We start from the raw sequence: 57,671 nt of genomic DNA, 5'->3' as shown, positions 1-57,671 counted from the left end.
CGATTATTCAAAAAAAGTAAGGGCAAGTTCGATGGGAAAATGGTTCACGAAACAATTGTAGTTAATGGTAATACAGGTAATTTAAAAAATTCCTTTTTACATTTTACAGCAAGATCATTAGAACATTATCTAGAAAAAATAAATACGTATGCCACCATATTTGCTGAAGGGCAATATTTAAAAAACAAAAAATATTCTATCTTAGAAATTGCTTTAAAAGTAAAATTAGAGTTCTTAAAAAAATACTTTCTTAACCTGAATATTTTAAATGGAAAAGAAGGTTTTTATTGGTCTTTTTTAGCAGCATATTCCTCGGGATTAAAATATATTAAAACCAACGAGCAATACAAAAAAGTGAAAAAGCAATTAATGTTTTAGTCTACTTTTTCTTGTCTCAATCTTTGTAATTCTTTATATCTATTATGAATGCCTAAGGCCATTAAATAGCTCAGAATTAATCCTTTTTTACCGTCTAAAAAGCCAAGTCCAATTACGTAATGTTTGAAAAAACGAAACGCTGGTTTTATTATAAAATGAAAAGCATTAGGTTTTTTGTTTTTAGCCAATAATTCTTTGGCTTGCATGATTGTATATTTTAACCTTTTACCCTTAAATTCTTCATAATTATTGTAAGAGTAGTGTATTAGTTTATTTTTTAAAACTAATGATTGACCATCTACTAGAAGCGTTTCATGAACTGTCTTCGAGGTGTCAAATTTACATTTAGATTTTTGAAATAATCTATAGTTTTTATCGGATTGAGTACCTGAAAAACGCATTTTCTTTTTTTGAAACATAAAAGTTCTTAAAAAATAGTATGCTGCTGCAGTGATCTCTTTAGAATTTACAGTTTTAAGCACTTCATTTTTTAATGCATCAGTAAGACGCTCATCGGCATCAATAAAAAGAATCCAATTGTTTGTAGCTTGTTCTAAGGCGAATGATTTTTGATCTGTAAAATTTTTAAAAGGTCTTTGAATTAATTTAACATTCGGAAACTCTTTTAATTTATTAATAGTTTTGTCAGTACTAAAAGAGTCTACAACAATAATTTCATCTGCAAATTGAAGATTTTCAAGAACACCATTTATATGCTCTTCTTCATTATAGGTAATTAAGAGTGCTGAAATTTTATTTATTTTGGGTCCTTTAAAAACATCAACTATGGGTTTACCAAAAATAGAATGTATTTTTCGTTTTCTTAAAAATGATAGATTTCGTGCATTCGGAACACCATTTTTGGTAATATACTTTTCTACAGCTTGTACCATTCGCTCCGCTGAATTGCCATCATTATAAGGGTGGTATTGTTGGCTTAATTCTTTCCTTTTACCTTCAAAAGTGTCGTTTTTAAAGGTGTTTTTAACTTTTTCAGATAAACCCTCGTATTCTTTAGAATCTAACCATTGTATATTTTTTGATATATTATTAAATGAAATAACTGGCTTATCTAGTAGCAAAAACTCATAAATAACAGATGATGTATCACTTATCATTAAATCAGATAAAAGTAAATACTTAATAATATTTCTATCCTCGATAAAGAGTGCATTTGAAATTTCTTGAGCTAAATTTTTATAAGCCTCAATCCATTTCGGATCCATTAGATCATGAAATTTAAATAGTATAAGAAATTCTTTATTTGCAGCAAGGCGCTTAATTTCTTCAAGTAAAAAAGGGGCAGAGGTAAGACTAGGAGAGAAGGTTGGTGCATATAAAATTATTTTATTTGCACTAAATTCTTTTAATAACGCAATTTTTTCTTGTTGATATTGATGTTCTGGTGACCTATAAATATCTAATTTAGGCCAGCCTGTTTCTATAACTTCAAAATTTTGATACTTAGTTTTAAACTCCAAAAACTTTTCAGTAAAGTAAGGTCCTTGAGTAAGGTATAAATCAAAATAATGACGGATTCTAAAATGACCTTTTTTCTCTCCTGCTAAACCATGAAATATTTGCACTTTTACGCCTCGTAGATAATATGGTACTTCGTTTCCAGGGGCAAAAATAGCATCGCTTTCAAATAATTGAAGGTCTAAAATACTTGTGGTGAAATTTTCTTTTTTGAATGGATAAGCATCTAAAAGTTTAGGAGTTATAAACCAAAGAATTTCATGATTTTCTTTTTGTAATACATCTCTAATGGGTGTTAATATTCCAAATGCATAGGCATTTTGACAAAAAAGAATAGCTTTCATTACTCTAGTAACTTATTTACATTATCTAAATCTTCTTTAAAATCTACTTCCATACAATTGAATTTAGAAATATCTACGGCACTTATCTGCAAGTCATCTTTTTCAATGGCAATTTCAAGACCACGTTCAAAATAATCATTTTCATTACATTCTTCTAATCTAGAAATAAATTTCTTTATATCTTTTGAGGTGATGTAATTTATACCTACAGCTTCACCGAGGCCGTTTTTAACTGTTTTTGATAGCTGTTTTATAAAACCATTTTCTAGAGTATATTTTACTTCTTCATCAGCAACTTTGCTTGTATTTACGGCTACGAATGATTGTTTATTTTTTATGTATGGGTTTAATATTTCAAATAATTTCGCATCAAAAACAACATCTCCATTCATCCAAAGAACAGATTTATCACTGAATTTTTTTAAGGCTTTTAATAAACTTTTTGAGGTGTTTGTACTATCAAAATATGGATTATAAATATAACTTAAATCAGGAAAGCGCTCCATAATTAGGTCTTTTTTAAAACCTACAACAACGCTAATATCTTCAATAGAATAGTAGGTGTCTATATTTTCTATTTGCATTTGCATGATACTTTTTCCGTTCGCTAATGGGGTTAATGGTTTAGGAAACGGATTGCCTAATCTTGATCCCATTCCAGCAGCTAGTATCACTATTTTCATATCAATATCAATTAAAACTTACAAAATATTTGCAAGAACTTTACTTTTTAATGTGTTAGCAAACCTAAAAAAAAATGGCCTGTATAAATAATATTTTAATGACTTTATATTTATTGAATTACACCAAAAAAAATCTTTCATGAATAATTAAATCCATGAAAGATTATAGTTTAATGAATTCTAGTATATTAAACTGCTACATCATTATCGCGAAGGGCATTGTTTAATGATGTTTTCTTGTCTGTACTTTCTTTTCTTTTTCCAATAATTAAAGCACAAGGTACTTGATATTCTCCTGCAGGAAATTTTTTGGTATAACTACCGGGTATCACTACAGAACGAGCAGGAACTCTACCTTTCATTTCAATAGGAGTATCACCCGTAATATCTATTATTTTGGTACTCATGGTCAGTACAACATTTGCTCCTAAAACGGCTTCTTTTTCTACACGAACACCTTCTACAACAATACATCTAGACCCTACAAATACATTATCTTCTATGATAACAGGCGCAGCTTGCAATGGCTCTAAAACTCCGCCAATACCTACTCCACCACTAAGGTGAACATTTTTTCCAATTTGAGCGCAACTACCAACTGTAGCCCAAGTATCAACCATTGTGCCTTCGTCTACATAAGCACCAATATTCACATAACTTGGCATTAATATAGTACCCGGAGATATATATGCACCATGTCTTGCTACAGCATTGGGTACCACACGTATACCTTTTTCTTTATACCCTCTTTTTAAAGGCATTTTGTCATGGTATTCAAAAATTCCTGCTTCTAAAGTTTCCATTTTCTGAATAGGGAAATAAAGTACTACCGCTTTTTTCACCCACTCGTTAATTTGCCAACCATCAGCAGTTGGTTCTGCACAACGTAATTTACCGTCGTCTAATAACGCTATTACAGAGCGTATGGCATTCTGAGTTTTTTCTTCTTTTAATAAATCTCGGTTATCCCAAGCTTTTTCTATTTCTTCTCTTAATTCAGTCATGGTAATAATAAAATTTCCTCAAATATAACATGAAGCGACTAATTAATGATACTATTTTATAGTTATAACAATTTATCCGTTATTTTTGCAAAAAAATAATTAGTGGGAAGAATTATAGCGCTTGATTATGGAAAAGTACGTACAGGTATTGCTGTAACAGATGAATTACAGTTAATTGCATCCGGACTAACGACTGTAAATACTAAAGAGTTATTAATTTTTTTGAAGAATTATTTAGAAAAGGAAAATGTAGAAGCCATTGTTGTTGGGGAGCCTAAGCAAATGAATTATGAAGCATCAGAATCCGAAGCTTTAATCATTCCATTTTTAGCAAAATTAAAGGCACAGTTTCCTAAGTTAAAGATTGAAAGGCAAGACGAACGTTTTACTTCTAAAATGGCATTTCAATCCATGATAGATGGCGGTTTAAAAAAGAAACAAAGAAGAGATAAAGCATTGGTAGACGAAATTAGCGCTACCTTAATATTACAAGGATATATAAATAGAATTTAGTATAATGATATTACCAATTATAGCTTACGGAGACCCAGTTTTACGTAAAGTAGCAACAGATATTACTAAAGATTACACCAATCTTGAAACATTAATTGAAAACATGTGGGAGACCATGTACAACGCCAGTGGTGTAGGTTTGGCTGCACCTCAAATTGGATTAGCAATTAGAATGTTTGTTATTGATACCACTCCGTTTTCGGATGATGAAGACTTATCACCAGAAGAGCAAAAGGCTTTAAACGGGTTTAAAAAAGTATTTATAAATGCAAAAATTGAAGAAGAAACTGGTGAGGAATGGTCTTTTAATGAAGGATGTTTAAGTATTCCAGATATTCGTGAAGATGTGAGTAGAAAAGAAACTATTAAAATTTCGTACTTAGACGAAAAATTTAATCAAAAGAGCGAAACTTATAATGGTTTATTAGCAAGAGTTATTCAGCATGAATATGATCATATTGAGGGTATACTATTTACAGATAAGTTATCAAGTTTAAAAAAGCGATTACTTAAAGGTAAATTAAGTAATATATCTAAAGGTAAAATAAATGCAGATTATCGTATGCGTTTTCCAGAAATGAAAAAAGGAAGGTAATCTAGTTTTTTTATTACCGTAAAAGTTTAATATTTGCCGAGAAATTAAAATAATACATGAGTTTAGATAAAATTTTATCAATAGGAGGAAAACCAGGTTTGTTTAAATTAGTAACACAAACTAGAGCTGGTTTTGTAGCAGAGTCATTATTAGATGGTAAAAAAATTTCCGTTGGTTTTAAAAATAATGTAAGTGTACTTTCAGAAATAGCCATTTACACTTTAGATGAAGAAGTACCACTTCGTGAAGTTTTTAAGAAAATTCAGGATAAGGAGAATGGTGAAAAAACACCAGTTTCGCCTAAAGATGATAAAATAAAATTAGAAGAATACTTTTTTGAAATTCTACCTAACTATGATGAAGATAGGGTATATGCCAGTGATATTAAAAAAGTAATTCAATGGTATAATATGTTGCATGAGCAAGGTATAACCGATTTTGAAGCTAAAGAAGAAGTTGCCAAAGAAGAAGAAGTTAAAGAGGTTAAAAAGTAAAAATTATTTTCAAATTTATACTTGAAGGCGAAGGAATGGTTCTACCAGTTCTTCGCTTTTTTTTTCTAAAATAAGATTCTAAATTTTGATAATAAGTGAATGTAATAGTTATTGTATTAAGTCAAAGTGTATATTTCATTTACCGATAGTAAAAGGTTAATTAACCATAGACTTTAGAGTATTTATAGATAAAGCCAAGTAAAAAAACATCAAATAACCCAAATTTGTACCATAATTAAGTTTTATCCCCAAATCAAAACTAAATGTTATGGACTTACAAGAAGTAGAAAAAACTAATGACCTACGTGAAATGTTTTTTGAAAATGCAATTACGCCTTACGTAATCTTAGACGAAAAACTAGACTTTATTGATGTAAACCAAAGTGCAATCCAAGCAATGAATATCAATAGAGAAGATTTTCTAGGACAAAATATTGTAGATGTATTTCCAAATTTGAATACTAAAAATAGGATTAAGGCATACGAACATGTAATTGCCAATGGTGAATCTATTATGTTTAATGGTATACCCTATAAAACGGACAATCAGACAATTAAATTTACTATTAAGGCTTTTAAAATAGGTGAAGGTATAGGTATTAGTGCTCAAGAAAACACAGGTTTATTAAAAACGAATCAAACACTTGAGAATTCGCGACGTAATTTACAAGATATAAACAATAGACTTTTAAGAAAAAATAATGAGCTTGAGGAATTAATTTACGTATTGTCTCATGATTTAGGAGCTCCTTTGGTTAATATTCAGAGTTTGCTTAATATTTTGGAATATGACAATGCCATTTTGGAGGAAGGGATGGAAGTTTTTGAAAAAATCAAAGAGGTTGTTACCCATATGGATAGTAAACTTAAAGCTATAAATAAAGTTAACGCTATAAAAACAGAGCAAGCCGACAAAAAAACGGAGGTGGATTTTTCAGTATTACTAAAGCGTATAGAGGCAAATCATTCTCAAGAAATAATTAATTCAAGAGCTATAATTAAAGCGGATTTTTCTAAATGTCCAGCTATCTTTTTTGATCCAATTAAGTTAGAAAGTATTTTACACAATTTAATCTCTAATGCCATTAAATACAAAAACCCTAAAAGAAAACCAATAATACATATTAAAACTAAAATGGTAAAAGGAAAAACCGTTTTAACAGTTAAAGACAACGGCCTTGGTTTTGATGATGCTATAAATTATAATAAAATCTTTGGGTTATTTAAGAGAATGCATACCCATGTAGATGGTTTAGGAGTGGGTTTGTATATTATTAATTCCATAGTGGCCAACCATGGCGGAAAAATTAAAGTTAAAAGTCAAATTAACAAAGGGGCAGAATTTAAAATTACTTTTTAATTAAACAAAATACAAACTGGAGTAGGAGCTTTTATCTCTGAAATATACTTAAGTAAACCAGTTGTATTGTTTCTTTTAAAAGAAACTAAATTATTAGAATCTTGATTGGCAACAATTACATAATTTTCATCATTTGATAATGAAAAATTACGTGGAGTTTTTCCTTTAGTAGATTCAAATGCTAGTAAAGTTAAATTTCCATTAGTAGCGTTTACAGCAAAAATGGCTATGCTATCGTGCCCTCTGTTAGATGAATAAACAAACTTTCCGTCGCTTGAAATATGAATATCTGCACTCTTAGAAAATTCAGTAAAATTTTCTGGTAGGGTAGTAATGGTTTGTTTTATTTGGTAACCGCCTGTTTCAGATTTTTGTACTAAAGAGATTGTATTATCTAATTCATTCAATATATATAGATACTTTTTATTTGGGTGAAAAGTTAAATGTCTTGGTCCAGCACCAGTTGCCATTGCTAGCTTTTGTGGTTCTGAAGCTATAAATTTATCTGAATTTTCATCTATTTTAGAAAACCACAATTCGTTAGTTCCCAAGTCTACTGAAATAACACTAACGTCATCTTCTGGTTCAAACCAAGCAGAATGTGCATGAGGTCCTTCTTGCCTGTCTGTTGTACCTTTTCCTCCATGTTGGTTAAGATCTAATAAGGGGCTTAGTTCACCATTTTTGTTTAGTTTTAATAGTCCTACGTTACCTCCAGTATAATTTGCAGAGAGAACATACCCCTGTTTATTAACAGCAATAAAGCATGGATGCGCACCACCTGATGAAGATTTGTTTATAAATTCTAAACTATCATTTTTAATACCATAAGAAGAAACGAATCCAATACTATCTTTGTTGACTTCATTCACTACCAAAAGATATTTTTTATCATTGCTTAAAGCTAAGAATGATGGGTTATCAGTAGTCGCAACTAAGCCAATCTCTGTTAGCATACCTTCATTGTTTATAGCATATTTATAAATGCCTTTACTTTCCTTATCGGTATAGGTGCCAACATAAAATGTATTTGTCTTTTTATGCGCTACATTAGCCATTACTGGTTTTTTTTCATTTTTACAATTGGTGAATAAGAGGACTGCAATTAAGGTAATAGCTAATTTCATTTGTGTGTTTTTTACTGTCGATAACCCTTTAAAGGCATTGTTTTTTCTACACCATTCACTTTCCAATCTATTAATGTCGTTGGGTAGTAGTTAACGTTCATTTTTTCTAAATAGGGCGTTTGATTTGCTAATCTCACTTTAAAATCTTCCCAATTTCTATTCTCTTCTATGGTCCATCCAAGTTCTGCATAACCAATGATTCTTGGGAATGCTAAGTATTCCAGTTCTGCCATAGTTGTAATTGTTTCTGACCATAAAGGCGCTTCAATGCCTAATATATTTTCTTTTTGTAACTCTTTAATGAATTTTTCAGGGATCCAGTTATAAGCAGAGTCAACAGGAATATAGGCAGCCCAATGCAAACCATGCTTAGATAGGCTATCATACTGCATATCTAAATAGGCCTTTTTTGCTGGCGATAATATAATTTTAGAGCCTTTTCTTGCTCCTTCAATTGCATTTGCTGCAGTGCTCCAATGTTGAGCAATGGTGGAGGAATCAACATTGGCTTGCATAATTTCGTCCCAACCAATCATTTGCTTACCATGTTTCTGAACAATTTTTTCTACTTTATCTACAAAATAGATATAATCTTTCTTTTTAGTAACGTGACTCTCATCACCTCCTATATGAAAATATGGTCCTGGAGTAATTGCTGATATTTCTCTGACAACATCATCAATAAATGCATATACGGTGTCTTTATTTGTGTCAAAAGTGCTAAAACCAACTCGAGTTCCTGTATATGGTTTCAGGGTTTTTCCGTTTCCATTTAAAATAGGGTAGGCAAAAGATGCAGCGTTGGTATGACCAGGCATATCTATTTCAGGAATAATTGTCATATAATGTTTGGCAGCATAGGCTACAATATCTTTGTATTCTTCTTGTGTATAAAATCCACCTTCGCCGCTTCCAACTTCAGTTTTCCCAGATACGGCTGTAAGTAAAGGCCAAGATTTTATTTCTATGCGCCAACCTTGATCATCGGATAAATGAAGATGTAGTTTGTTTATTTTGTAATAGGCTAGCAAATCTATATACTTTTTAACATCGGCAACAGAGAAAAAATGTCTCGCAACATCGAGCATAGCTCCGCGATACTCAAAATTAGGGTTGTCTATAATTTTTCCTGTAGGCACTAACCACATTTTATGTGTAGTAATAGTGTCATTGCTTTTATTTGGAATTATTTGTCGTAAAGTTTGAACACCTCTAAAAGCACCCTCGGCCGACTTAGCATTAATTATTATAGAATCTTTAGAAATGTATAGTTGATACGATTCAGTAGTCTCTAATTCAGCACTTTCAGTCTGGTTTAGGTAAATAATACGGTCTACAGTTTCTAAATTTGTATCATTTACCGAAAGCTCTAATGCCGTTTTTTCTTTAATACTTTCTGATAAAAAGTCACCTACTTCTTTAAACCCGTTTGATGCTTGCGATGTATAAATAACAGTAGTATGGTCAAGGCCAAATGCAGAATTTGTTGCAATAATTTTTGAAGGTTTCGGAATAATATGTTCAAGCTCCAAATTGGTTACTGGAAAATTAAGAATTATTTTTTTCTTGTTCTCTCCACAAGAAATGGCAATTAATGCTGCACTTAATAGAACAATTTTTAACAGTACTACTTTTTTCATTTCTTGTTTTCTTAGTCTATATAATTTTTTAGAACACCATGCCAAAGCTTATAACCAATTTCATTCATATGAAGCCCATCGCTTAAAAATAAATTAGTCTTTAATTTTCTTTTATCTAGCATAACATCCCAAACATTTGCATATTCTAAATTATCATCCGTAGTGCAAATTTTTTTAAGTTTTCTATTGAGCCTTTTATATTTTCCTTTTAAATTCCATCGAGCTATACTTGGTTTTGCAGAAATGATGACAATTTTTGTCTTGCTATCCGCTTGTTTTATTTGCTCAATTAATTCTTTAAAGGTATTCATGATTTCTTTAGATTTTTTCTTAGCAGAAATGTCATTATCACCTTCATATATAAATACCTTTTTAGGTTTGTAATTAAGTATAAGTTCATTACTATACCCTAAAAGATCTATGGTTTGCGATCCTCCAAAACCTGTATTTAATAACTGATGGTTTGGAAAATAATCCGATATATTTTTCCACATTCTAATACTTGAACTTCCAGTAAATACAATAGTTTCTCGTGATGAATCCCAAATAGTATCGTATTTTTGAGTTATAGAAGTTACTTCATTTTCAAAGTATGGGTTTTGTTGTGCTATACCGAATAATGGTGTAAGTAGTAAGACTAAAAAAAAAGATTTCACTTGATAAATATTTAAAGTTCTAAGATAGTTTTTAAAAATTAAAAGGTCAATGTATTACACTGAATTAATTTGGTTTCTAAAATTGAGTCAAATTTATGGTGACTTTAAACAGATGTGTACTAATTATCTAATATTTTAGAAAGACTTTCTAATTAAAAATGTTTGCATTGAACAAATGTATAATTGTATATTTGACCCTGAAAATTTCGGGATGTAGCGCAGCCCGGTAGCGTACACGGCTGGGGGCCGTGTGGTCGCAGGTTCAAATCCTGTCATCCCGACAAATAGGGTATCAAATGATATCAAAATAATGGTAAACAAATGAAATTCAGTATTTTAATTTTTTGATTGAATTCATTTGTACCCATTTGAGTACAAATTTGAAGGTGTCCTATTAGGTGTCCTATTTTTTAAGGATATATTTCCCTAAATTTGTACCATTAGTATCTCATCTTTACAGCGATTTGGCTTTCGTTTAACTGATTTATTCATTAAAAACGAAAGTAATGACATTCCTAAAAACCTTCAACGTCCATTTTTGGCTAAAAAAGACGGTATTAAAAAAAGACGGAACATTCCCAATTTATGCGAGGATCACTATAGAAGGCAAACGTGCCGATCTAAGCACCCAACAAACCGCCTTCGAACATAGCTGGTGCACAAATGCAAGACGCATCAAACCCAAATTTTCTGGGGCTAAAGAAATCAACGATGTCCTCGAAAGCATCCATTCCAGAATAGTTTTATGTCATAGGCAATTAGCCGACGGTGGCGTTGTTGTAACTGCCCAAGCAGTTAAATCAAGGTATTTGGGCAAGGACAAGCCTATAGCAACAATTGATGACCTTATAAATTATCATAGGGAGAATGATTTGATCTATTTATCTCCTGGAACTGCAAAAAATTATCCCTCTACTGAAAAATACCTTAAAAGGTTTATTCAAAAGGAATTTAAGTCATTGGATTATTATCTCAAGAACATCAATTATTCCTTAGTTGCCAGCTTTGAAAGTTACCTGAGACACTGCTCACCTTTAAGAAAATCACAGTCACTGGGAAATAATGGCATAATGAAGCACATGGAACGTTTTCAAAAATTAACGAACTTGGCCTTGAAAAATGGCTGGATAAAAGAAAATCCTTTTTCCTTATATCAATTGAAGTTTGAGGAATTCGATAGTGCCTTTTTGGACCAAATAGAAATTGATAGGATGAAATTGCTTAATTCAGGAAATAGCTCATTGGAAGACACCAAGAACATATTTATTTTTTCTTGCTACACAGGTTTATGTTATATAGAGGTAAAGAATCTTAATACCAAAAGTATAGTTAAGGGAATAGACGGTGAACAATGGATAATGGTCAAGCGGCAAAAAACTAAAACCCCTGTAAAAGTACCACTTTTAAATCAAGCAAAAAGAATACTGGAAATTTATAGGAATCATCCCTGTGAACAGAATGGACATTTGCTTATGCCTGTTCTTAGCAGCCAAAAGGTCAATAAGCATTTAAAGAAAATCGCTGGATTATGTGGTATTGATAAAAAACTGACTTTTCATGTTGCCCGCCATACTTTCGCCACCACGATTACCCTTTTAAACAATGTACCGCTCGTCACGGTCTCTAATCTTTTAAGCCATAAAAAGATTTCCACCACCCAGAAATATGCCCGGGTTATTGAAACAAAGGTCAGTAGGGATATGTCGAAACTTGCCCAAGCTTTAAGGGAGATTGAATCGAAAAAGGAAGGTGTAAAAGGCTCTAATAATACAAACCATTTAAGAATTGTTTGATGAAATTTTATTTCTATTTGATTTTAGTGGATATTAAAAAAGTGTTCTTCTTTAGACTAAATAGTTTTTTGTATTAGACTTTTTTGTTTGTGTGGATAGAACGGATGATGCGAACCATTAAAAGCGGATAATTTGAACCAGATCATTTAAGGATTTAAACATATGCAATACAATGAGTTATTGATAATTTAACTATGCTCACTTTTTTCCGGCGAGGGTGGTATTGTCTTGTCGTTTTTTGCACTAATCCAAGCTATGTTTTTAGACGGCTTAAGTTATCACATGGTATTTAATTAGATAGTTCAATATTAATAGCTACATTTCTATCTTCGCTACTTTTTTCCTTACGTTCAATTGGGTTAATCCATTTTCCACGATAATTCAACCATGTGTTTTTTTTTCTGATCTTTATATTCCATAGATGGATGGGACGGATGATGAGAACCATTAAAAGCGGATAATTTGAACCAGATCATTTACGGCTTTAAACAAATCCAATATAATGAGTTATTGATAATTTAACTATGCTCACTTTTTTCCGCCGAAAGTGGTATTGTCATGTCGTTTTTTGCACATCCTAATGAAACGAAATATTAAAATCTTACTTATCTAAAACCATATTTTTGTACAGTTTTTAGATTTAAACCTACAAGGGATTTATTTCTATCGGTTAGTGTTTTTTTTCCTTCAAGTAACTCAACCATAAATCTATACTTGTACGCATCTAATTTTCTTCTTTCCTTATCCCATTTAACTATTTTCTCCACTAAATCTAAAGTAATATTGACTTCATCTTTCTTCAAGTTTTCATCATGATTGAAATATTCATCCATATCGAAAAATAACTCTGGATTTTTTTCAATAACGCTATTTAGAATTGTTTCACCTTGATTTCTTTCAATATCAGTAAAAGGTCTATTATTACGAAGCTTACTACTTAAAGTATAAGCCATATCAAATTGATATTGACTAAGATTACCAGTTTCTCTGCCCCAAGCCTCAATTTTTTTCCATGTTTTATAATGAACCGATTTTAACCTTTCAATAGATGCTTCAATCTCTACTTTTATTGTTTCATCTTCAGTCAACATTTTCCGCTTTTCCGATGTTTTATCTTCAAGTTCACCAGATATTTCATCCAGTTTAATATTCAGATTTTCATTTTTTATTGCATCCCAACATTCTTCTTTTTTTGCCCACTCCCCATACAACGAACCAGGAGCTTTGGATTTAATATATTCTTCAATCTTGGACATTATTTCGTGTAGTTTCGATTTTAGAACATCACTTAATGTTTGCTGTTTCCAGATTTTATAGAGATCTAACTTATAATCTAATTTATAACCTAACCAAGCTAATGCATAAGGAACAACTATGTATCGCATATCTCCAATCGCATTTGGTTTCACTCCATAAACTTTTTCTGCTGAAGAGAAAATAATTGCTTTGGATATAACATCTTCAAACAATAGCGTCCAAAACGTTTAAAAAAATAAGAGGATAAAGTCAAGTATCTCAAATATCTTTGAGTTGCACAACAAAACCCATCCTCTTATGGTAAATGTAACTCTATTTTCACAAATAATTTCAAAACTTGACCGTTCTAAATTCAAAAAGCCAATCGCTTCGCGACATTAGCAATGGCTTACGTTCTACAACTGGTAATCTCAATCATTTAGCCATGGGTAAGGCACCATCAAAATCTACAGTGGGCTATCAGAATAAAAACAGGGACTGGGAGCTTTTTAGGGCTTATTATTATGTTTTACTGGAAAGTTTAGGACAGCAAGCCCATATGAAACGCACAAAATTCAAGATAAAATCAAAAATATTCTTGCTTGATGCTACAACGATAAGCCTTTGTTTAGGCTTGTTTGATTGGGCAAAATACAAAACAAAAAAAGGAGCGGTAAAAATGCACACTTTACTGGATTACGATGGGCATCTGCCAGCTTATGTAAACATTACAGATGGCAAAACAGCGGACAATAAAGGGGCTTATGATGTGCCGCTCCTAAAAGGAAGTGTTATAGTTGCTGATAGATTTTACAATGATTTTTCACTCTTAAATGTCTGGGACAGCAAGGGGGTTTATTTTGTAATAAGGCATAAGGATAACATTAAATTTAAAACTCTAAAAGAATTAGAGCTACCCGAGAACAGACATCAGCATCTTCTAAAAGATGAAATTATTGAGTTAACAGGTCAAAAGACCAAAGATAAGTACCCTAAAAAGCTGCGCAGAGTTGCGTTATGGGATGAAAAAAATCAGCAAACCATTGAAGTAATTACCAATCAAATGTCTTGGACAGCAAACACTATAACAGAACTGTACAAGGCTAGATGGGAAGTAGAAATATTTTTTAGAGACATAAAACAGCAGTTGCACATCAAATCTTTTATAGGTACAAGTCAGAATGCTGTAATGATACAGATCTGGACCGCACTTATAACAATATTGATTTTAAAAGCACTAAAAACACAGGCAAAGCACGCGTGGTATTTATCTAATCTTGTTGCATTTATAAGACTTAATCTTTTTGTTAAAATAGAACTAAACACTTGGCTCGATAATCCGTTTGCTAAAGAGCAACCTCCTCCAAATAAATATATACAAGGGGTTCTTTTTTGAAAATCTATAAAATAAAGTGGTCAAGCTAGTAAAATGGTTAAATTTGATGTGCCTTAATTTTATTTAGGACAGGATTGATATTTAATGGTTGTATTTTACTTAACTTCTAGAAGTCAATTTAAGCTAAAACTAATAAGATAATTAAGAAAAGATAATAGTGCATAACAAATTATATGCGCCATTTGTGATACAAAATGCTTAATTTGTTACAAATCTATTTTTGCCTAAGCTGTAATTTTATACCAATTATTTAAAACACTTAAAATCTAATGGATGAAAAACAAACTGCTTCCATTGATTATTGTAATTTTTAGTATCATTATTGTCAATGCTAAAGATTAAAGGGAATTTTTCTTTCAATCAACGAATATTTCCAGAAGGAAATCGCATTTTAGAAATAGTATTTCAAATGCAATTGGGATAGGTATCCAAAGATTCAAGTGGGATATCATGGAAGAAATACTAACTAATTTAAAAGAAATACATGGGCATAAACCTTATTACAATCCTTAAAACTTATAAACTTGGCAATAACACGATTTACTTTTTTTTGTTAGCATGTTTTTTTAATTTATGTTCTTACGCTCAAAATAAAGATGTTCAAATTGACGGCGAACTAAAAAAATGGCATAAAGTAACCCTCAGTTTTTCAGGAGACGAACTATCAGAAAAAGGGCAGGAAAATCCTTTTTTAGATTACAGATTAACTGTTACTTTCAAAAACAAAAACAAAATTTATGTTGTGCCAGGGTTTTTTGCAGCCGATGGAAATGCTTCTGAAACTAGTGCTGAAAAAGGAAGCATTTGGCAAGTAAGATTCGTGCCAGATGCTATTGGGGAGTGGACTTATGATGTCTCGTTTAGAAAAGGAAAGGCCATAGCGGTAAATGACGATGTTAATGCTGGCGAGAGTATTCAATTTGATGGAGCAAGCGGAACCTTTACCATAGTAAATTCAAATAAAAATGGCGTTGATTTTAGAGGCAAAGGACGTTTGCGATATGTTAACGAACGCTATTTGCAATTTGCTGAAACAAAAGAATATTTCCTTAAAGGCGGTACCGATAGCCCTGAAAACTTTTTAGGATATTTTGAGTTCGATCAAACACCTCCTTCACACAGATACGAAGCACATGCTAAAGATTGGAAGCAAGGCGATCCAACCTGGCAAAACGGAAAGGGAAAAAATATTATTGGAGCGCTTAATTATTTGGCTTCGAAGGGAATGAATTCGGTTTATTTTTTAACCATGAATGTCCAAGGTGATGGAAAAGATGTTTGGCCATGGAACGACGTTAATGAACGCTATCGTTTCGATTGTAGTAAATTAGATCAGTGGGAAAAAGTGTTTGATCACATGGATACATTGGGCTTAATGCTGCATATAGTCACCCAAGAAACAGAAAATGAATTGTTATTAGATATTGGCGAATTGGGCGTTCAGCGGAAGCTTTATTATAGAGAATTAATCGCTCGTTTCTCACATCATTTAGGCATTACATGGAACTTAGGAGAGGAAAATGGCCCTGTTGATTGGAGCCCGAAAGGACAAAATGATGCAGACCGAAAAGCCATGGCAAAATATATTAAGGAACAGGACCCTTATAAAAATTTTATAGCGTTACACACCCACTCCGTGCCATCACAACAAGAAGAAATTTTAAATCCTTTGTTGGGTTATGAATATCTTGATGGGGTTTCAAACCAGATTCATCATCCAGATTTAGTACATCATATTACTAAGAAGTGGCTTTTAGAATCTCAAAAATCAAAAAGAATATGGTTGGTAACGCAAGATGAAATTGGTCCTGCAGATTCTGGTGCAAAACCAGATGCCGACGACCCAGAACATCAAGCTATTAGACATGAAGTGCTTTGGGGTAATTTAATGGCAGGTGGTGCTGGTGTAGAGTGGTATTTTGGCTATAAATATGCACACAACGATTTAAATTGTGAAGATTGGCGTTCTAGGGACATTGTATGGGATCAAACACGATATGCCTTAGACTTTTTTCGCAAGTATTTACCTTTTCAAGATATGCAATCGGCAGATGATTTAACGGATAGAACGGAAGATTACGTTTTTGCTAAAAATCAATCCGTTTATGCTATTTATCTGCCTAAAGTAGTGGAGACTAAAATTAATTTACTGGGTTCTAACCAGCGTTACACCATCAAATGGTATAACCCAAAAACGGGTGGCAAACTGCAAAATGGAACACTAAAAACCATTAAAGGTGGTGCTTTGGTTTCTATTGGGTTGCCTCCAAGTAAAGAAGGTGATTGGGTAGCTCTTATTGAGGCTAAAAATAAAGTTATAACTCAAAATAAAACCCAGAACCAGCAGGTTATAACTTTGGATGCCTTGACCGATTTTGAAAACGATACAAAGGCAAAAGCGGTTTATTACAGAGACGAACTTAATGGTGTTTTAGCCATAGATGCTTCCGATAAAAACCAACGCAATGTATTTGCAAACGCTTATTCAATATTTAAAGGTGAAACAGGTTTATACAAGATGTCTTTTGTTTCATTAGCAGAAAATGATGGTGAATCTGAATACAGGATAAAAGTAAATGGAACTGTAATAGATACCATTATAAATCCAGCTGTTTCAGATGCCTTTAGAGTGATTAATCATAAACTTGATACAATTCATCTTTATACGAACGATATCATTCAAATAGAATCTAACGCTGTTTCAAATGGGGAAATTCCTGAAAACAATGAAACAGCTTGGTCTAGAGGTCGTTGGAAAGCACTCATTTTAATTCCAGAAGGACTTTCAATTAAAGAACAACTAAAAGCGGTTGTGCCTTTTGAAGAAAAGGATGGTTTTTTAGAAGTGGAAGCCGAAGCATTTCATTACAGTTCTAATAACGGAACAAAACGTGATTGGTACATGCGTTCTAGAGAAGATTCCTTGCCTTTTTTAAATGATAACATTGAGAATCATTCGGATACTGCCAGTGGTAATAGTTATATTGAAGCATTACCAGATACTAGAATAACACATGATGATCCACTGATTCATGGTGAAAACTTTTTCCCAATTGCGGGGGTGGGTGCTATGGTATCCTACAAAGTAAAAATCAATAACCCAGGAAGGTACTATGTTTGGGCACAAGCCTTTTCAAGTGGAACCGAAGACAATGGTGCACATGTTGGATTGGACGAACAATGGCCAGAAAGTGGAGCGCGCATGCAATGGTGCGATGGAAAAGGTAAATGGACCTGGTCCTCAGCTCAGCGTGTGCCAGAAAATCATTGTGGAGTGCCAAAAACTATTTATTTAGATTTCCCAAAAGCAGGAGAATATGTTATTTCTTTTTCAATGCGCGAAGATGGTTTCGAAATAGATAGGTGGATCATCACAAAAAACAGTAATTTTAATCCGGAATAAAAGTAAACTACAATTATGTTTTTTAATAGTCACACTGGCAAATTTCTGATTTTTTATTTCCTAATAAGTTTGCAATTATGGTCACAAGGAAGTTTGATGGAATACCATTTTGTTAATATTAAAGATGGCATTTCTAAGGTGGCTGTGCCAAGTATTATACAAGATAAAGAAGGTTTTATTTGGATAAGTACTAATGGTGCTGGGTTATATAGGTTTGATGGGATTGATTATCTTTCGTACAAACATAAACTTAACGATTCAACTTCTTTAACTAGCAATTTAATTTATTGTACTCATTTGGACTATAAAAATAGATTATGGATTGGTACTGAAGATGGACTTAATTTATATGAAAGACAGTTCGATAGATTTAAAAAAATTCCAATAAGTAGGATAAATAAAAATAAAAATATTTCTGTTGCTGTTAGTAGTTTGTCGTCAGATAAATCTGGTAATATTTATTTAGGTACTTTTGAAAATGGCCTATATAAATTTAATGTTAACAGTGATATAATAGAACAAATACCTGTAGAGGGCATTAATTCCGAAACAAGTTTTGTGAATATTAACGCTATTCAAGTCAGCGATAAAGGAAAAGTTTATGTTGGTTCTAATATAGGACTTTTGGAATATGATAGTGTAACCAATAAACTAAAAAAAAGTCTTTTTTCTTCTTATAAAGGAATAGTTTCAATAGACCAACCCATACAATCAATATTGTTAGATAATTCAAATAATATTTGGATTGGAACACTTGAAAACGGATTATATAAAGCATCTATTCTAAGTATAGGTAGTCAAAAATCCTTCAATTTAATCCATTATAACATAACTAAAAAAAGGATCTTGTCTATGGTCGAAATTCCTGATGGTACTTTATTAATTGGTACTGAGAATGATGGATTAATTCACCTAAATCAAAATGGTACTGTAATTAAAAATTACATATTAGATAAAACAGATAAAAATAGTATAAAATCAAATTCCATTTGGTCTTTATTCGTTGATAAGAATGAAAGAATTTGGATGGGGTATTATAACAGTGGGGTGGCGGTTTATGATAAATTATATGATAAGTTTAATAGTTTAGAGAGTGTATCAGGGAATATTAATTCACTTCAGTTCGCTTCTGTTACAGCAATTGAGCAAGATGAGTATGGCAAATTCTGGATAAGTATGGATGGAGGTGGGATAGATATTTATGATCCTAAAACTAATAAATTTGAGCATATTAGTAAAACAAATACCAAAGGCTATTCCGGATTAACTAGCTTTGATATTCAAACCGTTTTTATAGATAGCAATAAAAATATTTGGGCAGGAAGTTGGAATAATGGATTGTATTTATTGAAACATGGATCTAAAAAATTTATTAATTATAATGCAGCAAATACCCCTAATCTAGATGCTAATAGTGTATTAAGTTTTGCTGAAGATTTAGATGGTCTAATTTGGATAGGAACCTTTCATGGAGGGGTTGTTTCATATAATCCTAAAGATGGAACGTTTACAAACCAATATATGCCTCCGTTTCCTAAAGAAGAATTAATTGGAAATGCCGTTAGAAAAGTGTTAGTAGATTCTAAAAATAACGTTTGGGTTGGTACTACTGAAGGGGTGTTTAGAATTAATAAAAACAGAAATAAAGAATATCAAGTAGAAGCTATTTCAAAGAAAGAAACTAATAGTAATAGAAATAAAAAAAGCGCCAACCACATCTTATCGCTATATGAAAGTTCTGATGGGTCAATTTGGTTTGGTACCCGAGGTTCTGGTTTATGTCGTTATACCGAAGATGACACATTTCAATGGTATAATGAATTATATGAATTCACCGAGGAAAGTGTATCCAGTATTATTGAAAGTGAAAACGGGAATTTATGGGTTAGTGTAAATTCAGGACTTTTAAAACTAAATTTAAAGAATAATGAAATAACAAACTTTACCTTAAACGATGGGCTTCTATCTAACGAGTTCAATTTTAATGCCGTTTATAAAGACCATAAAGGACGTTTGTATTTTGGGAATTATAAAGGAATTGATTTTTTTAATCCCGATGAAATTAGTACAAATAAAATAGTTCCCTCATTATACCTTACTGGTCTTAAATTGTTTAATAAGGAGGTTTATCCAGATGAAGAAGGTTCGCCTCTAAAACAAATATTGGCTAAAACCGAAGAAATAGAATTAAACCACAATCAATCTGTTTTTACTATAGAGTATTCGGGAATAAGTTATACAAGGCCAGAAAAAAACCAGTATGCTTATTATTTAGAAGGCCTAGAGGAGTCTTGGAATTATGTTGGAAACTTAAGAAGCGCAACCTATACAAATTTAGATCGCGGAACTTATGTTTTTAAGTTAAAAGCTGCTAACAACGATGGCATTTGGAATGAAACACCTTTAGAGTTAAGAATAACTGTTTTACCACCTTGGTGGAAGACAAATTGGGCAATATTTGTATATATAGCATTGTTTTTAGGTATGGCATATTTACTCAATAACTTAGCCCAAGAGCGTATTAAAGAAAAGGAATTAATAAGAAATGAAAGAAATCAAAGAATTCAAGAAGATGAATTACACGAGAAGAAACTTCAATTTTTCACCAATATCTCTCATGAGTTTAGAACACCTTTAACTTTAATGATAAACCCATTACAAGATATTATTAACGATGATAAGCTAAATCTACCACAACGCGTTAAAGATAAACATAATATAATTTACAAAAATACAAATAGGCTCTACAGGTTAATAAATGAATTAATGGATTTTAGGAAGTTAGAGTTTAACAAAATGCGAATACGGGCTCAAGAAACAAATGCTGTTAGCTTTACTAAAGACATAACTGGTTATTTTAAAGAAGAAGCTTATAATAGAAACATACATCTTGCAGTAGATTCAGACGTTCCAAGCATATCACTTTGGGCAGACGAAAGCATGTTAGAAAAAATTATTTTCAATGTACTGTCAAACGCCATGAAAGTGACGCCAAACGGAGGGGCTATAAATATCGATCTTTTATCAAAGGATGATTTAATTGTGCTACCCTTGGTTGATGAAAAAAAACCAATTAAGGTAATTGAAATTATAATTTCAGATACAGGTCCAGGTTTAGATAAAGAACAAGCTAAAAAAATATTTGAACGTTTTTATCAAGTAGAAAATTTGAATAAAACTTATTATGGAGGCACAGGAATAGGGCTTGAAGTGGTTCATAATTTTGTAAAATTACATAAAGGAAGCATTGAAGTTGAAAGTAAAATAGGAGAAGGTACCACTTTTAGAATTTTATTCCCAGCGGGAAAAAATCATTTTTCAGATCAGGAACTTCTTACCGAAGTTACATCTGCAACATCAATAAAAGAAAGGTTTGTTCCAAAAATTAATGCAGAATCGGTAAAAGAAGATGTTGCTTTCGATGAAAAAACAACCAAGTCATATACCGTTCTTATAGTAGAAGATAACACAGAGCTTCGAAATTATTTGCGTGATGAACTTAAAGGAGACTATAAAATTTTGGTAGCAAATAATGGAAAAGAAGGCTTAGAAATATCAAGTGATGCCCTGCCAGACGCTATTATTACAGATGTAATTATGCCAGAAATGAACGGGTTCGATTTTTGTAAAATACTTAAAACAGATTTACGAACTAGCCATATTCCTTTACTAATGCTAACCGCTAAAACAAGAATAGACGATAGAATCGAGGGCATAGGTTATGGCGCTGATGCCTATATGGTAAAGCCTTTTGATATGCGTTTGTTAAAACTTCGAGTATCACAGTTAATAACAAGTAGAAAGTTAATTTTTAATAAATATTTTGGAGCAATTAGTGGTGCCGAAGAAAGTAAAAATGCAATATCTATTGATAAAGAATTTATTCAAAAAGTTTTAAGTTTCATTAATAAAAACATCAGCGACTCAGACTTAAGTGTGGAGTTATTGGCTGAAGAATTAAATTTAAGTAGAAGTCAACTCTATAGAAAAATAAAAACTTTAACAGGACAAACGGTTAATGAATTTTTAAGAAAAATTCGATTACAACGTGCAAAACAGTTGCTCGAAAGTGGCAGTGCAACTGTTAGTGAAGTTTGCTTTAAAGTGGGTTTTTCTTCGCCTTCTTATTTTACCAAATGCTTTAAAGCACATTTTGGGGTTTTACCTACAGATATAGAACAAAACTCTTTATGATAAATCCTTAATCATTTATTTTTGGTAGTATCTCAATAAGTGTGTAAAGTTAAAAATATCGAGGGTTATAGCTCTCGATATTTTTTTGTTTAAGCAATTCAATATAAGTGCTCAATAACAAATACCTTTTAGCCAAAATTTAATTGTATTTAAATAATATTTTATAATTCTTTTATAACAATATAGCACATACTATAACAAATGTAGCATCAGATATCTCTAGTGATGCGTTTAGCCTATTTTATCCCTAATTGCAACAATTCTTTCAGTACTTGCTTTATATGTATTATTTCTGGCCTTGTAAGCTAATTATATTTGTTTTAAACATTTTCTTATTTGTAAAAAAATGAAAAGTATTATAATCAGACTTTTAAAAATTTATTAAGAAATTTTGAATATAGGATTTTTGTTTTTCTACTCTTATTAATATGTAGTTTCCAATAATTAATTCATCTACAATAAAAAAACGCTTTTAATGAATTTTAATATATACAATAGACCTCAGTTTTTAATTAAGCTTTCAAAAATCTGTTTATTAACCGTTGTGGTTTTTTTTATTTCGTGTAAGGCAAACAAAACAAATGAGCAAGTAGCAAAATTTACTGCCTTTAAATTTAATGATACTTCTTTGCCGATTGAAGAAAGGGTGCGGGATTTAATTAGTCAAATGACATTATCAGAAAAAGTATCACAAATGCGTTATGATGCTCCTGAGATTAATAGGTTGGGAGTACCTGCTTACAACTGGTGGAACGAATGTTTACATGGCGTTGCCAGAGCTGGCGAAGCTACCGTTTTTCCACAAGGAATTGGTATGGGGGCTACGTGGAATGCACCTTTAATTTTCGAAATGGGTACAGCAGTATCAGACGAAGCAAGAGCAAAACACCACAAATTTATTTCTGAAGGTAAAAGAGGTATTTACCAAGGTTTGACGTTTTGGACTCCTAATATCAATATTTTTAGAGATCCACGGTGGGGAAGAGGACAAGAAACCTATGGCGAAGACCCATATTTAACTAGTAGAATAGGGGTTAATTATATTAAAGGACTTCAAGGAGATGATTCTAAATATTTAAAAGTGGTAGCAACGGCAAAACACTATGCGGTGCATAGTGGACCAGAAAAATCTAGACATGAAGATAATTACCAGACATCTAATAAAGATTTGTTCGAAACTTATTTGCCTGCGTTTGAAGCTGCTGTAAAGGAAGCTAAAGTACATTCTGTAATGTGTGCCTATAATCGTTTTAGAGAAGAAGCTTGCTGTGGAAGTAATCTTTTATTACAAAAAATTCTTCGTGACGATTGGAGTTTTGATGGTTATGTGGTTTCTGATTGTTGGGCGATTAATGATTTTTGGGAACCAGGAAAACACGAGCTTGTAAAAACACCAGCAGAGGCCAGTGCCTTAGCAGTTTCTAGAGGGACAGATTTGAATTGTGGAGACTGTTACGACCCTAATTTAAAGGAAGCCGTCCTTAAAAAAATGGTTGATGAAGAAAAAATTGATTTGGCACTAACACGATTGATGACAGCACGCTTTAAGTTAGGTATGTTTGACTCTGAAGCGGATGTGATATGGTCTAAAATTCCTTATAGTGTAGTTGCGAGTCAAGAACATTATGATTTGTCTGAAAAAATAGCAAAAGAATCTATGGTATTGTTGAAAAACCAAAACAATACGCTCCCTTTAAGTAAAAATATAAAATCGATTGCAGTGATAGGGCCTAATGCCAATTCCAAACAAGCATTGTTAGGTAACTATCATGGCACACCAAAAAATTACAATACACCACTAAAAGCAATTATGGATAAGTTGCCTAATGCTACTATTAACTATGCATTAGGTAGTGATATTGCTATTGGTTGGCCCACATTAAATACAATACCATCTTCTGTGTTAAAAAATGGAGAAAATAAAGGTTTAAAAGCAGAATATTTTAAAAACACAAACTGGGAAGGAACTCCAGAATTTATTAGAAAAGATAGCGTGGTAGATTTTATTTGGACGTTAAAAAAACCTATTGATAATTTAAAAACAGATGACTTTTCTGTTAAATGGACAGGGCAATTAGTGCCAAATGAAAGTGGGAAATATAGAATAGGACTTAGAGCGAGTAGTGCAGGTAAACTCTATTTTGATGGTGACTTAAAGTTTGAATTTAAAGACGATCATGAGCCAAAAACTAAATATTTTGATATTGATTTACAATCAGGAATAGGTCATGAAATAAAAATTGAATATTATAATTACCACTCAGATCCTCAAGCTCAATTTGTTTGGGCAAAAATGGATCAAGATTTAATAACACCAGCTTTAGAGGCTGCGAAAAAATCTGAAGTTGTAGTAATGTGCTTAGGTCTTTCGCCAGATATTGAAGGAGAAGAAATGCCAGTGTTATTAGAAGGTTTTGATAAAGGAGACCGTTCAGATATTACCCTTCCTAAAACGCAAATTGAATTAATGAAAAAAATTCAAGCGCTTGGTAAACCAACCATTTTGGTTTTAATGAACGGAAGTGCATTAGCCGTTAATTGGGCAGCAGATAATATTCCAGCAATTTTAGAAGCATGGTATCCAGGAGAATTTGGAGGAAATGCTATTGCAGATGTTTTGTTTGGAGATTACAATCCTGCAGGCCGATTGCCTGTAACTTTCTATAAATCGGTTGATGATTTGCCAGATTTTAAAAACTATAACATGGAAAATAGAACCTATAAATACTTTAAAGGGGATCCACTTTTTCCTTTTGGTCATGGTTTAAGCTATACAAGTTTTGCATATACCAATTTGAATATCCCGGATACATTAAGCATAAACAACGACTTAGAAATAACTGTTGACGTTAAAAATACGGGAGCCGTTAATGGCGATGAAGTTGTTCAACTATATGTTTCTCACGAAGGAAAAGTAGATGCAGCCATAAGAACTTTGGTAGGTTTTGAAAGGATTCATTTAAAAGCAGGCGAAACTAAAAAATTAAGCTTCAGTATTAGTCCAAAACAATATGCCTTAATAAATAATGAAGGCATTGCAGTATTAGAATCAGGATTATTGAAAGTAAGTATTGGAGGAAAGCAGCCTAGTTTTAAAGGTGTGGCAGATACCACTACTAGTGATGTATTAGTAAAAAATTTAACATTAATAAATTAAATAATCAACAAACTAAATTAATAACCTAAACTATTTAACATGAAGATAAAGTTTAAATTGGCAGTCATTGCTTTGGTAATGATGTGCATACAAAGTGCTTTTTCACAAACAAAAACCGTGTCGGGCACTGTTACAGATGAGTCTGGAATGCCCTTGCCAGGGGTAGACATTCTCGTTAAAGGAACCTCAAAAGGAAATATTACAGATTTTGATGGTAATTATGCCATAAAAGATGTAACTCCAAACAGTACGTTAGTATTTACTTATTTAGGTTTTGCAAAGCAAGAAATTGTATTTACAGGGCAAAACATTTTAAACGTTAATTTATTACAAGATACTTCAGCGTTAGATGAGGTAGTGGTAATTGGTTACGGTACTTCTAAAAGAAAAGATTTAACAGGAGCTATTTCATCTGTTTCTGTGAGTGAATTAAGAGATCAGCCATTTACATCTGTAGATCAAGCCTTAATTGGTAAAGCTGCCGGGGTTACGGTGTCTCAAAACTCAGGGGCTCCAGGTGGCGGTGTTTCTATGAAAATAAGAGGGATAACGTCTATAAATGGAAATGAACCATTGTACGTAATAGATGGTACACCTATTTTCGCGGATAGAAATAACAAATCATTAGATTTAGGATCAGCTACAGGTGGTGGAGCAGGGCAGAATGTCAATTCTGCGTTGTCTGGTATAAATATGTCAGACATTGAATCTATAGATATTTTAAAAGATGCATCGGCCACTGCAATTTATGGAGCTAATGGTTCAAATGGTGTTGTTTTAATTACTACCAAAAAAGGAAAAAAAGGCAAAGCGGTAATTTCTTTTGATAATTATACGGGTATTCAATCTGTTACAAAATATATTGATATGATGGATTTGCAACAATACGCTCAGTACACAAGCGATTTGTTAAAATCTGATAATAGAGAAGTACCTTTTGAATTTCAAAATCCTAGTTTATTAGGTAAAGGTACTAATTGGCAAGAGGAAATTTTTAGAGAAGCTATAGTTACTAATAATCAAGTTGCGATTTCTGGAGAAAAAGATGGAACGCGCTATTATACCTCACTCGGTTATTTCAAGCAAGACGGTGTTATTGTTAATACCAATTTTGAGCGAATTTCGATGCGTTTAAACATTGATACAAAGGTTAATGATTGGCTTAAAGTAGGTAACAATATATCCTTAAGTAATATTAAGCAACGCATCGTTAAAAATGATGATAGAGGTGGTATTGTATCTTCTGCTTTGCGTTTAAGTCCACTAATACCAGTAAGATACCCAGATGGTAGTTTCGGAGCTCCTGGAGGAGGTGTAAATGGTGCCGCCAATAATTACGAAGCTGTCAATCCAGTTGCTTATTCAGAATATGTTAATAATAGTGATAAAAAATTTAAGATAAATGGTAATTTATTTGCTGAAATAACATTAGCCAATCCATTAACTTTTAGAACGGAATTGGGTTACGATTTGAATGCCGGCGATGGTAGGGTTTTTATTCCTACATACGATAACATTGGTACCGCTGCCAACGAAGTAAATTCTTCACTTAAACAACAAGATCAAAGTTATTATTGGAATGTTAAAAACTATTTAACATACAATCAAAGTTTTGATAAGCATAGTTTGAATGTGGTTTTGGGGCAAGAAAGACAAAAAAGTGATTTTGAATATTTAAGAGGTTCTCGTAGAGGATTAGAAGGAAATAATCAATTTGATAATTTAGTGTTGGGTTTAAAATCAACCTCTGAAGTAGATAATCAAAGTTATGCTTGGGCTATGCAATCTTACATTGCTAGAGCTAACTATAATTTTGATGATAGATATTATTTAACAGCTTCAATAAGAGCCGATGCATCTTCAAATTTTGGACCTAATAACAAATGGGGTTATTTTCCAGCTGTTTCTGGAGCTTGGACCATATCGAATGAAGATTTCATGAAATCGTCAAATACTGTAAATTACTTGAAACTACGTGGTGGTTATGGTGAAGTAGGGAATCAAAACATTCCTAGCTTTTTATATCAAACGCAATTTTCTGCTGTGCCTTCATCAAGTGGGTTATCTTATATTTATTCTGTAGATGGAAATCCAGATATTAAATGGGAAACTTTAAAATCTATAAATATAGGTTTAGAAATTGGCTTATTGGATGATGCCATTAAGTTAGACCTAGATGTGTATCAAAAAAAATCTTCAGATTTATTAATTCAAAGACCAGCAGATGACAGAACAGCGGGTAGAGTTTTGCCTTTCGAAAATGTAGGTGAAATGCTAAACAAGGGTATCGATATAACTTTGAATACTAGAAATTATCAAACAAAAGATATATCATGGAATTCTACTTTCATATTCTCAACGTTTACTAATAAATTGACAAAATTTTATGATGGTACAAAACCACTAACCGCCAATATTCCGCAGTCTGATGGAGAATTGCTTTATAGTTACGTGGAACAAGGAAAATCTCTGGGACAAATTTACGGATTTGTTACAGATGGTATTTTTAGAACCCAACAAGAAATTAATGAAAGTGCTATTCAGGTGCCAGGTAAAACCAGTGTAGGAGATATTAAATTTAAAGATATAGATGAAGATGGAGAAATTACACTAAAAGACAGAACGTACATTGGGTCTGCGCTTCCAAAATTTACCTTTAGTATCAACAATAATTTTAGTTATAAGAATTTTGACTTAAGTGTTGTGTTAAACGGTTCATACGGCAACAAAATATACAATCAAAATAGATTTTATACAGAAGCATTACGTTTCATAGGAGAAAATCAAACTACAGATGCACTAAACCATTTCGTTGTAAACTATTTACCAGATGGTGTTACTTTAGACGACGCTGCCAATTTAGCTCAAAACACAAATATTCCAAGAATTGATTTAGGAAATGGAAATGCCAACACTCGTGTTTCAGATCGTTTTGTAGAAGATGGGTCTTATATTAGAATTCAAAATATTACAATGGGATATAATATAAGCTCTGATATTTTGAGTAAAACAAATTTCTTTACCAAAGCAAGAGTATACCTTTCAGGACAAAACTTATTTACGTTTACAAAATACTCTGGTCTAGACCCAGAAATTGGAAGCAGAAATTCAGATATAAGATACGCTGGCTTAGATGTAGGTAGATATCCTTTAGCAAAAACAATAACGCTAGGTGTTAATCTAGCTTTTTAATAACATTAAAATTGATTATTATGAGAAAGCACTTAAAAAAAGCACTAATGCTAGTTACCACGATTCTTTTCTTTGCATCGTGTTCAGGAGACTTTACAGATTTGAGGTCTGAGAATACATTATGCGTAGATTGTTTACCGCCAGGAGCATCACCTTATGAAGGCATTCAAAACGGAATGTACACTAAAGGGTGGTTTGATTATAATTTTAAGGGTATGATAACCCAAGGAGACACATATGCAGGTAATGTATGGGCAAACGATGGTGAATTTAGGCCTTTTGCAGAAGCCTCTGTATTGAATGATAATGCCGTTTTAAATAGTAACTGGACAGGGCTATTTTCTGTAGTAAATCAAGCAAATTCACTAATGCAAGATTTAATTAATGACAAAGAAAATATTCCAGAAGATGCTTATATTCAAGGGATTGGTGTTTCTAAATTTATGAGAGCTACGGCTTACTTCTATTTAGTACGAATATGGGGGCCAGTTCCAATTTATGACGAAAACTCTTCCGGTATAAATGCTTTTAGAAATTTAGAGTCGGACGTTTATAAATTCATTGAGATGGATTTGGAAGATGCTTCTGAAAAGTTGACGGAGAACCCAAAAATAGGAAGAGTTGGAAAATACTCGGCAATGGGAATGCTTGCAAAAGTAAAACTAAATTTACAAAAATATGATGAGGCCGCCCAATTATGCAGAGAGGTAATAAATAGTGGAAAGTACGATTTATTGGAAGACTATGGGAATTTGTTTAATAATCCTAATTTTAATAATAGTAAGGAAAGTTTGTTTTCATTACAATGGACGGTAAACTGTAATGAATGGGGTACTCAAAACACCGAACAAGCTTTTATTGTTCCGTCAGGTTCTGGTATTACTGGTGGTGGCGATGGTTGGGGGTCTTACATGCCAACTATTGATTTACCTGGGTTGTACGAATTGGGAGATAAAAGAAGAAAACCATCCATTATGGTTGATGGCGATGTTTATCCAGAATTATTAAGTAAAAAAGGAGGTTATACTTTTGATAAATTACCATCTCAAACCGCCCTAAATTTTCGAAAATATATTGTAGGTTCTGCCGAAGATGGCTATAATGTTTGCTTTATGAGAACAGAACAAAATACAAATGTACTGCGTTTTGCTGATATATTATTAATGCTAGCTGAAGCCAAGTTAGGAGCAAGTGTTTCTACTTCAGATGGTGAAGCATTATTAGCTTTTAATAGAGTTCGCTCTCGTGCAGGCTTAGGGGCAGTAACCGAAATTACTCAAACTAGCTTGTTTAAAGAAAGAAGAATTGAATTTCTGTTAGAAGGACAATACTATTTTGATTTACAACGAAGAAATAGAGCAGACGCATTAGCAGAAATTGCCGCGCAAGAAAGAGGTTTTTATGGCGATGGGGCCAGAACCGAGTTAGTTTCTATAAAGGTATCACCTACTGATGATTACTTTACTTTGCCTTTACCAGCAGGTGCTATAAGTATTAATGTTAATTTAACTGCTGAGCCAGTTCCGTTTAATTTTTAAATAATAATTATGAAAAATATTTTCAAAATAAATCTTGTAATAATAATGTTTGTTGCTGTACTGTTTTCGTGTTCAGAAGATAATGTTCAATTACCAACAATAACAACTTTTGTTTCGCAAACAAATCCCAATGCATCAGGTACACCTGGTGAATTGCTTAAGGTTGAAGGAGCTAATTTATCTGGTTTAAAACAAATTATTCTTGATAATAATCTAGAAGTTTCTTTTAATCCTAATTTAAATTCGGATGTTGCTATTTTTTTCAATATACCTAATTTTGATTTTGATAACCCATATAATTTTGGCGTTCAACCTATAAAGTTTATAACAGCTAATGGGGAAATTGATTCTCAAATAAATATTATACAACCTGCTCCTGTTTTTGCAAATTTTAGTGCACTAAACCCTAAATTAGGAGACAAAGTAACAATAAAAGGAGATTGGTTTATTGATATTTTATCGGTTACATTTGGAGGAGAACCGTTAGATTATACATTAGTTTCAGATAAAGAAATGTACTTTATTGTACCAACCAGTGCTACAGAAGGAGCTCACGTTGTTATTACAACGCCAGCTGGTAGTACGGTAATAGTTCCTGCTGGTCCTGGAGTTTCAAACACGACTTTTTTAGATATCAATTTTGGTTTTGTTGATTATTTGTTTGAAGATTTTGATGGCAATGGGTTGTATACCAGTACTTGGGGTTTTTATGGTGATGCAGGTGCTTTGACTGTTACAGCAGCAGGGCAAACCGGTAATTGTGCACAATACGATTATAATGGAGCCACAGCAAATGGATATAATGGATGCCAGAATAATGAAGCAGGGGCATTTTTGCCAAGTACAGCAACTGCCGCTTCTAAAGTAACATTTAAAATGATGGTAAATGCTAGCGCTGGTTCTTCATTTGATGTGATTCTTGATACTTGGGCCTATAATTTCACTATTACTACAAGTGGATGGCAAGAAGTTTCAGCAGTCTTAGATCAATTTGGATCTGGTTATAATCCTGGAAATGCCGCAACAGATACTAAAAAAGTAGATCCGTCAGGTATATTACAAGTTAAAGTTTCTTTGCCTAATAATGGTACAGCTTCAACCTTGAAATTTGATGATATTAAATTTAGAGTAGAAGAATAATTTAATTTAAAATATTATAATAAGAGGTTACTGCTTTAAAAAACAGTAACCTTTTTTAAACAAAAAAAGATGAAAATAATTAATTTAAAAATGGGAATTGCCTTTTTTTTAGTATTTACATTACTAAGTTGTAGTAAAGATGATGGTAATTCTCCAGAACCTTCGGCTAAGTTGGGAATACCATTTGCTTCAACGGCTAGTAATATTACAGATACTTCTTTTCAGGCAAATTGGGTTTTGGTACCTGAAGCAGAGAGTTATTTAATTGATGTTTCAACGTCTAGTAGTTTTTCTATGATGCTTACTGGTTATGAAGCGTTTGTTGTTCAAGGGAATACTGTTTCAGTAATTGGGCTTTCTCCAGCGATTAACTATTATTATAGAGTAAGAGCTAAACGAGGTGCCGAAATTTCTAGCAATTCAAATGCGATAACGGTTATAACTACAGGGGTTATACCTGAAGAACCAGAAGATCCAACTTTTCTTAAAGTTAAAGCCAATGCTCTAGCTAATCCTTTTTTTGTAGGTGTAGCTGTTAAATCGAATCAACTAACAGAAGGTAGTTCGTATGATACGGTTCTTAAAAATGAATTTAGCAGTATTACGGCTGAGTATGAAATGAAAATGAATCCCATTTCTACAGGTAGCGGATCTTATAATTGGGTAGCAGCAGACAAAATAGTTAAATATGGAAATGATAATGGTATAAATGTGCATGGTCATGCTTTAGTTTGGCATAACGCAGTGCCTAATTGGTTGGCCAATTTTTCAGGTACCGATGCAGAGTTTGCGTTAGAAGTGAAAAAATACATAACCGATGTGGTTACACGCTACGCAGGAAAGGTTAAGTCATGGGATGTTGTAAATGAGGCTGTTAATGATAATGATGGTGGTTTAAGAAATACTATTTTTCTTCAAAAGATGGGCCCTAATTATATTAAAGACTGTTTTCAGTGGGCTAGAGATGCAGCAAATGCTGCTGGGGATACAAATTTATTGCTTTTCTATAATGATTATGCGACTTCAACTAATATTAATAAACAAAATAAAGTTTATACAATTGTAGATGATTTAATGGCAAATAACCTTATAGATGGTGTTGGTTTTCAAATGCATAACACATATCTGAGTCCTACGAAAATACAAATGGAGACCGATATTAATAGAGCTGTTGTTAAAGGCTTAAAAATTCATGTTTCTGAGTTGGATATACAAGTGAACCAAAATAATGATATTACTTACCTCACTGAAGAAAGAAATTTGGCTCAAAAAGCAAAATATTTAGAGATTGTTAAAATCTATAATGCTCTTCCTGCTGCTAATAAGTATGCTTTAACAGTTTGGGGATTTAAAGACAATGAATCTTGGATCCCTTATAATACAGATTTGAATCATCCAGGGAATGACTGGCCCCTATTATATGATAAAGATTTTAAATTAAAAAGTGCACATACAGGATTTTTAGAAGGGTTAAATTGAGTTAGTTTAGTTGTTTAGTTAAGGACATCGTTTAAAAAGCAATTTTTGAACGATGTTTTTTTTTATGTATGTCCAAATTTTAAAATCACATTTTTAAAAGATAATTAGTCAATCCTTAACAATAGTTCAAACACTTGAATTTCAATAAATTAATACTTTAAATCATTGCGAATAATTGCAGGATTTCGTATCTTAGAATCATAAAGCTTGCATATTTTTTCAATGAAACCTAAGCAAAAAATCACTAATCAAAACAGTTTGTTCTTTAATTTTGAAGACACTTTAAATCAAAATCATCCACTTTTTATTCTTGCGAACAAAATTCATTGGCATGTTTTTGAAGAAGCTTTTTTACCCTTGTACAGTCAAGACAAAGGTCGTCCGGCAAAACCTATACGCTTAATGGTGGGTCTGTTAATGCTTAAGCACATTCGTAACGTTTCCGATGAAAGTGTTGTGGAACAATGGAGTGAAAATATTTATTATCAATACTTTTGTGGAGAAATCGCTTTTGTATCGGCTCCCCCATGTCAGTCAAGCGAACTGGTTTATTTCAGAAACAGGATCGGGGAAAAAGGCATTGAATTGATTTTAAAAGAAAGTATTCGGATCAATGGAGATGACGCCAATGATTCCAACGTCAATATTGACACTACGGTGCAGGAGAAAAACATTACCTTCCCCACAGATGCCAAACTACACAAAAAAATCATCAAAAAGTGTCAAAAAATTGCAAAGGAAGAACAATTGCCCGTAAGGCAAACCTATACAAGGATACTAAAAGAACTTTCAATAGCCCAACGCTTTAGAAACCATCCCAAAAATAAAGTAAAAGCCAGAAAAGCGGATAGAAAGTTAAAAACCATAGCGGGTAGATTGGTCAGGGAACTGGAAAGAAACCTTCCGCCCAATTCAAGGTATCAAAGCCAGTTGAATCTGTACAAAGAAGTATTGGCACAAAAAAGAGGTTCTAAAAACAAGGTCTATTCCTTACACGAACCAGAGGTTTGTTGCATATCAAAGGGAAAAGAACACAAAAAATATGAGTTTGGAAATAAAGCATCATTTGTCAAGACCGACACAGGAGTCATTGTTGGAGCGCTTGGTTTTCGTAATGAATATGACGGGCACACTTTGGAACCTACCCTGAAACAAGTAAAAAGATTAACGGAAAAACAACCCAAAAGGTCAAAAGTCGACAGAGGCTATCGCGGTAAAAAACAGATCGGGGAAACCGTAATCCTTATGCCATCGACACCTAAGAAAAACTTAAGTTATTACCAGCGCAAAAAACGGAGTGCAGCACATAAAAAAAGAGCAGCTATAGAACCTGTTATCGGACATATTAAAACAGATCACAGACTGAACCGCAACTTTTACAAGGGAATCGCGGGAGACAACATCAATATTATACTTGCAGCAGCGGCATTCAACTTCAAAAGAATGATCAATAAATGGAAATCATCATTTTTACACCTTTTCGAAAGCATTCAAATTCATCTTAAAACCTTGTACTATTTTCAAATTCAGATAAAAACGAATTTTTAAGGGTTGACTAATTAAGTAATTGTTTAATAATTTTGATAGATACTATGTGAAGATTTTAAAACTTTTTATATGTAAGTTTTAGCATGTTATTTGTGATATGCAAGTGGGGAAATTATAATATTTCTTTCTCAAATAAAATAGCCTCAATTTTTAGCGATACTTATGGATGAAGGGAGGTAATTAGTTATGGACCTTTAGAATAGCTACCATGTGAATACAAGTGTTTTTAGTATGCGAAAATTGAGTTTGATAACAAAAAAAAGCTATTTAAAAAGAGATTAAAGCGTTGTTAACGTTAAATCAAACTTTTTGAATAGCTTTTTTTTATTAGTGTTCACTTGAAATTATTTTATATTTATATTTATAATTTTATTAATGCTATTAGAAGCGTTACCTATATAAATTTTGTAATCTCCTTTTTCAAGATTCCAATCAGAAATAGATTCATCATAAAAAGCTAGATCAGCTGCATCAATAGTTAGTTCAGCATTTTTTTGCTCCCCAACTTTTAAATGGATTTTTTGAAATCCTTTTAGTTCCTTTAGTGCTCTTTTTACTTCAGATTTTGGTTTGCCTATATATACTTGAATAACCTCGGCACCATCTAAATTACCAGTATTTGTAATTTGGCAGGTTACTTTAATTTTGTCGTTTGGCTGGTATGTTTTTTTATCTGTTTTAATACCAGTTATATTAAAATTAGTATATGAAAGTCCATAACCAAAAGCATACAGGGGATCTATTTTTTTTGTTTCATGCCATCTGTATCCAACTAAAATATCTTCTTTATAGGTTTGTGTGTAATTTATGCCGGGGTACGATGATTCTCCAAAAGCGTGTGCTGCATTATCCTTCAATTTTACAGGGAAAGAAAATGGTAATTTTCCAGAAGGGTTTACATCGCCACTTATTACATCGGCAATACCTTGTCCAGCCATACTGCCAAGGTACCAGGTTTGCATAACACCATTTACTTGGTTTAACCATGGCATTTCAACCGCATTACCTGACATTAAAATATACCCAACATTTTTATTTACACTTAAGATGTCGTTAAGCAGTTCGTCTTGACCAAAAGGTAAATTAAACTGTTTTCTGTCGGCACCTTCACAATCTTGTAAATGGCTTTTATTCAATCCGCCAAAAAACAAGACTATATCTGCATTTTTTGCAACTTTTATGGCTTCAACTCTTAGCGAGTCGGCATTAAGTTTAGAAGGAATAATGGCATCATAAACCGATGGGCCAGTAGCATACCCCATAGCGTGTACAATAGTTGCGTTTTTATAGCGCGCTTTTAAACCTGCTAAAGGTGAGATTTCGAATTGAGGTTTTAATTCTGAAGAACCTCCACCAGCCGTCATAGAACGGGTTGCGTTTTCCCCAATGACAGCTATCGTTATGTTTTCATCTTTTACAGGAAAGAAATTGTTTTTGTTTTTAAGTAAAACAATGCCTTCTTGTGCCACTTTACGTGCAATGTCGTGATGTTCTTTATTATTTACGCGACCCAACGGGCGATTAGAACTCATGTTAGTTCTATACATTAATCTTAGTATGCGTCTAACTTTATCGTTTACAACGGCTTCATCAATTTCTCCAGATTTTATTGATTTTAAAAATGGCGTTGCCAAATAATAATTATCGTAGTGATTGGCTGTTGATGAACCTAAACCATCTGTACCGGTTCCCATTTCAATATCTAATCCAAATAGGGCAGATTCATAGGTGTCGTGTGCGCCACTCCAGTCGCTTACTACAACACCATCAAAAGCCCAGTCTTTCTTTAATATGTTATTCAATAGTAATTCATTATGGCAACAGTACTGACCTCTAAACTTATTGTAAGCTCCCATTATAGACCAAACACCTCCGTCAATCACCGCAGCTTTAAACGCTGGTAAATATATTTCGTAAAGGGCTCGGTCGCTAACTTCAACACTTACCTCATTACGCCATAATTCTTGGTTGTTTAGTGCATAGTGCTTAACACAAGCAGCTACACCGTTTTTTTGAACACCTTTAATATATGGAACAACCATGGTTGAAGCTAGAAATGGGTCTTCGCCCATGTATTCAAAATTTCTTCCGTTAAGTGGGGTTCTGTAAATGTTAACTCCAGGACCAAGTAAGATATCCTTTTTTCGGTATCTGGCTTCTTCACCAAGATTATAACCATATTCTCCTGATAATATAGGATTAAAAGTTGCAGCTAAACAAGTAAGGGCAGGAAAAGCTGTGATGGAATCATTGGTCCATCCGGCATATTCCCAAGAGTCCCAACTTATTTCAGCTCGTACGCCATGTGGACCATCAGACATCCATATTTCTGGAATCCCCAGTCTTTCTACTCCTTTTGAACTGAATTTAGATTGTGCATGGCACATGTCTACTTTTTCCTTTAAAGTTAATAAGGATATGATACTGTCTATTTTAGATTCTAAGACGTCGATTTTTTGCGATTTTGTATCATTGTTTTGTGCGAAAGTTTTAGGAGCGTTTATTAAAAAACTAATTAAGACTAATGCTATTTTTAAAGCTTTTGTTTTTGTTTTTTTTGTGTTCATATATAACTTGTTTTTAGTTGTATAAAATTAGTTTCTTCTTAAAAAGAAATAAATATTTATGATGCAATAATTAAAACAAATGTTGCAATTAGTTCATTTCGTTATTTCCATGGTTTATAATTTCAGCTTTTTAATTATTAAAACCATATTATATTTGCAACAGGTTGTACTAATGTAAATCAATTCAGAAGATCTCATTAAATAAGTTACTAAATCGGCTACCAAGAAGTAAATAGATGTTTAATTATTAGTATTAAATTAATAAAGAATTTATAAGGTTTGAATAAAAAATGAACTTGTTAAGATGTATTGAGTTTATTTTAAGTTTAGAGGTTTCGTTAATTTTTTTATTTGAATTTTGTTGAATGGTATAATTTATATAATTAAATTAGAGCAATTATTTCTATAATCAGAAAACTAAAAAGTGCATACGTTTTTGCATACGATTTTATAATTTTCAGGGATTTTGAGCTTAAAATTTATGCTTAAAGTGATTTTAGCATAGAGCTCATAACCCGAAGGTCACTGGTTCGAGTCCAGTTCCCATTTTAAATAAGCAAAAATTCTTTTCAAAACTCAGTATTTTCTTTAGATAATCAATTAAGAATTTTAGTGAAAACTTATTATGGCATAGATTCTAATAGTCATCTGCATATATTTCTAAAAAGAGGAATGAAAAATCATTAATTAATATCATGTTTAAGAATAACTACAATAAAGCTATCAACCTTAAAAATCAATTATTTTAGGCTTTTTTATGTTTATATAGTTTACTTTTATGTTTGAAAGCTTTAAAAACTGTAATTAGGTGTCTAAAAAGGTGTCCTAATGACTGATTTAATATTTAACTTATTGGTATTCAGTTTATTGGAATCATTAATATCAATCCTGTCATCCCGACGAACTTAAATGTTCAATACTAGAACACTATTAATCATATGGTTAGTAGTGTTTTTCGTTTATAAATAATGCTATTTAGGACGAGGCAATCCCTAATTATACCGACTTCTGATAAAACTAAATAAAGGCCTAGTTTTAAGTGTCAAATTGACATTTTGCAAAATGAAAAATCGACACAGCTTCTGAAGAATTGACATTTTTTTCTTAAGAATTTTATAAAAGATTTAGGCTGTAAAGTTGCTACTTTATTTTGGTATTTTTTTTGTTCGATTTTTAATGAAATCAATAGGATTTCTAGTTTGAAATAATGTTTAATTTAAAATTTTGTAATTATGAGCAATTTAGTAACTGTTCCTAAAAACGGAAGTTTAACAAACACAAATTCGAATGTAAACTTCCCAACTTGGTCTAATTGGTTAGATGATCTATTTAATAGAGATTTACCTTCAGTATTTACTTCAAATTTTAATACAGGAATAACCTTGCCAAAGGTGAATATTAAAGAAACAGCTGATGCCTATATGGTGGAAATGGCGGTTCCTGGATTAAAAAAATCAGACTTTACTATTGATCTTGATAATCAAATCTTATCTATCTCAACAGAAACAAAAGAGGAAGAAGAGCAGAAGCATGTAAATTATACTCGTAGAGAGTTTGGCTATTCATCATTTAAAAGAACTTTTACATTGCCGGAGACAGTAGATGATGAAAAGATTAATGCGAATTATAAAGAAGGTATTTTGAGCATTCTCTTGCCTAAAAAAGAAGAGGCTAAGCAAAAGCCCGCTAGAGTCATTAACATCTCGTAATGATTTATCAATATTTGATTTGATGTATTTTAAAGGAGACCAATACATCGGTCTCCTTTTTACTATAATGGTATTAGTTTACTTAATAGGGTAGTGTTATGTCAAGAAAATTTAAGCCTGGAGAATGGGTAAAAGCGAAAGGAAAGCTTACGGCTCCAAAAATGCAGGTACTAAAATATATTTCAAGAAAAGACAAGCTACTTGGTGTAATTGATAATGATACTTATTTGGAATGTGTTTGGTACAAGAATGGTGAACGTAAATCAGCTATATTTCACCAAAATAATTTGATTAAATCCATAGATGGTAATGGTTTGTTTATTACAAATACACCAACTCAAAAATTACGTTTAACCTAAAAAATAAAGTAATGAAAAAGTATGTTTTATTAGGATTAGTTGGCTTTTTAAGTATTGGTTGTAACGGACAAAAAAATGAAACCAATAACATAGAATCTAAAGAGGCAAAAAAAGAGATTGTTGAACAACCAAAGGGTTCTTGGCAAGTGAATAAAGAGTTTGATGAGGATGGAAACCTGATTAGATTTGATAGTATTTATTCGTGGTCTTCCAATACTAAGTTCGATAATCTTTCACTATCAAAACGTGATAGTTTAATGCAATCTTTTAAATCAAAATTTTTTACTGATTTTTCGGTATTTGAAGACCAAGGTTTTGATGCTGTTTTTTCTCGTGATTCACTTTTTAGCAAGCATTTTTTTAATGATGATTTTTTTAAAAGTGATTTTGGTAAAGATTTTATGAATCTCGATAAGGTAAGACAAGAAATGATGTCGAGACAAAAGAAATTTTTAGAAAAATATCAATCGGAATTTATTAAACCTGAAGACGAAAATTAAAAAATTTTCGTCTTTTTTTATCGGTTTTACCTACCAGATTATTACGCTTGTTTTTTAAACAAAATACTACTTGGTGCCAACTGTTTTAATAGCTGGATGCAGCTTTAAATTATTATTGTACCCCTAAATCGTTTCTTTTTACAACTTCATGTCTAATAACCAATTTTCTAACGCATTGTAAGCGTAATAATCTTTTAATGGTTTTTATAATATAATAATCAAATCAGCTTTTGTTCCAAGCTTTAATGAACTATTCGAGGAATCTAAATAAAAAGCTTTGTCCATTGGAATTGTACTCGGATTAATAGTTACTATCTTTGACGGTTTTTATCATAAAATATATTATTTAGCATACAAATAATTAGATGAATTTTAAAATTGACAAGTTTGTAATTGCGATAGCAACAACGGTATTACTGGCGTATATATTCCCACAATTTGGCAGCAAATCCAGTCCGGTTAACCTAAATTTACTTGCAAGTATAGGAATTTCATTAATATTCTTTTTTTACGGACTAAAACTCAGTCCCGAAAAAGTAAAAGTTGGATTAAAAAATTGGAAGCTTCACCTTCTGGTACAAGCTAGTACTTTTTTAATATTTCCGATAATTGTTTTGTTATTCTTACCATTTGTTCATTCAGAGCATAATAGAAGTATTTGGTTGGCTATTTTCTTTTTGGCATCGTTGCCCTCAACCGTTTCGTCTTCTGTGGTAATGGTTTCAATCGCTAAAGGTAATATACCTGCAGCTATTTTTAACGCCAGTATTTCCGGTTTAATCGGAATTGTAATTACGCCTTTATGGATGGGATTATTTCTAAACAATTCCAATTCAAATTTTGATTTAGGTGAAATCTATATCAAACTACTAACAGAAGTTCTGCTGCCATTAATTTTAGGACTCTTTTTACATAGGTTTTTTGCAAAACAAGCGGCTAAATACAATACTTACCTTTCTACATTTGATAAATCAGTAATTTTATTAATTATCTACAAAAGTTTTGCCACTTCTTTTGACGAGAATGTATTTAGTTCATTAGAAGCCTCCAATCTTGTAGTAATAGTTATTTGTGTTATTTTGTTATTTTACTTCGTTTATTATTTTACGGGAATTGTTAGTAATAAACTCGGATTTAATCGTGAAGATAAAATCACTGCACAATTTTGTGGCACCAAAAAATCACTAGTTCATGGTACTATTTTCTCTAAAATTTTATACCAGAATGCCGCAAGTATAGGAATTGTTTTATTGCCAATAATGCTTTTTCATGGTTTTCAAATTTTTATTATAAGTATTATTGCCAATAAAATGGCTCGGAATTAGACTGATAATTACCAATTTATATTCTACGAATGTTTATGGAATTAAAGCATAGACTCTACATTTAGGCAATTATTTTTATACAATCACCAAATAGAAAATCCAAGAATCTGCATACTTCGCGATTCGTGAGTAGGCTAGATCTAGTAATTAATTATACATGGTATTAGCGATAGTAATTATTTCCCCAGTATTTCATGGATATATATTGAACGATATTTTTCTGGATATTCAACCTGTACTCCGTGCGTTCCATTTTCAAATAAAAACCATTTTTTAGATGGCGCAATAATGGAATCAAAATACATCTTGGCTACAGACGTTTCGGTAAAATGGTCATTGTCTCCTTGTAATATATAAATTGGCACTTTCAATTCAGGAATATCACGCATTAAATTCATATCAATCGCGGTAGATTCTAAAATCTTAGCTGCAGGATAGTAAGACTCAGGACTATTTATCATATCTGTAAATTTTTCCTTAAACGTTAACCCATTATCTAAAAACATACTTTTAATAAAATTAAAATCGGTATCTAATTTTATCGGTGCATACTTCATTACAATCTGTCGTTCTATTTCAAACGCTTCGGTTACTGAATTTTTTGAGTTTTTAACATAAGGTGGTTTTCCAATTTGTTTTAATAGATTGATTGAAATGGTATCATTATGTTTTAATGATTCTGATAGTGCAAATTCATACGATAATTCTTCCGAAAGTGATAGATTAGCCATTAAACCACTACCAATATAAGCGTTATATAATTCAGGCTGTTTTTGAACCATATAAGCTGCTACCGCTGTTCCCCATGATAAACCTTCAATATAAATTTTATCTTTTTTAAAAGTCTTTTTTAAGTGTTCTGATAGTTCCAAACCATCATTTACGATATGGGTTAAAGTAATGGACGAATCAGGGATACTTTCATTATAGGCTAATCCAGAGCCTCTTTGTTCCCAATAGCAAACCGTAAATAAATCTTCCAAATCAATTCCTGTGAGTTTGTAAATAACCGGTAAAATTGGTGCACCTGGTCCTCCGTGAACTATGAGTAGCACAGGATTATTCTTGTCTTTTCCTCTAATGGTAATCCTTTGTGGCACTCCATTTATGGTCATATCCTCGTGCATAGCAATACTATTAGGGAGCACATTACCCTTTTCGTCTAAAAATGGTTCTTCGTCTCCAGAGCTATTGATTAGGATTATTAGTAGTATAACTAAAATGAATGTAACAATTACTCCCAGTATTACCAAAAACCACTTTCCTATTTTCTTTGCTATTTTCATATGTTCTTAATTAGTTCTGTAGTTTTTCTTAGTACCGTTAACGTTTTTATGTATAATTAATGGCGGGTTTATGCACTTAATTAAACAAATAAAAACCAAATAGAAAATCTGCTAAGATTTTCATACGTAGTCGATAACTAAGTAATTAATTTTATAAGGTGTAAGCCTTTCATTATTTTATTATTTCTGAATCAAGGTCAATTAAAATTTGTTCTATTTGATCTTTTATTCCACCAAAAAACCTTTGTCCATTTGTTGCACTAATTGTTAAATAGAAATCCAGAAGCGTGTTTTCAAATTTAATTAAACCAAAAATTTTTTTATTACTCGCATTATCTGAAATGGATTGATGTTCAAAATTAAAGCCTTTATTAATCAATACTTTTCTAACACTTCCATTTTCATTTAATTGTTTTTGCAGTTCTTTCTGCATCTCGTGAGTAGAAACTTCTTGTATTTTTAAAAAATCCAATGTACTCTCAAAAGATGCAATTTTTTGTCTTAGTTTTTCATTTTGAATTAAATTGAGGTTTCCAGAGCTAATTATATCCGTCAGCACTCCTTTTGAAGGGATATAAGTTGGAACTCCTTTAAAAACTGAGTATATAATATCTGATGTTTCTTTTTCACTTATAGTGTCACGAACCTTATCATCAAATAAAGTAAGCATATGCTCAACTGCTTTCACATGATTATGATTTTCGGTGAGACAATTGTTAATTTTTTCTAAGTTTGTTTTAAATTCAGATTGAAGAGACAACAAATAAGCCTGCTCTATTTCCCTTTGTTGTCTATTGTTATTGTGATTATTGATTGAAAGTGCGATCAAAATACCAATAACAACAAGAATTATTTCTCCGATAGCGTATTTAAAATATTTTTCTGTTTTTCCTTCGGAAAGTAAGTTTTGTCTAATTTTTCTAAAGAATTTTATCATTGGTTATTGGTTGGTTATCATAAAGCACTATGGTCTTATGTATGGTTTGTTAAGTGGTTTATGTCTAAAGTTAACGAATAAATGCCAAAAAGAAAATCCACGAGTCCCGAGACTTCGGGATGGTTAAGTAGATGATAACTAAGTAATTAATTTTATACGGTGTTAGCCTTTCGTTATTAATTTCTTCTAATTAGTTTCAAGTTTATTTAAGTGAAGTCTTGTTCCAAATTTCATAATAATTAAAGAAGTAATTTCATTGGAGCTATCTCTTATAAACTCTCCTTTAAAGTAAATATCAGTTTGACCAAATATTTTATCTGTTGTTTCAAAATAGAAAAAATCTATATTTTCAAGATCTCCATTCATAACGCCTATTAAGTCATTGTCTTGTATCTGAATTTTATAGTTCCAATCAGGAAATTGATCAAAACCTTCAACCTTTACAACCTTATAAGTACCCTCATATTCATTTAGTTGTGCTGTGGTGAGATGAACTAAATTATGAGGTATAAAATCAGGAAGCGGTTCATTACTTTCAACAAGTGTGTTAATTTGTTTGTATGCATTAATTGCGTTTTCTCTAAATTGCATAACATGATAACTTGCCAAATTTTCACAGCCAGCATTTTGGTATAGATTTACATTATTTTTATAGTAACGGTCATTCAGGAAAAAATCAATCATCTCATCTTCTAATTGGGGACGCCCTAATCTGTAATACCAATCTTTACTTTTGGCTAATTCGTCAATCACTCTATCTGTAATCAAGTCCAAGCGCTTATCAAATTTGTCTATTTCGTATTTGTTATAAATATAGATCTCGTTTAATGGCTCAATAACTGCTTTTAGCTTTTTGGGAACATTATCAACATTTTCTATGAAGTTAGTATATCCATTTGCATGAATTTTCATATGAAAAGCGTTCATAATAGTGTATCTTAAAACATATTGATTATCATTTTTATAATCATCATAGGTTAGTTTATCTGTTTGTATTAAGTTGATGATCGAATCTTGTGTTTTATAATAGGCAATTAGTTCGTCCGATTTTTGAATATCTAGTCCTAAATCATGTTGTACTTCTTTTAAAATAGAAACAATCTTATTTTCGGTTTTACGTTGTTCGTTTTTATTATTTATTTGAAGCGCGATAAGAATACCAATAATAACAAGCACAATTTCGCCTATAGCGTATAGTATGTATTTGCTAAATTTATTTTCTGAGAGTAGTCGTTGTCTTATGTGTCTGAAAAACTTAATCATGTTTAAGGATTTTAAATCTTCCGCAAGCGGCTATCTCCACCAAATGTCCGCAGGACATTTGATTTTGCATTGCAAAATTTTGTTTCGATAATCTAAAGAATTTTATCATTGGTTATTGGTTGGTTATCATAAAGCGCTACGGTCTTGTGTATGATTTGTTTAGTGGTTTATGTCTAAAGTTAACGAATAAATGCCAAATAGAAAATGCACGAGTCCCGAGGCTTCGGGATTGGTAAATAGGCTAACACTAGCAATAAATAATTGTCTTTGTTGTGCTTTTGTTATTTTTTTAATTCCTTATTTATAAGAATTTTAATTTCTTCCATATCCGATAGAATATTCTTAAATCTTATAAGACTTCCTTTTTCCGATACCACCTTCAAATCTTGACTAAACTCTAATTTAATAAGAAGCTCTATTAAGTTTTTTTCTTCAAATACATATTCCAATAGTTTGGGCTGATTTTGTATATTTTTAAAGGCAAATTCTTCACTTCCAAATTTATTAGCTGCCGCAGTGGTCCCTTCACCAGATTTATCATTGTTGTATTTAGAAACTTTTTCTGTTTCTTCTATATATTTTTCTAAACGGATTAATTGTTCTCTAATGATAGGTGGCATTAATTTGATGTCACCTGTATTCTGCAAAGTATGTATCGTGTTAGATTTGAATTGAACATTATAAAGTGCCCAATCTAAATTTCTAACTTTAGAAATTATTTTATTTATTGGCAGGTTTGGTTGATTATAGATTTCTTTAAAGGCTTTAAATTTTACCATATTAGAATCTATTCTTGAAGAATGCTCTTTTATATATGCTTTCTCGTTCTCAAAATCTTGTAGTAATTGTTTATAAAAAACTTGCCTTACATTTTCAGTTTTCCGTTCATCATTGAGGTTGTTAAGTTGTAGGGCAATTAAAATCCCTAGAACAACAAGGATAATTTCACCAATGGCATATTTCAAATACTTGCCAGTTTTGCCTTCTGCAAGTAAGTTTTGTCTAATTTTTCTAAAGAATTTTATCATTGGTTAGTGGTTGGTTATCATGAAGAACAACGCCTTAGTTTAAGTATTTGCGTGGTATGAGCAACTAATTTAGTAAATAAAAACCGAATAGAAAATCCGCAAGGATTTTCGGAAATAGGCTAGAACTAGCAATTAATTATACACATTGTAATGAATTAGTTATTTTTTTCTTCAAGCTCAGATTCAACCAAATTTAATATCTCACTTGAGTATTCTAACATTTTTACATACAATTTTAATCTATTATTTTCAACACCTGTTTTCATCGCTAACGGGTGTAAAATATTTGGGTTTTGATATAACTCCTTTAATTTTTTATCCTGTAACTCTATATTTTTTTTAACCTTGTTTAAACCAATAGTATTTCTAATTCTATTATCTAAAAATAACGTTCCAATTGATTTAAATTCATAATGTAGTGTATTCAGTAAATTCATGGATAATGTTTCATCTTCAAATCCTTGATTTATTTCAGATGAGAAGAACGCTAATTTAGATTTAAGAGTTTCGCTTTTTAATATTTTTAAATCTCCACTTCCAATCAAAGCTTGATAACTACCTAAGATAGGTTCTGCTCTATAATAATTAAAAGCTCCATAGTAGATAAACGAAATAATAGAATCTCTCTTGTAGTTTAAATCTTTTCTTTCCAAACATTCTATAAGTGACTTACAGTTCTCAACAACAAGCATCTGATTATCGATGATGTCTGAATATATTTTTTTGTTTTCAATAAAGTCTTTTTGAAGAGATTTAAGTATTACTATTTCACTCTTTTCTTCTTTCTGTTTTTCATTCCAATTGTTAATATATAATGCAACTAGAATTCCAATTACGACAAGCATAATTTCGCCAATGGCATATTTAAGGTATTTTCCAATTTTGCCTTCTAAAAGTAAGTTTTGTCTAATTTTTCTAAAGAATATTATCATTGCTTAGTGGTTGGTTATCATGAAGAACAACGCCTCAGCTATAAGTAGTTGCGTGGTTTTAGCAACTAATTTAGCAAATAAAAAACGAATAGAAAATCCGCAAGGACTTTCGGAAATAGGCTAGGACTAGCAATGAAATATATACAGCTTAAGTTTTGTTTCTTATTAAATTGTTGCTATTACTGTAAGGAAACTTATTTTTTGAATCTATGAGCCTAGAATAATAATGTCTCAAATTAAGTGATAATTTGTTTGTTTTTTACTCAGTTCTTTGTTGTGCTTTCGTTACTTTTCTTGTTTTAAATAAGCATCAATAGCCTTAATTGTCTTTAGTCCTTCTTTATGTAGTAACAGTCGCACTTTATGATTCAGTAAAATGTTAGCTTTTGTCAAGCCAAAATTATCAGAAATTATTTTCTTTTGGTCTTCATCTAGGTTTATCAGGGAATTATAAAAATTATAAAATGATTTTTCATTCGAATTTTCCTTCCACCTTTCCGGCATCCCAAGGTCTGATCCAGAACCTGTTTCTAAAAAAGGATAAATATTATCATTATATTTTAAGATGGAATTATTATGTACGCTCTCTTCTTTTATGACTTCATCAAATAATCTGTAGTAATATTGAATACTATTTCTTAAAGAATCTGAAGTAATGAGTCCTGTTTTGCCAGACGATTTCATGTCATCAAAAACTATATTTTTACCTTCAAACCAATGGATTCCAAAAGCATTACCTGACTTTGAGAGTAATACAATAGGGTCTGTGGCTATTGAATCTGACTGCAAATAACGTCCCAAATAAGTATAAGCATCTAATTGAATAGTATCCCCTAGAAAAAGCCTTTCTAGTTCTGCTAAGTCCTGCTTAATATCTAATTGTATTCTAGCAAGGTATTTCTTTTCATCACTTTGGTCTTTTTTTATATCATTAAGATTATTTAATTGCAAGGCAATAAGAATACCAATTACAACAAGAATGACTTCTCCAATAGCATAAATGAAATAATTACTGAGTTTATTTTCAGTTAATAGTTTTTGTCTAATTTTTCTAAAGAATTTTATCATTGCTTAGTGGTTGGTTATCATGAAGAACAACGCCTCATTTATAAGTAGTTGCGTGTTATGAGCAACTAATTTAGCAAATAAAAAACGAATAGTAAATCCGCGAGGATTTTCATAATTAGGCGAGAACAAGCAATTACTTATAGCCATTGTTACCTGCTGGCTTTTTTTATTAAGAAAATACTTCTTTATCGTCAGAGAATGATTTGAATTCCAATGGATTTCCACTAAAATCAAAAACGAACATTGTCATTTGTTCACCAACTTTCCCTTTGTATCTCGTTTGAGGTTTAACCACAAATTCAATGTTTTCGGATTCCAATTTCTCTTGAATCTTTATAAATTCACTTTTCTCAAGTAAACTTCCGAAGTGAGGAATTGGGACGCTGATTCCGTCTACTTTCCCACAGTAATCCAATTCAGGAATTCTATCACTCACGTGTGCAGATAGTTGATTGTCAAAAAAATTAAAGTCAATCCAAGATTCAGTCGACCTTCCTTCTTTACAACCCAAAATATCCACATAAAATTTTCGGGTAGATTCAATGTCTTTTACTTTAAAAGCGTAATGAAAAGCACTCATAGTTTCTTTATGTTATTTTTTTCGTTCATTTTTTTTAGCTTGCAGGTAACGGCCTCGTATATGCGGCGTGACCAGCTTTTGCTGGGCATGACCGTCATATACAATGTTACCTATCGTGTTTCTTTTTTTCTCATGATTTAGTTTGTCATCAATTGATAACGCTTTAGTTCCTTAACTTTATAATTCCCAATTGAATCTAAACGATATGATTTTAATCCTCCTTTTACATTATCAGCTTGCAACACATTAAAATGTAGATGTTCTTCTTGTGCTTGTCCTGTTTGACCACTCAAGGCAATGGGTTGTCCAATTCTCACATAATCGCCTACTTTTATCATACTGCTATTTTGCTTTAAATGACCATACATTGTAAACAGATAAGTTATTGTGTCATAAATTATTATTTGGTTTGAATAAGATTTCCATTTATCTCCATTCCCCCAGCCATGATAACCATCAATAACTCCTATTACATAACCGTCTTGGACTGATGTGACGGTGTCTCCAGTACTCATGGTGAAGTCGAAAGCATATCGTGATATATTAGAATTATGAGTTGGATTGGAATTGTTGCCTTGTAGCAATTCATAGGAATTACCATTTGGGTACGGAAGACTTTTGATTTTAGATGATTGTATTGCAATATCAGGATTTCCAATTCTTAATTTTACATCAATTTTACCCTCTAAATTCCCACGATCCTTAATCCGTATTAGAGTATCGGCAGAAGCTTCAAGGAGAATAGGAGATAGTTTATTTAGTATTTCATTAGTCTTATCATCCTGACAACTTAGAAGCAGACCTATTGGACATTTTACTGGATTTTTAACTAATAATTGATATTCATTTTCTTCGTAACTTTCTTCAATACTAAATTTAAATAGTTGGAATTTATTTTTAGGCAAAGAGTGAAATGAACACTTTCTAATTATTATGCAAAAGACTCCAATAAAGACTACTGGTAAGAATATTTTCTTAAAATTATTGTTTTTCAATGTTTTTCAATTTTTTTCATTTTCATGATAGGTAACGTTTATGTATAAGAATAGTTGCGGGTTTGTATGCGAGGATTTTCCGAAGGAAAATCAGACGTTACAAACACGCAACGACCTTTGATTAAGCACTAAAACCGCAATTATTTTTATACGTTGTTGTGTTTTCGTACTTTTCACCAAACAGTCTTTCTTTTTTAGCATACAGAAATATTATAATACCTCAGGGATTTTACCTTTCTAATTTTCCAATTTCTCTGTTTTCGTTTCCTTTTGCAATTCCAACATTTACATCACCAAGTTCTTTTCTGTATTTTTCCACAATATTCATTAATTCCTCTACTTTTTCTGGATAAGATTCAATTACATTAAACCTTTCTCCTGGGTCTCTCATCATATTATAAAGTTCAGGTTTCTCAACCGTTGTTTGTATCCTTTCTCCTTTATGACCTTCATTGCCAGGTATTGCGTTATAAGATTTATAAGTATGTGGTAAAACCAACTTCCAATTACCTTTACGTACTCCATTTAAATTGTTTTTACCATAGTAATAAAGAATGGTTTCACGTGGGCTAGTTTCAAAATCACCTTTCCAAAGTGATGTAATATCAACACCATCAATTTTATTGTCAGATAATTTGCCATCTGTTATTGCGGCTAATGTTGGTAATATATCAATTGCACAAGCTAATTTATTAGATACAGTTCCTTCAGGCGTATTTCCTGGCCAACGAATTATGAATGGAACACGTTGTCCTCCTTCCCAACTAGTTAATTTTCCATCTCGCAGTCCGCCTGCTGAACCAGCATGGTTTCCAAAATTAAGCCATGGCCCATTGTCTGTTGTAAAAATAAAAATTGTATTGTCTGTTAACCCATTTTTTTCTAGCGCTTTACTAATTTCACCGACAGACCAGTCAATTTCCATCATTACATCTCCATATAAGCCTTGTTCGCTTTTGCCTCTGAACTTATCTGAGACTCCGAGAGGAATATGTCCCATTGTGTGCGGAACATATAAAAAGAATGGATTCTTTGCATTTCTGTTAATAAAATCAACCGCTTTTTCGGTATAAAGCGTTGTGAGTTTATCCTGAGCTTTTAGGCTTGTAATCTTTTCTATGACTTCATTTCCTTCAATTAGGGGTAGCTCTGGTAGATTTCCTCGTCCTTTATCTTTTGGTAATCTTACACCTGTAACATTATCATGTGGCCACATATCATTGGAATAGGGTAAACCTACATACTCATCGAAACCATGCTGCAATGGTAGAAACTCTTTTTGCCACCCTAAGTGCCATTTCCCAAAGCAAGCCGTTGCATAAGCTTGTTCTTTAAACATTTCGGCTATAGTGAGTTCTTTTGTGTTTATTCCTATCTTATGATGTGGAAATAAAGCTCCTGAGAATCCAATTCTATTTGGGTAACAACCTGTTAAAAGGCCAGCACGCGAGGTACTACAAACTGGCTGAGCAGCATAGAAATTTGTGAATTTCATTCCTTGGCTAGCCATCTGATCTAGGTTGGGTGTTTGGAAACCAGTAGCTCCATAGCATCCTATATCACCATAGCCTTGATCGTCTATCAATATAATTACGACATTGGGTTTCTCGATGTTTTGCTTTCGTTTTATTTCATTACAGCTAATAAATAGAACAGCAATTAGTAGAATTAATGTGATAGGTTTTTTCATTGTTTATTGGTATATAAGTATATTCTGGAAAAGTATCGTTTTATGAGTACAATCTCTTCTTTAGTATGAAACACAACGGTCTTGTGTATGAAACGTAGCGTATAAAAAGACACTAACTTTTCGGATTATGCACGAGCCGAATTTTTGATTTTTATGTTTAATTTTCTTTTCTAAATATAACCAAATTAAAAATTTGGCGTACTTTTTAAATATACAAAAACCTATCGGAAAGCCTATTATAGCTATGTTTTATATACATTGTTGTACACCGTTTTTTTATCTCTAATTTAATTGTTAATCCATTTCTGCTTTTTCAAGTCAAACGATTTGTCTGAATCATGCACTTTGATTAAATAACTTTCTTTAGCACTCAAACCTCCTGCTTTTTTCCAACAACGATTAAACCAATCAATCACTTTTATTTGTAGTTGTAAATAAAATTCGTCCATTCTTTCCATTTCGGAATCATTATCAAAATCATAGTTGTCTGTGTCGATATCTAAGTCCATATCTCTTAAAAAGCCATTAGGATATTCAGGCAATATTTTTTTGTATCCTAGCTGAGTATTGTCTTTGTCCATTGGGTAAAAATTTATGCCAAAGCCATCTTCTTTTAATTCAAAATCAAAATATTCAATGTTCGTATTGCTATTTTTTTTATTTAATCCATAATCTCCGTTGAGTATTTCTTTTATATCATCGACCATTCTATTATCAATCGATTCTAAGAAAGAAGTAATTTTTACCAACTGATTTTCCTCAGAGTTGTTCAGTTTGACTTTTTTCTTCCAAAAGTTGAATTTCATTGTTTTAGTTGTTAGCTAACATTGTAAGTCAGCGTTATTTATATGTTTAACATCTTCGCCATAAAATATAGACCAATCAACAATTCTATCACAGATGTAATCATAAATATCATCTTCTAAGTAAGGTTTTCGGTCGTTGTTTAATTTATCTAAATCTTGTTTTATTTTTTTAATTGTCTCCTTATCAAAAAGCTTATTATCTGATAATTTTTTCTTTAAATACGTTATCAAAGCACCATGACACTTTTTATGAAAATTCCCATTACCATTTCTTTGAGCTTCGTCTCTTAGTTTTTCTATTGCTCGTAATAATTCTCCTTGTACAAATTCAGACTGACCGGATGTAGGGACAAAATTTTGCCAAATGTATTTTCCTTTTTCTAAATAGTCTTCTTGTGTCATTTTCTGAGCGTTAGCATAATTTGTAAAAACAAAAAATATTAAAAGGGATATAATTTTCATAATCTATTGTTCTATTCAAAAAATCCTACTGTATAAATTCTCTCAAATAATTCATCGATATTTGAGCCAAGTTCTATAATGGCATCGTATTCGAAAATAAATGGAATTAGGATGTAAATAGGTTTTTCATTTCTAAAGTCAATAGCAACAAATTCTCCACCACCATTACTGCCAATGACAAAAATGTTTTTATCAAATTTAGCAATCTCAATATCTTTATTTATTTCAATTAATTCATCGGCTTTATGAAGCACGAGATATTCTTCTCCAACTTCCCCTTCTCCGCCATTAAACTGTTTCAATAATTCAATATAGTCCTCTGGTAACCTTTCTGGTAATTTTAAAAAACTTAACTTTTCTGATGTAATACCAGAATTACCCTCAAATTCTTTTAAATATTCATATTTAATCATTTTATATTACTTTTTAATATTTCTGAAAATTTATTGTATTGATTTATATTTGCTAAATCTTTTAACCCAACCATCTTCATCAAAAATTTCCATATGCAAACCATCGGAAAGTTCAGCTACATTTTCATTATCCATCATTATTTTCAATCCTATTGCTAAATCATTATTCTCTTGAATGGCGAAAAGAAAATCGTGTAACGTATTTGTAAGTATATCTTCAACTAAATCTGCTATTACTTTTTTTTCATCTCTATTGAATTTAGATAAATTGTTTTGTAGTTCTTTTACATTTTTTGCTCTCCATTTTCCCTCAAGCAAGCCTTTAAAATTATCAATTTGCTTATCTCTTAAATTTTCAATTATAAATTGTCCAAATTTGTCTAAAGGTTCATTCATATTCTATAGTTTTTTTGGTTGAACTATGTTTCTGTAAATGGTGTACAAAGGTCTCAGCTATGAGTAGTTGCGTGGGTTTGCACTTAACTTTACAAATACACACCAAACTGAAAATCCGCGAGGATTTTCATAAGTAGGCGAGAACAAGCAATTACTTATAGCCATTGTTGGCAACAGTTTTTATTAATTCAGTTTACAGTTTTTCATTCAAATCTTGTCTTCCGACAATTGCCATTATTTCTACAATATCTTCATTTACTTTAAAATAAATGCTGTCAACTCCGCAAACACAGCGTCTATAGTCTTTTTTTATATAGTCAACCGATTCGAATGAAAAAGGTCTTTGAGCAATAATTTCGAAATATTTAAAAAATGATTCAAAGTATTTATCCGCTTGAGTCATTCCAAATTTTTTCACACCATAATGATGAATTCGTATCAAGTCATTTTTCGCTTCATTGCTTAATCTATATTTAGTCATTAAGCAAAGACTTTGATTGCGCTAAAATTCCATTTTTACTATCACTTGTAAATCCGCTATTTTCGGCTTTCTCCAACTTAGCACGAATCCAGTTAATTTCTACTTGTTGTTTTCGGGCTTGTCTGATTAAGTCATTTACGAGTTCACTCTTACTTGAGTATTCTTTTTTATCTACTTGGGTCTTTAGCCATTCATCGTTTGGCTTTGTGAATGATATACTTTGTCTTGCCATAATTTACTTATTTGATGTAAATATACACCAAAAACGAATCATTTCCAAATTGTTGCCAACGTTTAAGCTATGAGTAGTGCGGAGGCAAGGAAACCTTTTTGTTTCCGTCTACGCACGTAGCAAAAGCTTTTTGTTTTGTTTTATTTTTTTGTTTTCAGAGCAAAATCCTAAAGATTTTGCGGACACTTTAAATATACACTTACTTTGGATTAAAAACCAAACTCCGCATTACTTATAGGTATTGTTGGCATTTCGTTATTTATTTTTCAGATTGTTTAGTGCATTTTTCATCAATTTCTACAGCTTCTTTACTTTCAGCAAAACCATCTTCCATTATTTTTTCCAATGGAAACTTTCGATATTCGTCTACCAAGCAATCACAATATTTCTCTATATCATTGGTGCTTTCAAATTCTGTTCCGATTAGCTCTTTTTTCCAATTACGTTTCATTGAATTAGCAATATTATCCGTCCATTTCATTTTTATTGAGGACATACAATCTTCAATATCTAACTCTAAGAATTTGGGAGAACTCTGGATTTCTTTAAAAACATCATTTACTTTATCGTCCTCAAGTTTCTTTTGATACTTTGATTTCAATTCAGGCTGATTTGTGATTTTTTCGATAAAACATTTACAATATTCTTCTCGCTCTTTTTCATCAGGAATAATTCTTCTATTTCCGTCTATACATTTTCCTAATGGGACTTTAATTCCGTTAATGACAACAAAATTGCTAGGTATAATTTTTGAACCTATACTAAAGATTGCTACGGTAGCAAAAGTTACAAATGATATTATGAAGAACTTCACAAATTCAAATGACTTGAATTTAAATTTCCTAACCGAAAATCCACTACCGATTAACCAAGTACATAAAATTATAAGGAGAAAAATAGGTATTATAATACTTATCTCGTAGAATGAACCTAATTGCGTGCTAGCATCTATATATTCTTTTCCTGCTCCATAAAGTAAAAGAAATCCGATGATAATTTTTAATGTCTTCAAATATTTTTTTTTATAATGAATGCCAACGTTTATGTATATGAGCTGTGGCGTGTTTTGGCACGAACCTCTCCATATAAAAACTGGCTTTGGAAAATCCGCAGGATTTTCCAAGTGAGGACAGACCAAGCCATAGCTTATATACTGTGTTGTGGTGCGTTATTTCTGCGTTTTACTTATTTTCTTTCGTAATATTATATAGCCTAAAATACTCAATAAAATCCCAATTCCGAAAATTTTGGTTTTGTCGGTTATCCTAAATCTTGTAGATTGCCATTCCATACTTTCAGTTGTAATTTTTTGAAATTCAATTCCGCTATAAATAGCCAAAAAAATCAAAATCAGTATTAGAATCAAGAATATTAAAGTCAGTTTACGTTTAGTCATTATTTTAATTCCAACGTTATATGTTTGTGTTCGCTTATCAAATCAACGATGTCTTGAAAATCGGTTAGATTGATTTTAGAGTATTCCGAGTTTAACCAAATCAGTTTAAATTCTTCTTCGCAATCAGTTTTTATAAATCCGCCGTAAAGTATGTCATTCAGCGCATCCCAATTCTTTCCCCAATCATTGTTTTCCACCAATAACTCTCCAATGGTATCGAAAAATTCATTGAGAGTATTAAATCCTTTTCCGTTTAGTTTAAATATTTTCAATGGTTTCGCGATTTTTTTAATGCACCACAACGGTTGGGCTAAGCGTAGTGCGGAGGCAAGGAAACTTTTCGTTTCCGTCTGCCGACGTAGCTAAAGCTTATTGTTTAGTTTTATTTTTTCTTTTCCAAAGCTAAATCCATAAGATTTAGCGACATTATAAATATACACAGACCTTTTGGTTTTGCCCTAAAGTCCGCATTACGTTTAGGCTTTGTTAGGCACAGTCTTTTTCGCTTTCTTATTCAGTTCTCGTATATGACGTTTCTCTAATCGTCCAACTTTTTTGTCCCTTTTTAGCATGTCATTTTGTGTCAAATAATGTATTGCTAGAAAGATTTGAATATTTCTATCTTTTAAATCCCATTCTTGAGGATGTTCGGCTATACTTATAGAAATTAAATTGATATTATTAAAACCTCCGACTGCTTCTAATACTCCTGCATAATATTTTAAGAATCCATTAGATTGCCCTAATTCCTTTACGAAGTCAATTACTATCGGATTGTAATTAAAGCATAGGGTTTTGTGTTTGTATTCAGGTTTACTTACCAAAAGTGTCGAATTGCAAATTGCCCATATTTTGTTGAATGTTGAATCCGTGATTTTAGAATATAATTTTTTCTGTTTTTTCCAACTGATTTTTTTTCGCAGATATTTATATTCCCAGTCATCTAGTTTAGGTAAAGCCGTATTTATGCAATTCTCAAATTTTGTACTGTCCGTTGTTCCACAAAATTCGTTCTGGAAGAAGTCCGCAATCAGATTCAAATCCTTAATTTCAGATTCTGAGAAATACGGTTTCAAGTCCACCTCAGAGTGCTGACCTAGGCATGTCCAATGAAGCGAAAACATTAAGTAAAGTAGAGGGAATTTCATTGGTTTTAGATTGTGCCTAACGGTCTCGTATAACCGTCAGTTACGGTTTTAAAGTTAATGATTTTCGGTTTAGCACTGACGTTAGCAATTCCGAGTGGATTCGGACGTAGTCGAATCCGCCGTAATTGCGGTTATACATTGTTGTACACAGTTATTTATTTTTAATACGCCCATCTTTCCAAGTGTTCGAAGTACTCCCATTTTCCGTTTTCCATTTTATATAATTCGGTACTTCCTCCAGAATTCCCTCTAATTATTGTTATCAAAGCCATTTTTCCATCGTTTGATATAATCGGTCTTGAAATCGAAAGAGGATAATTTCTCCATCCGCTTTTGTTGTTGTTAAAACCTTTTATTTCCTTTTTTAACTTCTTTTGTTCAGCTTTTGGTTTGTCCGACATTTTGAGCATTTCTTTTTTTAAGTCAATTTTCTTCCCTTTAGAAACTACTATTCGGTTTTTCAGTTCGTTTTTAGTCCATTTGCTGTAATCAATGTCAAGAGTATCAACTTTAGACATTAATTCTCTCACATTTAATGAGTCCGATTTATTTTTTCCATTAAAAAATTCCTTTTCATAAAGTATAAAAAACGGAAGTTTCGGTTTAGCTGGTTTTTCATTAACAATCAAAGATTTTTCCGCCAAAGCAACATCAAGTAAATTTTGCGCACTTAAGTCAGTCGTAAAAAAAGAAATTAGTATTATCAGCAGGATGTTTTTCATAATTGTGTACAACGTGATTGTATAAGAATAGTTGCGGGTTTGTATGCGAGGAATTTCCGAAGGAAATTCAGACGTTACAAACACGCAACGACCTTTGATTAAGCACTAAACCGCAATTATTTTTATACGGTGTTGTGCACAGTTTTATTTTTCTTTTTTCGGTTTATATGAACCAAAAATTGACATACAAATCGATGAAATATAAAACATCAATATCATATGTTCTCCTTTAACGGTTATTTTTCCTCCATTATTTTCATAAAATATCTCTTTATCAGAACTCAATCTTTTAAATTTTTCGGATTGAAAAAAACCTTTGTATTTATCAAAACCTAACAAGAAATCGTTTAGTGTTTTCTGGTCATATTTTAAGTTGTGTGCAATTGAATTCCGCAATCTGTTCAGTAATTTTAATTCATTGTATAATTCTGGGTTTTCTTTATATAATCCCAAAATTTTGGCAATCTCAATTTTGTTTGAATATGTAAATTTTATTTTTTTAAAATTCAGTTTTTCAATAGAATTCATTTCAATAAAAAAGTGAAGAGCGTGTTCAGTTAGAATATGTCCTTTTATTATTAAATTGTCAGTATCATTACAATCGAGTAAATGCACTAAAAATTTATCAACCATTACATTTTCCTTCTTTTCAGTTTTTTCTTCGTTCATTTTATGCGGTTGAGTTTAATTGTGCACAACGGTTAGTATAAGAATAGTAAGGGATTAAAACGCACTTACTTTTCGGTTTAGCACTTAGCCAAATTTACAATTTTACCGTTATTTTTCTTTTAACCGTCAAATTGTAAATTTGGCGGACTTTGTTAATATGCACTAGCCTTTGATTAAGCACTAAAACCCTTATTATTTTTATACATTGTTGTGCGTTCGTTTTTATTTTCCAGTCATTATATCGTATTCTTTCGGTATTTCCACTCCATTAAATTCGTTTGTCAGTCCGTAGAATATTACTAAAGTCAGTATTATCCCAATAATCAGAATAATGTAGGATTGTTTATTCGGCTCAATT

General features: G+C 31.8%; 47 protein-coding genes and 1 tRNA gene (1 of these 48 running past the window's edge). 20 read left to right on the top strand and 28 right to left on the bottom strand.

The window, feature by feature from the left end; translation table 11 throughout:
- A protein-coding gene (locus B8963_RS15740; RefSeq protein WP_084063169.1) for a glycosyltransferase family 2 protein crosses the window boundary here: on the top strand, nt 1-378 show its end. Its footprint begins 393 nt before the window's first position; the window shows 378 of its 771 coding nt (coding positions 394-771); its start codon lies beyond the left edge, outside the window; the stop codon is at nt 376-378.
- Here the strand turns inward: B8963_RS15740 and B8963_RS16215 are convergent.
- From B8963_RS16215 to B8963_RS15725, 3 genes are all read right to left on the bottom strand, one after another.
- A complete protein-coding gene (locus B8963_RS16215; RefSeq protein ID WP_084063168.1) occupies nt 375-2,201 on the bottom strand; it encodes a CDP-glycerol glycerophosphotransferase family protein in 1,827 nt (608 codons plus the stop codon). The two genes, B8963_RS15740 and B8963_RS16215, sit on opposite strands and share 4 nt — an antisense overlap.
- A complete protein-coding gene (locus tag B8963_RS15730) occupies nt 2,201-2,884 on the bottom strand; it encodes a phosphocholine cytidylyltransferase family protein (RefSeq protein WP_084063167.1) in 684 nt (227 codons plus the stop codon). The genes B8963_RS16215 and B8963_RS15730 overlap by 1 nt, the downstream gene beginning before the upstream one ends.
- A 188-nt stretch (nt 2,885-3,072) precedes the next feature.
- Nucleotides 3,073-3,888 carry a 2,3,4,5-tetrahydropyridine-2,6-dicarboxylate N-succinyltransferase gene (locus B8963_RS15725; protein ID WP_084063166.1) on the bottom strand — a complete coding sequence of 272 codons (816 nt, stop codon included), beginning with the start codon at nt 3,886-3,888 and terminating at the stop codon, nt 3,073-3,075.
- 102 nt (nt 3,889-3,990) lie between these two features.
- On the opposite strand from B8963_RS15725, the gene ruvX reads away from it, so the two are divergent.
- From ruvX to B8963_RS15705, 4 genes are all read left to right on the top strand, one after another.
- Complete coding sequence (gene ruvX / locus B8963_RS15720; protein WP_084063165.1) at nt 3,991-4,401, top strand: Holliday junction resolvase RuvX; 411 nt, start codon at nt 3,991-3,993, stop codon at nt 4,399-4,401.
- Between the two features lie 4 nt (nt 4,402-4,405).
- Complete coding sequence (def, locus tag B8963_RS15715; protein ID WP_084063164.1) at nt 4,406-4,996, top strand: peptide deformylase; 591 nt, start codon at nt 4,406-4,408, stop codon at nt 4,994-4,996.
- Nucleotides 4,997-5,052: 56 nt separating this feature from the next.
- On the top strand, nt 5,053-5,490 hold the full coding sequence (locus B8963_RS15710) for a DUF5606 family protein (RefSeq protein ID WP_084063163.1): 438 nt from the start codon (nt 5,053-5,055) through the stop codon (nt 5,488-5,490).
- Nucleotides 5,491-5,758: 268 nt separating this feature from the next.
- Nucleotides 5,759-6,850: a sensor histidine kinase gene (locus tag B8963_RS15705; protein ID WP_084063162.1), complete on the top strand. Its 1,092-nt coding sequence runs from the start codon at nt 5,759-5,761 to the stop codon at nt 6,848-6,850.
- Here the strand turns inward: B8963_RS15705 and B8963_RS15700 are convergent.
- Genes B8963_RS15700 through B8963_RS15690 form a run of 3 tightly spaced genes read right to left on the bottom strand, consistent with a single transcriptional unit; the run spans nt 6,847 to nt 10,273 of the window.
- Nucleotides 6,847-7,977 (bottom strand): lactonase family protein, encoded by a 1,131-nt coding sequence (locus tag B8963_RS15700; protein WP_084063161.1) that lies wholly within the window; start codon nt 7,975-7,977, stop codon nt 6,847-6,849. The two genes, B8963_RS15705 and B8963_RS15700, sit on opposite strands and share 4 nt — an antisense overlap.
- A gap of 11 nt (nt 7,978-7,988) precedes the next feature.
- Nucleotides 7,989-9,617 (bottom strand): family 20 glycosylhydrolase, encoded by a 1,629-nt coding sequence (locus tag B8963_RS15695; protein ID WP_084063173.1) that lies wholly within the window; start codon nt 9,615-9,617, stop codon nt 7,989-7,991.
- An 11-nt stretch (nt 9,618-9,628) separates the two neighbouring features.
- On the bottom strand, nt 9,629-10,273 hold the full coding sequence (locus tag B8963_RS15690) for a GDSL-type esterase/lipase family protein (protein WP_084063160.1): 645 nt from the start codon (nt 10,271-10,273) through the stop codon (nt 9,629-9,631).
- Nucleotides 10,274-10,480: 207 nt separating this feature from the next.
- Between B8963_RS15690 and B8963_RS15685 the strand changes: the two genes are divergently transcribed.
- Both B8963_RS15685 and B8963_RS15680 read left to right on the top strand, forming a co-directional pair.
- Nucleotides 10,481-10,554 (top strand) — tRNA-Pro (locus B8963_RS15685).
- Nucleotides 10,555-10,779: 225 nt separating this feature from the next.
- The gene (locus B8963_RS15680) at nt 10,780-12,066 is read left to right on the top strand and encodes a site-specific integrase (RefSeq protein ID WP_084063159.1); all 1,287 of its coding nucleotides are present in this window, start codon (nt 10,780-10,782) and stop codon (nt 12,064-12,066) included.
- A gap of 605 nt (nt 12,067-12,671) precedes the next feature.
- On the opposite strand, the gene B8963_RS15675 is transcribed toward B8963_RS15680, so the two are convergent.
- On the bottom strand, nt 12,672-13,535 hold the full coding sequence (locus tag B8963_RS15675; protein WP_084063158.1) for an AIPR family protein: 864 nt from the start codon (nt 13,533-13,535) through the stop codon (nt 12,672-12,674).
- 125 nt (nt 13,536-13,660) lie between these two features.
- On the opposite strand from B8963_RS15675, the gene B8963_RS15670 reads away from it, so the two are divergent.
- From B8963_RS15670 to B8963_RS15625, 9 genes are all read left to right on the top strand, one after another.
- Nucleotides 13,661-14,698 carry an IS4 family transposase gene (locus B8963_RS15670; protein ID WP_234989683.1) on the top strand — a complete coding sequence of 346 codons (1,038 nt, stop codon included), beginning with the start codon at nt 13,661-13,663 and terminating at the stop codon, nt 14,696-14,698.
- A gap of 484 nt (nt 14,699-15,182) precedes the next feature.
- Nucleotides 15,183-18,101, top strand: coding sequence for a DUF5060 domain-containing protein (locus B8963_RS15885; protein ID WP_143312563.1), 2,919 nt, complete (start codon nt 15,183-15,185; stop codon nt 18,099-18,101).
- A 96-nt stretch (nt 18,102-18,197) separates the two neighbouring features.
- On the top strand, nt 18,198-22,295 hold the full coding sequence (locus tag B8963_RS15655; RefSeq protein ID WP_234989682.1) for a hybrid sensor histidine kinase/response regulator transcription factor: 4,098 nt from the start codon (nt 18,198-18,200) through the stop codon (nt 22,293-22,295).
- 475 nt (nt 22,296-22,770) lie between these two features.
- A complete protein-coding gene (locus B8963_RS15650) occupies nt 22,771-25,452 on the top strand; it encodes a glycoside hydrolase family 3 C-terminal domain-containing protein (RefSeq protein ID WP_084063156.1) in 2,682 nt (893 codons plus the stop codon).
- Nucleotides 25,453-25,491: 39 nt separating this feature from the next.
- Nucleotides 25,492-28,644 (top strand): SusC/RagA family TonB-linked outer membrane protein, encoded by a 3,153-nt coding sequence (locus B8963_RS15645; protein WP_084063155.1) that lies wholly within the window; start codon nt 25,492-25,494, stop codon nt 28,642-28,644.
- Nucleotides 28,645-28,664: 20 nt separating this feature from the next.
- Nucleotides 28,665-30,182, top strand: a complete 1,518-nt coding sequence (locus B8963_RS15640; RefSeq protein WP_084063154.1) for a RagB/SusD family nutrient uptake outer membrane protein — start codon at nt 28,665-28,667, stop codon at nt 30,180-30,182.
- A 9-nt stretch (nt 30,183-30,191) separates the two neighbouring features.
- Nucleotides 30,192-31,322 carry an IPT/TIG domain-containing protein gene (locus B8963_RS15635; RefSeq protein WP_143312562.1) on the top strand — a complete coding sequence of 377 codons (1,131 nt, stop codon included), beginning with the start codon at nt 30,192-30,194 and terminating at the stop codon, nt 31,320-31,322.
- A 69-nt stretch (nt 31,323-31,391) separates the two neighbouring features.
- Complete coding sequence (locus B8963_RS15630) at nt 31,392-32,801, top strand: endo-1,4-beta-xylanase (RefSeq protein ID WP_084063152.1); 1,410 nt, start codon at nt 31,392-31,394, stop codon at nt 32,799-32,801.
- Nucleotides 32,802-33,023: 222 nt separating this feature from the next.
- Entirely contained in the window at nt 33,024-34,349 is a 1,326-nt protein-coding gene (locus tag B8963_RS15625; RefSeq protein WP_084063151.1) for an IS5 family transposase, read from the top strand.
- A gap of 344 nt (nt 34,350-34,693) precedes the next feature.
- Here B8963_RS15625 and B8963_RS15620 read toward each other — a convergent pair whose 3' ends face one another.
- Entirely contained in the window at nt 34,694-36,916 is a 2,223-nt protein-coding gene (locus B8963_RS15620) for a beta-glucosidase (protein WP_084063150.1), read from the bottom strand.
- A gap of 1,232 nt (nt 36,917-38,148) precedes the next feature.
- Between B8963_RS15620 and B8963_RS15615 the strand changes: the two genes are divergently transcribed.
- From B8963_RS15615 to B8963_RS15600, 4 genes are all read left to right on the top strand, one after another.
- Nucleotides 38,149-38,625: an Hsp20/alpha crystallin family protein gene (locus B8963_RS15615; protein ID WP_084063149.1), complete on the top strand. Its 477-nt coding sequence runs from the start codon at nt 38,149-38,151 to the stop codon at nt 38,623-38,625.
- Between the two features lie 98 nt (nt 38,626-38,723).
- Complete coding sequence (locus B8963_RS15610; protein ID WP_084063148.1) at nt 38,724-38,984, top strand: YodC family protein; 261 nt, start codon at nt 38,724-38,726, stop codon at nt 38,982-38,984.
- Between the two features lie 11 nt (nt 38,985-38,995).
- Complete coding sequence (locus B8963_RS15605; protein ID WP_084063147.1) at nt 38,996-39,484, top strand: hypothetical protein; 489 nt, start codon at nt 38,996-38,998, stop codon at nt 39,482-39,484.
- Nucleotides 39,485-39,849: 365 nt separating this feature from the next.
- Nucleotides 39,850-40,809: a bile acid:sodium symporter family protein gene (locus B8963_RS15600; RefSeq protein WP_084063146.1), complete on the top strand. Its 960-nt coding sequence runs from the start codon at nt 39,850-39,852 to the stop codon at nt 40,807-40,809.
- 176 nt (nt 40,810-40,985) lie between these two features.
- Here the strand turns inward: B8963_RS15600 and B8963_RS15595 are convergent, their stop codons facing one another.
- From B8963_RS15595 to B8963_RS15495, 20 genes are all read right to left on the bottom strand, one after another.
- Nucleotides 40,986-42,095, bottom strand: coding sequence for an alpha/beta hydrolase family protein (locus B8963_RS15595; protein ID WP_084063145.1), 1,110 nt, complete (start codon nt 42,093-42,095; stop codon nt 40,986-40,988).
- 172 nt (nt 42,096-42,267) lie between these two features.
- Nucleotides 42,268-43,032 carry a DUF6090 family protein gene (locus B8963_RS15590; RefSeq protein WP_084063144.1) on the bottom strand — a complete coding sequence of 255 codons (765 nt, stop codon included), beginning with the start codon at nt 43,030-43,032 and terminating at the stop codon, nt 42,268-42,270.
- Between the two features lie 186 nt (nt 43,033-43,218).
- The gene (locus tag B8963_RS15585; protein ID WP_084063143.1) at nt 43,219-44,295 is read right to left on the bottom strand and encodes a DUF6090 family protein; all 1,077 of its coding nucleotides are present in this window, start codon (nt 44,293-44,295) and stop codon (nt 43,219-43,221) included.
- Between the two features lie 281 nt (nt 44,296-44,576).
- Complete coding sequence (locus tag B8963_RS15580; protein WP_084063142.1) at nt 44,577-45,323, bottom strand: DUF6090 family protein; 747 nt, start codon at nt 45,321-45,323, stop codon at nt 44,577-44,579.
- Between the two features lie 155 nt (nt 45,324-45,478).
- Entirely contained in the window at nt 45,479-46,255 is a 777-nt protein-coding gene (locus tag B8963_RS15575; protein WP_084063141.1) for a DUF6090 family protein, read from the bottom strand.
- Nucleotides 46,256-46,540: 285 nt separating this feature from the next.
- Nucleotides 46,541-47,323, bottom strand: coding sequence for a DUF6090 family protein (locus B8963_RS15570; protein ID WP_084063140.1), 783 nt, complete (start codon nt 47,321-47,323; stop codon nt 46,541-46,543).
- Nucleotides 47,324-47,492: 169 nt separating this feature from the next.
- Nucleotides 47,493-47,903 carry a VOC family protein gene (locus B8963_RS15565; protein WP_084063139.1) on the bottom strand — a complete coding sequence of 137 codons (411 nt, stop codon included), beginning with the start codon at nt 47,901-47,903 and terminating at the stop codon, nt 47,493-47,495.
- Between the two features lie 137 nt (nt 47,904-48,040).
- Nucleotides 48,041-48,808 carry a M23 family metallopeptidase gene (locus B8963_RS15560; RefSeq protein ID WP_084063138.1) on the bottom strand — a complete coding sequence of 256 codons (768 nt, stop codon included), beginning with the start codon at nt 48,806-48,808 and terminating at the stop codon, nt 48,041-48,043.
- A 319-nt stretch (nt 48,809-49,127) separates the two neighbouring features.
- Nucleotides 49,128-50,588 carry a sulfatase family protein gene (locus B8963_RS15555; RefSeq protein ID WP_084063137.1) on the bottom strand — a complete coding sequence of 487 codons (1,461 nt, stop codon included), beginning with the start codon at nt 50,586-50,588 and terminating at the stop codon, nt 49,128-49,130.
- A 287-nt stretch (nt 50,589-50,875) separates the two neighbouring features.
- On the bottom strand, nt 50,876-51,394 hold the full coding sequence (locus B8963_RS15550; RefSeq protein WP_084063136.1) for a hypothetical protein: 519 nt from the start codon (nt 51,392-51,394) through the stop codon (nt 50,876-50,878).
- Between the two features lie 15 nt (nt 51,395-51,409).
- A complete protein-coding gene (locus B8963_RS15545) occupies nt 51,410-51,856 on the bottom strand; it encodes a hypothetical protein (RefSeq protein WP_084063135.1) in 447 nt (148 codons plus the stop codon).
- A gap of 11 nt (nt 51,857-51,867) precedes the next feature.
- Nucleotides 51,868-52,269 carry an SMI1/KNR4 family protein gene (locus B8963_RS15540; protein ID WP_084063134.1) on the bottom strand — a complete coding sequence of 134 codons (402 nt, stop codon included), beginning with the start codon at nt 52,267-52,269 and terminating at the stop codon, nt 51,868-51,870.
- Between the two features lie 30 nt (nt 52,270-52,299).
- The gene (locus B8963_RS15535) at nt 52,300-52,665 is read right to left on the bottom strand and encodes a hypothetical protein (protein WP_084063133.1); all 366 of its coding nucleotides are present in this window, start codon (nt 52,663-52,665) and stop codon (nt 52,300-52,302) included.
- A gap of 193 nt (nt 52,666-52,858) precedes the next feature.
- Nucleotides 52,859-53,146 carry a type II toxin-antitoxin system RelE/ParE family toxin gene (locus tag B8963_RS15530; protein WP_084063132.1) on the bottom strand — a complete coding sequence of 96 codons (288 nt, stop codon included), beginning with the start codon at nt 53,144-53,146 and terminating at the stop codon, nt 52,859-52,861.
- Nucleotides 53,139-53,378 carry a ribbon-helix-helix domain-containing protein gene (locus B8963_RS15525; protein WP_084063131.1) on the bottom strand — a complete coding sequence of 80 codons (240 nt, stop codon included), beginning with the start codon at nt 53,376-53,378 and terminating at the stop codon, nt 53,139-53,141. Before B8963_RS15525 ends, B8963_RS15530 begins: the two co-directional genes overlap by 8 nt.
- 259 nt (nt 53,379-53,637) lie before the next feature.
- Nucleotides 53,638-54,390 carry a hypothetical protein gene (locus tag B8963_RS15520; RefSeq protein WP_143312561.1) on the bottom strand — a complete coding sequence of 251 codons (753 nt, stop codon included), beginning with the start codon at nt 54,388-54,390 and terminating at the stop codon, nt 53,638-53,640.
- Between the two features lie 383 nt (nt 54,391-54,773).
- Nucleotides 54,774-55,046, bottom strand: a complete 273-nt coding sequence (locus tag B8963_RS15510) for a barstar family protein (protein ID WP_159447307.1) — start codon at nt 55,044-55,046, stop codon at nt 54,774-54,776.
- 204 nt (nt 55,047-55,250) lie between these two features.
- Nucleotides 55,251-55,922, bottom strand: a complete 672-nt coding sequence (locus B8963_RS15505; RefSeq protein WP_143312560.1) for a hypothetical protein — start codon at nt 55,920-55,922, stop codon at nt 55,251-55,253.
- A 161-nt stretch (nt 55,923-56,083) separates the two neighbouring features.
- Nucleotides 56,084-56,644, bottom strand: coding sequence for a hypothetical protein (locus B8963_RS15500; protein ID WP_084063126.1), 561 nt, complete (start codon nt 56,642-56,644; stop codon nt 56,084-56,086).
- Nucleotides 56,645-56,788: 144 nt separating this feature from the next.
- Nucleotides 56,789-57,313, bottom strand: coding sequence for a hypothetical protein (locus tag B8963_RS15495; protein ID WP_084063125.1), 525 nt, complete (start codon nt 57,311-57,313; stop codon nt 56,789-56,791).
- Between the last annotated feature and the right edge of the window lie 358 nt (nt 57,314-57,671).

The sequence above is a fragment of the Cellulophaga tyrosinoxydans genome (assembly GCF_900176415.1).
Classification (GTDB): domain Bacteria; phylum Bacteroidota; class Bacteroidia; order Flavobacteriales; family Flavobacteriaceae; genus Cellulophaga; species Cellulophaga tyrosinoxydans.
This window is presented reverse-complemented; position numbering and strand designations above follow the sequence as displayed.

Excerpts from the sequence above, each read along its gene's own strand:
- B8963_RS16215 (WP_084063168.1), bottom strand. The coding sequence starts at position 2,201 with ATGAAAGCTATTCTTTTTTGTCAAAATGCCTATGCATTTGGAATATTA.
- B8963_RS15730 (WP_084063167.1), bottom strand. The coding sequence starts at position 2,884 with ATGAAAATAGTGATACTAGCTGCTGGAATGGGATCAAGATTAGGCAAT.
- B8963_RS15725 (WP_084063166.1), bottom strand. The coding sequence starts at position 3,888 with ATGACTGAATTAAGAGAAGAAATAGAAAAAGCTTGGGATAACCGAGAT.
- def (WP_084063164.1), top strand. The coding sequence starts at position 4,406 with ATGATATTACCAATTATAGCTTACGGAGACCCAGTTTTACGTAAAGTA.
- B8963_RS15710 (WP_084063163.1), top strand. The coding sequence starts at position 5,053 with ATGAGTTTAGATAAAATTTTATCAATAGGAGGAAAACCAGGTTTGTTT.
- B8963_RS15705 (WP_084063162.1), top strand. The coding sequence starts at position 5,759 with ATGGACTTACAAGAAGTAGAAAAAACTAATGACCTACGTGAAATGTTT.
- B8963_RS15700 (WP_084063161.1), bottom strand. The coding sequence starts at position 7,977 with ATGAAATTAGCTATTACCTTAATTGCAGTCCTCTTATTCACCAATTGT.
- B8963_RS15695 (WP_084063173.1), bottom strand. The coding sequence starts at position 9,617 with ATGAAAAAAGTAGTACTGTTAAAAATTGTTCTATTAAGTGCAGCATTA.
- B8963_RS15680 (WP_084063159.1), top strand. The coding sequence starts at position 10,780 with ATGACATTCCTAAAAACCTTCAACGTCCATTTTTGGCTAAAAAAGACG.
- B8963_RS15885 (WP_143312563.1), top strand. The coding sequence starts at position 15,183 with ATGGGCATAAACCTTATTACAATCCTTAAAACTTATAAACTTGGCAAT.
- B8963_RS15655 (WP_234989682.1), top strand. The coding sequence starts at position 18,198 with ATGGAATACCATTTTGTTAATATTAAAGATGGCATTTCTAAGGTGGCT.
- B8963_RS15650 (WP_084063156.1), top strand. The coding sequence starts at position 22,771 with ATGAATTTTAATATATACAATAGACCTCAGTTTTTAATTAAGCTTTCA.
- B8963_RS15645 (WP_084063155.1), top strand. The coding sequence starts at position 25,492 with ATGAAGATAAAGTTTAAATTGGCAGTCATTGCTTTGGTAATGATGTGC.
- B8963_RS15640 (WP_084063154.1), top strand. The coding sequence starts at position 28,665 with ATGAGAAAGCACTTAAAAAAAGCACTAATGCTAGTTACCACGATTCTT.
- B8963_RS15635 (WP_143312562.1), top strand. The coding sequence starts at position 30,192 with ATGAAAAATATTTTCAAAATAAATCTTGTAATAATAATGTTTGTTGCT.
- B8963_RS15630 (WP_084063152.1), top strand. The coding sequence starts at position 31,392 with ATGAAAATAATTAATTTAAAAATGGGAATTGCCTTTTTTTTAGTATTT.
- B8963_RS15625 (WP_084063151.1), top strand. The coding sequence starts at position 33,024 with ATGAAACCTAAGCAAAAAATCACTAATCAAAACAGTTTGTTCTTTAAT.
- B8963_RS15620 (WP_084063150.1), bottom strand. The coding sequence starts at position 36,916 with ATGAACACAAAAAAAACAAAAACAAAAGCTTTAAAAATAGCATTAGTC.
- B8963_RS15615 (WP_084063149.1), top strand. The coding sequence starts at position 38,149 with ATGAGCAATTTAGTAACTGTTCCTAAAAACGGAAGTTTAACAAACACA.
- B8963_RS15610 (WP_084063148.1), top strand. The coding sequence starts at position 38,724 with ATGTCAAGAAAATTTAAGCCTGGAGAATGGGTAAAAGCGAAAGGAAAG.
- B8963_RS15605 (WP_084063147.1), top strand. The coding sequence starts at position 38,996 with ATGAAAAAGTATGTTTTATTAGGATTAGTTGGCTTTTTAAGTATTGGT.
- B8963_RS15600 (WP_084063146.1), top strand. The coding sequence starts at position 39,850 with ATGAATTTTAAAATTGACAAGTTTGTAATTGCGATAGCAACAACGGTA.
- B8963_RS15595 (WP_084063145.1), bottom strand. The coding sequence starts at position 42,095 with ATGAAAATAGCAAAGAAAATAGGAAAGTGGTTTTTGGTAATACTGGGA.
- B8963_RS15590 (WP_084063144.1), bottom strand. The coding sequence starts at position 43,032 with ATGATAAAATTCTTTAGAAAAATTAGACAAAACTTACTTTCCGAAGGA.
- B8963_RS15585 (WP_084063143.1), bottom strand. The coding sequence starts at position 44,295 with ATGATTAAGTTTTTCAGACACATAAGACAACGACTACTCTCAGAAAAT.
- B8963_RS15580 (WP_084063142.1), bottom strand. The coding sequence starts at position 45,323 with ATGATAAAATTCTTTAGAAAAATTAGACAAAACTTACTTGCAGAAGGC.
- B8963_RS15575 (WP_084063141.1), bottom strand. The coding sequence starts at position 46,255 with ATGATAATATTCTTTAGAAAAATTAGACAAAACTTACTTTTAGAAGGC.
- B8963_RS15570 (WP_084063140.1), bottom strand. The coding sequence starts at position 47,323 with ATGATAAAATTCTTTAGAAAAATTAGACAAAAACTATTAACTGAAAAT.
- B8963_RS15565 (WP_084063139.1), bottom strand. The coding sequence starts at position 47,903 with ATGAGTGCTTTTCATTACGCTTTTAAAGTAAAAGACATTGAATCTACC.
- B8963_RS15555 (WP_084063137.1), bottom strand. The coding sequence starts at position 50,588 with ATGAAAAAACCTATCACATTAATTCTACTAATTGCTGTTCTATTTATT.
- B8963_RS15550 (WP_084063136.1), bottom strand. The coding sequence starts at position 51,394 with ATGAAATTCAACTTTTGGAAGAAAAAAGTCAAACTGAACAACTCTGAG.
- B8963_RS15545 (WP_084063135.1), bottom strand. The coding sequence starts at position 51,856 with ATGAAAATTATATCCCTTTTAATATTTTTTGTTTTTACAAATTATGCT.
- B8963_RS15540 (WP_084063134.1), bottom strand. The coding sequence starts at position 52,269 with ATGATTAAATATGAATATTTAAAAGAATTTGAGGGTAATTCTGGTATT.
- B8963_RS15535 (WP_084063133.1), bottom strand. The coding sequence starts at position 52,665 with ATGAATGAACCTTTAGACAAATTTGGACAATTTATAATTGAAAATTTA.
- B8963_RS15530 (WP_084063132.1), bottom strand. The coding sequence starts at position 53,146 with ATGACTAAATATAGATTAAGCAATGAAGCGAAAAATGACTTGATACGA.
- B8963_RS15525 (WP_084063131.1), bottom strand. The coding sequence starts at position 53,378 with ATGGCAAGACAAAGTATATCATTCACAAAGCCAAACGATGAATGGCTA.
- B8963_RS15505 (WP_143312560.1), bottom strand. The coding sequence starts at position 55,922 with ATGAAATTCCCTCTACTTTACTTAATGTTTTCGCTTCATTGGACATGC.
- B8963_RS15500 (WP_084063126.1), bottom strand. The coding sequence starts at position 56,644 with ATGAAAAACATCCTGCTGATAATACTAATTTCTTTTTTTACGACTGAC.
- B8963_RS15495 (WP_084063125.1), bottom strand. The coding sequence starts at position 57,313 with ATGAACGAAGAAAAAACTGAAAAGAAGGAAAATGTAATGGTTGATAAA.